The sequence below is a fragment of the Segeticoccus sp. genome, from assembly GCF_035708005.1.
In genome coordinates, this window is sequence record NZ_DASSTI010000006.1 from 1 (window position 1) to 40,438 (window position 40,438).

A 40,438-nucleotide genomic window follows, 5' to 3' on the forward strand; every position below is an offset into this window, starting at 1 on the left:
CACCCGCGGGTTCGACACCGCGGCGTTCACCGAGGTCGCCGACATCATCGCCCTGGCCCTGCAGCCCGACCTCGATGAGACCGCAGCGGCCACCCTGCGCGAACGGGTCACCACCCTCGCCAAGGACTACCCCCTCTACCCCTCACTAGGGTGAGCAGCGTTGGCGCTCAGCGTCTTTGACCTTTTCTCGATCGGGATCGGCCCCTCCAGCTCACACACCGTGGGTCCGATGCGGGCTGCCGTCACCTTCGTCACCGGGCTGAAGGAGGACGGCCTGCTCGAGTCCGTGCAGCGGGTGCACGCCGAGCTGTTCGGCTCCCTCGGTGCCACCGGTCACGGGCACGGCAGCGACAAGGCGGTGCTGCTCGGGTTGTCGGGTGAGGCGCCCGAGCAGGTCGATCCGCGGGCCGTCGACGGCACCCTCGACCGGATCCGCTCGGGCAAGCGCCTGCCGCTGCTCGGTGAGCACGAGATCGCCTTCGACGAGGACGACGACCTGGTCATGCACCGGCGCAAGTCGCTGCCGCTGCACCCCAACGGGATGACCTTCCACGCGTATGACGCCCACGGGGACCTCGTGCGGTCGCGCACCTACTACTCGGTGGGCGGGGGTTTCGTCGTCAACGAGGAGGCGGACGACACCGACGGAGCCGCCAAGATCGTGCAGGACGACACGAAGGTCACCCACCCCTTCCGCACCGGGGACGAGCTGTTGGCTCGGTGCCGGCAGACCGGCCTCCCGATCGACCAGGTGATGCTCGAGAACGAGCTGTCGTGGCGCACCGAGCAGGAGGTGCGCGACGGCCTGTTGCGGATCTGGGACGTGATGCAGGAGTGCGTCCAGAACGGCATCACCACCGAGGGCACGCTCCCGGGCGGCCTCAAGGTCCCCCGTCGCGCGCCGGGGCTGCGCACGCACCTCGAGCAGGAGTCCGACGCGGAGGACCCGCTGCGCGGAATGGACTGGATCACGCTCTACGCCCTGGCGGTCAACGAGGAGAACGCCGCGGGCGGTCGCGTCGTGACCGCACCGACCAACGGCGCCGCGGGCATCATCCCCGCCGTACTGCACTACTACACCCGGTTCGTGCCGGGCGCGGACGAGGACGGCGTGGTGCGCTTCCTGCTCACCGCCGGGGCCATCGGCGTGATCTACAAGGAGACGGCGTCGATCTCCGGCGCCGAGGTGGGCTGCCAGGGGGAGGTCGGGTCGGCCTGCTCGATGGCAGCGGGCGCCTTCGCCGCCGTCCTGGGTGGCACCCCGGAACAGGTCGAGAACGCCGCCGAGATCGGCATGGAGCACAACCTCGGCCTCACCTGCGATCCCGTCGGCGGCCTGGTGCAGATCCCCTGCATCGAGCGCAACGCCGTGGCCTCGGTCAAGGCGATCACCGCGGCCCGCACCGCGCTACGCGGCACGGGGACGCACATCGTCTCCCTGGACAAGGTCATCAAGACGATGCGGGAGACCGGCAAGGACATGAAGGTGAAGTACAAGGAGACCGCTCGCGGCGGGCTCGCCGTCAACGTCATCGAGTGCTGACGACGAGCCGCCGCTCGGTCGGTCACCGGCGGCCGCGCCCGCGCGCTGCGCGGTGCCGGCGCCGCCGGTTCAGTGAGCGCTGAGCGCGCGCCAGACGCCGCGGTCGGCGACGCCGTCGGCCCGGAGGTGGTGCGCCGTCTTGAAGCGGTTCACCCGCGTGCGGGTGGCCGGCCCGAAGACACCGTCCGGCTGCAGTCCGCCCAGCGCGTTCTGCAGGATCTTCACGGTCTGGCCGCGGGAGCCGGTCCGCAGCGTCTGTGCCTGCCAGCGGGAGAAGTCCCGCCCGAGGATCATCCACACCCAGCTACCCGCCACGCCATTGGCGGCCAGGCCGTTGCGCGACTTCAGCGTGTTGACCTTCTTGCGGGTCGCCGCGTCGAAGTAGTCGTTGACCGTCAGCCCGCCCAGGGCGCGCTTGAGGACGCGCACCGCCGGCTTGCGGTCGCCGTAGCGCAGGGCCGTCCGGTAGTAGGCGGCATACACCGGCTTGGGGGCACTTGACGTGGGGGCCGGCGCCGGTGCCGGCTTCGGGGCGGGCGCGGGCGCCGGAGCCGGCGCAGGAGCAGGAGCCGGCGCGGGCGGTGTGGCCGGGGTCGCGGTGGTGCCGTCCAGCGCCAGCCACGTGTCGTGGTCCGTCACGCCGGTGGCGGGGAGCTTGTGCGCGGTCTGGAAGGCACTGACGGCGGTGGCGGTCGCCGGACCGTACGCGCCGTCGACGTCGAGGCCGCCGAGGCGCTCCTGCACCGCCCGGACGGCAGCGCCGGTGCTGCCGACCCGCAGGACCGTGTTGTAGTACTTGGTGAGCAGGGGCCGCGTGGCGACCAGCGCGGCGCGCCACGTGTTGTAGCCGACGACCCCGTCCGCGGCGAGGCCGTGCGCACTCTGCCACGTGACCACGGCGGACTGGGTGGCCGGGCCGAAGTCCCCGTCCACCTGCGTGGACGGGATCCCGACCAGCTGCTGGATCGCCTTGACGACCGGCCCCTTCATGCCCTGGGACACGGTGATGCCGCTGAACATGACCAGCGACCGGTACAGGTCCGAGGAGCCGTCCTCGGGCCGCAGGACGCCGTGGGTGGGGCAGGCCTGCCTGTTGATCCCGGTGTAGCCGCTGGCCCAGTTGAGGTCGGCCGGGCGGCAGGGGCCGTACTCCTGCGTGGCCACCTGACCGCTCCACCAGGACGTCCGCAGCCGCGCGCCCGCCCAGGACAGGCTGATGTGCATGTGGTTGCGGTGGCAGACGCTGTCGTACGCCGAGGAGGTCAGGCTGCTGCAGGCGGTGCCTCCGTAGGAGTAGGTGCGCCACGCCCCCGGGTTCCACGACACCCACTGGCGGTTGTTCCAGATGATGTACATGATCCCCATCCGCCGGAAGTTGGCGGCATTGTTGGCCAGCGCCCAGTTGGCGAAGGCGTCGCCGTAGGCCTTGGTGCCGTTGCGGATGCTCACCCCCCAGTCGAGGGCACGGCCGTCGTAGTGTTCCGAGGTCGAGATGATGGGGTCCGTGCCGCAGGCGCGGGTGTCACTCGTGATCGTGGTGCCCGGGTAGGTCGCCCGCAGCAGGTTCTCCAGGGTCGCGGTGCCGGGCTGCACCTGGTTGACGCAGGAGTCGGCGCCGACATACGGCGCGTAGGTCTCGATCTCCGCAGGGAGGGCCCGGGACGGCCTCGGGACCGGCGCCGTCGTGGCGGTCGGCGCCGCGGGGGCGCTCGCGGGCGCCGACGCGGGGGTGGAAGGGTTGGCGGGAGCGGCCGTGGCCACGGGGGCGAGGGAGACCGCCGTGGCCAAGGAGGCCGAGGCCCCCAGGGTCACCTTGAGGGCAGGGGAAAGCGCGCGCAGGTTGGGGAGCATGTTGGGGAGTCTTTCGGCGCGTCGGCTTGCAATGTCAAGCCGTAACCAATAGGGGAGCGAGAGAAGTAGACCCCGGCCGCATCCCGTTGCGCAAGTGGTCCACGTGAAAAATGGGACGAACGGACGACAACGCCCCCGTCGAACGGCTGACTACCGAACTCGGCGCCCCATCAAGGGATCCGGCGGCCCGCACACGTCCGGGTGGAGGATCGCCGCCAGCACCTCGATCCCGTCCACCAGCCGCGGCCCCGGGCGTGCGAAGGACGCGTTGGCATCGACCGCCCACACCGGTATGCCGTCCGGCAGGCTCCGCGTCCCGGCGGTCAGCTCGGCAGCCCGCTCCAGCCCGAAGCCGCACGGGGCGCCCACGACCACCTGCGGGGCCGCGGCGTGCACCCGCTCCCACGAGGTGCGCGTGGACGGCGCGCCCGCAGTGCCGAGCACCGGCTCGCCGCCGGCGAGCCGCACCATCTCCGGCACCCAGTGCCCGGGGGCGAACGGCGGCTCGATCCACTCGAGCAACAGCGTGGGGACGGGCGGACGGCCGGCGACCTTCCGGCATACCTCCTCGATGCGGGTGCGCGCCGAGGCGACGAGTACGGACGCCGCCTCCTCGCACCCGACCGCGCGACCGATGGCGCGGACGGAGTCCAGGACCTCGTCCAGCGTGTGCGGGTCGGTGGTCAGCACCTCGGCGGTGCACCCGAGGTAGCCGAGGGCGTCGTTCACCTCCGAGACGTCCACCGCGCAGACGGCGCAGAGGTCCTGAGTCACCACGAGATCCGCCTCGAGCCCGGCCATCGCGCCGCGGTCGAGGTGGTAGAGGTCCTCACCGGCGGCGAGCCGTGCGCGCACCACCGCGTCGATCTGCTCGGGCGGCAGGTCCGGTGGTAGCGCGCTCGTGGACACGATGGTCCGCTCGCGCGCCTCCGGAGGGTGGTCGCACTCGAAGGTCACCCCGACCACCTGGTCACCGGCGCCGATCGCGAAGAGGATCTCCGTGGCCGACGGCAGCAGCGAGACGACACGCATCGTCAGCAGGCGGGGGTGGCGGTCTGCTGCGCCTCCGGCGGCGGGGTGAGGGCCTTGTAGTTGTCGCCGATGACGAGGTCCACCGAGGTCCCGGTGCGTCCGTCGAGGACGAGGTCGGCGCCCTTGAGCCAGTGCCGCACCAGCTTCGCCTGCTGCTCGCCGGCGCTGCCGTAGCGGATCTGGCCCACGCCGCGGACGTCGACGTTCAGCGGGTCGTTCGCCACGCTGCCGATCCGGAAGCCGTGGTCGCCGAGCTCGCGGGCGGCCGCGTTGGCGAGGCCGGAGCGTTTGGTGGCGTTGTAGACGTTGACGGTGATGCTCTCCGGCGTGATCGCGCCGCGGTTCCGGCGCTTGGCCGCTGCGGCGCTCGCACTCGCCGACGGGGTGGGGCTGCAGGAGGCGGACGGGGTCGAGGGGGCGGCGTTGGCCCGGCCGCTGTCGCCGACCCAGCCCTGGTAGTAGGCGAGGGAGTAGCCGAATCCGCCGACCAGCATCAGGACGACGACGGTCAGCGTGACGACGGCGCGGCGGTGCCGTCGGCGGCGGGCGGCCGCGAGGGCCGACTCGTGCGGGTAGCTCACGTCGGCTCCCTTCAGCCTCGACCCGCGGACGGGGTGCCGGACGGGCGCGCGCCGGACGTGCGGCACTGCTGCGTGGTGGACGGGGTGGGGGTCGGCTTGGCCGTCGCCTGCGCCTTGGGGACCATCGTCGTGTAGTCGTTGCCGATGAGCAGGTCCACCGTCGTGCTGGTGCGGCCGTCCCTGATGAGCTGGGCGCCCTTGAACTGCAAGGCGACCCGCCGGGCCGCGGGGTCACCGTTGATGCCGTAGTGGATCTCCACCGGGGCCTTCGGCATGGCGGCGTAGTTGCCGACCTTGCCGACCTTGAAGCCGCGCTTCTTCAGCTCGCCGGCGACGTCGGAGGCCCAGCCGGGGTGGTAGGTCGTGTTGTAGACGTTGACCGTGAACGTGCCGGGCTTGGCCGGGGGCAGCTTGACGAGGTCGCTGTACTTCGGACCCAGGACGAGGTCCACGGAGGGGTCGACCCGGTCGTCCTTGACCATCTTGACGTGGCCCTGCACCTCGTGCGCCACGGTCTGGGCGATCTTGCGGCCGATGGCGCCGAAGTGGACCTCGGCGACGCCGCTGACCGGGGTGTCGCCGTGGTAGTTGCCGACGCTGATGACGTGGAAGTGGCGCTTCTCGAGCCGGTTCGCGACGGTGTCGGCCAGGCCGCCGCGGTCCGTCGCATTGATGACTCGCACGTGGACCAGGTCGGGGGCCACGGTCGCGACCGGCTGCACGGTCGGCGTGCAGGTCGGGCTCGGCGCGGCGGTGGGTCGCTCGCTCAGGTTGCGGTTGTAGGTCAGCACGTAGCCGAACACGCACGCCAGGGCCACGACGACGGCGACCAGCACGGCGGCATGCCGATGACGCCGACGGCGTGCTTGCCGGTCGACGTCCGACTCGGTGCCCTCGGTCATGGGCTCACCCTTCCCCTGCGCAAGGAGCCTCGTGCCCGCCGATCATCTCTCGGGCCGCGCGATCCCTGAAGCAGCATGAGACAACAATGTGGTAGCGACCCGTCGGATCTCGCCCGGCGCGTCGGCCGTGGTCCGGCTCACGCCCACAGTGCGGACACTCGGAGGCCGTCATGGGAGACGGCTGAGCAGTTCCTGAGCGTCCGCTGAGGCTCGGTGGTCAGTCCAGCTCGAGGACCCGCGCGTGCAGGACCGGTCGCTGCTGCAGGGCCGCTCGGAGCGCCCGGTGCAGCCCGTCCTCGAGGTAGTAGGTGCCCTGCCAACGCACGACGTGGGCGAACAGGTCGCCGTAGAAGGTGGAGTCGACGTCCAGCACGGCCGCGAGGTCGAGGTGGCGCTTGGTGGTGACCAGCTCCTCCAGCCGGACCATCCGGGGCGCCACGTCGGCCCAGTCCTTGCTGGAGTGCCGGCCGTGGTCGGGGTAGGGGCGGTGGTCGCCCACGGCCTTGAAGATCACCGCGGCAGTGTGCCACGTGCGCTCGTCCGGCCGGGACGCCCCCGGCAGTAGAGTGCCGAAGGTGAGCGAGCAGAGCACCAGTGCGCCGTTGGACACCATCCGTGAGGGGTATGCCGTGCAGGGCCCCTCGCTCGACCTCGGCGCGGCGGTGTGGGACGGCACGCCCGACGCCTCCGTGCAGGTGCGCCTGCCGCTCGGCGTCCTCAGCCGGCACGGCCTCGTCGCCGGCGCCACGGGCACCGGCAAGACCAAGACCCTGCAGGTGCTCGCCGAGCAGCTCAGCGCCCAGGGGGTGCCGGTGTTCCTGGCCGACATCAAGGGGGACCTGTCCGGTATGGCGTCCGCCGGGGAGAGCAGTGACAAGCTCACCGAGCGTGCGGCGACCGTGGGGCAGACGTGGCAGGGCACGGCATACCCCGTGCAGTTCCTGTCGCTCGGTGGGCTGGGCGAGGGTGTCCCGATCCGCGCCACGGTGACCAGCTTCGGACCCACCCTGCTGTCCAAGGTGCTCGGGCTGAACGACACCCAGGAGTCCAGCCTCGGCCTGGTGTTCCACTTCGCCGACAAGCACGGCCTGCCGCTGCTGGACCTGAAGGACCTGCGGGCGGTCGTCCAGTACCTCACCTCCGACGAGGGCAAGGCGGACCTCAAGGCGCTCGGCGGTCTGTCCACGTCCACCGCCGGGGTGATCCTGCGCGAGCTGGTGGCCTTCGCCGACAAGGGCGCCGACGTCTTCTTCGGTGAACCGGAGTTCGACACCGCCGACCTCCTCACCGTGGGGGACGACGGGCGCGGGGTGGTCAGCTGCCTCGAGCTGCCGGCGGTGCAGGACCGGCCCGAGGTCTTCTCGACGTTCCTCATGTGGCTGCTCGCCGACCTCTTCCACGACCTGCCCGAGGTGGGGGACCCGGACAAGCCGAAGCTCGTCTTCTTCCTCGACGAGGCGCACCTGCTCTTCGACGACGCGTCCAAGGCGTTCCTCGACTCGATCGAGCAGACGGTCCGGCTGATCCGCTCCAAGGGCGTCGGGGTCTTCTTCGTCACCCAGAGCCCGAAGGACCTGCCCGACTCCGTGCTGGGCCAGCTCGGCAACCGGGTGCAGCACGCGCTGCGGGCGTTCACGCCCGACGACGCGAAGGCGCTCAAGGCGACCGTGTCGACGTTCCCCCGCAGCGACTACGACCTCGGCGAGCTGCTCACCCAGCTCGGCACGGGTGAGGCGGTGGTGACCGTCCTGTCCGAGCGCGGCGCACCCACTCCCGTGGCGTGGACCCGCATGCGAGCGCCGCAGTCGCTCATGGCCCCCTCGCCGGCGGAGACGATCGACGCCTCGATCAAGGCCTCGCCGCTGTCCGCGAAGTACTCCGAGCCGCTCGACCGCGAGTCGGCCTACGAGAAGCTGCAGGCCCGGCTCGAGCAGGCGCCGGCCGAGGACGCCACCACGGGTGCCGCCCAGGAGGCCGGCGGCTCGGGGGCCGCCGCTCCGGCCTCGACCACGAGCAAGCAGCCGCGTCGCACCACCGCGGAGGAGAAGTCCACGGTCGAGAAGGTGCTGGAGTCGAAGGCCTTCCACTCGGCCCTGCGCAGCGCGGGCACCGTGATCGGCCGCGAGATCACCCGCAGCCTCTTCGGCACCGCCCGACGTCGTCGCTGACGCCGGGCGGCGCCGCGGCCGAGGTCAGCCGGTCACGTCGGACCAGCCGCTCGCGGCGAACCGGCTCGCGTCCTGTGGCCTGCTGCCGTTGAACAGGACCCCGTCGGCGTCGTGCACCCGCACGCCGTCGACGAACACGCCGCGCCCCTCGTAGAGCGGGTCGGTGGTGTAGCGCCACCGCACGTTGGTCGTCCCGTCCGGCAGCTCGGCCGCAGCCTGGATCCACTGCCGTCCCTCGAACCCGGAGAACGCCCCGTCAGTGCTCCAGCGGAAGGCGTTGGCGTGCAGGCTGATCGGCACCTGCTGCCAGGTCGTGCCGTGGTCGGTGGACGCCTCGACCCGCCCGATGTCGGTCGACTCCGTGTCGTACCAGAGGTCGAAGTCCAGCTGCGCAGCGCCGTCGTGGCGGGGCAGCGGGATCGCCAGCGTCGACGTCGTGCGGTCCTGCGCCCCCGAGAACCAGGCGGTCCGGCCCTCGGCAGGCTGCACCGGCAGCGCGAGAGCGAGGTCACGGGCGACCGCGCGGCGCGAGGGGTTGTTGCTGCCCCAGTAACGGCTCGGGTGCACCCGGTTGGTGAGCAGGATGACGAACGACTTCGACAACGGGTCGATGACCAGGGACGTGCCGGTGTACCCGGTGTGCCCCGCGGTGACCGGGGAGCTGAGCGCGTCCATGTACCACCGCTGGTCGAGCTCGAAGCCGAGTCCGTGCTCGTTGCCGGGGAACGCCTGGTTGACGTTGCGGAACAGGGACCGGACGGAGTCGGCGGAGAGGATTCGGGTGTGGCCGTACTGGCCGCCGTTGAGCAGGGTCTGCGCCAGGATCGCGATGTCGTGCGTGGTGGAGAAGATCCCCGCGTGACCCGACACCCCGCCGAGGCAGTAGGCGTTCTCGTCGTGCACGGTGCCCCACACGATCCCGCGGTCGGTCCACGGCTGGTCCTCCTCGGCCGCGATCCGCGGCCGCAGGCTCGCCGGCGGGTTGAACATCGTGTCGTCCATCCCGAGCGGGCCGGTGATGTGCTGAGCGACCACCTGGTCGAGGGGCTGCCCGGTGACCGTCTCGATCACCTTGCCGAGCATCATCAGGTTGATGTCGCTGTAGACGTACTCCGTCCCCGGCGGGGCATCCGGCACCGTGGCGTAGACCGCGTCCCACTGCTCGGCGTGGGTGTCGTAGGTGCACAGCGAGGGCACCGGGTCCGGCTTGAGGCCGGAGGTGTGGGTGAGCAGGTTGCGGATGGTGATGTCGCCCTTGCCGTGCTGCGCGAACTGCGGGATGTATGCCGCCACGGGTGTGTCCAGCCCCAGCCTGCCCTGCTGGATCAGCTGCACGGCGGCAACGGAGGTGAACAGCTTGGTCATCGACGCCATGTCCCAGATGGTCGACGTGGTGGCCGGGATCCACTGGTCCTTCGGCAGGTCGGTGGGCGTGCTGTCGGCGTAGCGGCGCGCGTAGCCGACGGCCGCATCCTGGACCACCACGCCGTCGTGGGCAGCCAGGACGCTCGCGCCGGCATACTCCGGGCGGGTCGGCGAGGGCTGCAGGTACTGCGCGACGTCGGGCACCATCTGCGCGATCGGCCCGGGCTTGAGCCCGGCCTGCGCAGCGCTGCCCGGCTGCAGCGTCGTGGTCGGCGTGGAGAACACCAGGTCATCGGCGCTGACGGTCGGTGGCCCCGACCCCTCGTCGGCCACGGCCGCGGGGGCCTGCAGCGTCAGGGCCGCGCAGCAGGCCGCGGTCACCGCGACTGCCGTGCCGAGGAATCCTCGATGGGAAGAAAAATGACGTGGGGAGACCATGTCGCGGGAAATTACTCCTGATCGGGCGATTCGACAATGGTGGGCACGACCGGCTCTTGACCGACCGGTGTGACGTGGGTAACTTCCGGGGGATCGAGACCGCACAGTGATTTTCTCACCCTTGGAGCTCCCCATGGCCGAGCACACCGTTTCCCGCCGCCAGTTCGCCGCAGGTCTGTCCGGAGGGGTCGCGCTCGCCGCTGCGGCCGGCGCACTCCCCGCCCAGGCCGCACCTCGGGGCGGCTCCGATCCCCTGCCCACCGGCCTCGGGATCGGGAAGATGACGCTCGAGCAGAAGGTCGGGCAGCTGTTCGTGCAGCAGGTGTACGGCTCCGACGCCACCACTGCCGACGAGCGCAACCTGCCCCTGTACGGGGTGGCCTCGCCGGCGGAGGTGATCGCGAAGTACCACCTCGGCGGCGTCATCTACTTCACCTGGACCGACAGCGTGCAGAATCCGCAGCAGATCGTCGGTCTGTCCAACGGACTGCAACGGGCGGCCGTCGGCTCCGGGGCCGGCATACCGCTCGTGATCAGCGTTGACCAGGAGCAGGGCATCGTGACCCGCATCGGTCCGCCGGCCACGCAGTTCCCCGGCTCGATGGCCCTGGGTGCCGGCCGCAGCGTCGCGGACGCGCGGGTGGCTGCGGCCATCACCGGCCAGGAGCTGCTCGCGATGGGCATCCGCATCGACCACGCCCCCGACTCCGACGTCAACGTCAACCCGCTCAATCCGGTGATCGGGACGCGGTCGTTCTCCTCCCGCCCCGACCTGGTGTCCGAGATGGTGACCGCGCAGGTGCGGGGCTACCAGCACGACGCGCGGATCAGTGCCACCTGCAAGCACTTTCCCGGGCACGGCGACACGGCGACGGACAGCCACTTCGGGCTGCCGGTCATCACGCACACCCGTGAGGAGTGGGAGCGGATCGATGCGCCGCCGTTCCGGGCGGCGATCAAGGCCGGCACCGACCTGATCATGAGCGCACACCTGCTGGTGCCCGCGCTCGACGACTCCGGCGACCCGGCCACACTGAGCAAGCCGATCCTCACCGGCATCCTGCGTGGGGAGCTCGGCTACCAGGGCGTCATCATGACCGATGCGCTGAACATGCAGGGGGTGCGGGAGAAGTACGGTGACGCGGAGGTCGCGGTGCGCGCCGTGCTCGCGGGAGCCGACATGCTGCTCATGTCGCCGGCGATGGACGACGCGTACGGCGCGGTGCTCGACGCGGTCCGCAGCGGGCGCATCCCGCGGAACCGGCTCGACGAGAGCGTGCGGCGCATCCTGCAGCTGAAGGCCCGCAAGGGGATCCTTGCGCACCCGTACGTCGACCCGGCACGGGTCGACGACGTCGTCGGGACGCCGGAGCACCTCGCCACGGCGGACGCCGTCTCCAATCGGACGACCACGCTCGTCAAGAACGACGAGCAGGTGCTGCCGATGCAGGCGTCCGGGGCATCCCTGCTCGTCACCGGCTACGGCGTGACGACGACGCAGACGATCGCCGACGGGCTGGGCGCCAAGGGCGCGTCCGTCCAGCGAATCGTCACCGGCACCAGGCCGTCCGATGCCGAGGCGAAGGCGGCGGTCGCTGCCGCGGAGGGCAAGGACGCCGTCGTCGTCACCACCATGAACGCCCGGGGCTACGAGGAGCAGCAGGCGCTGGTCGCGGCCCTGGTGGGCACCGGCACGCCGGTCATCGTGGTGGCCGTACGGGATCCCTACGACATCGCCTACCTCACCGAGGCGAAGACCTACCTCGCCACCTACTCCTACAGCCCGGTCGCGCTGGAGGCGGCGGTGCGGGTGATCGCCGGCGAGGTCTCGCCCACCGCGACGCTGCCGGTCGACATCCCGACGGCCAGCGACCCGCAGAAGGTCCTCTACCCCTTCGGGTTCGGTCTGACCTACTGACGACCTGGCACCGAACGCAAGCGACATCGACAGGGTATGCCGGTCTGCCGGCATACCCTGTCGGCAACCCTTATCTGGGCCCGTGCGGCGCGGCGTGCCACTATGAGGGAAACGATTGACAGGTACTCCAAAGGTGGTGAAAATCCTTCACATGAGAGGTGACGCTGGCGCGGCCGTCGACTCCCCGACGGAACGACGCAACCCCGAGACCGTCGACCTCGACCTGCTGCCGACGCTCGACCTCGTCAAGCGGATCACGGCGGAGGACGAGCGGGTCATCGCCGCCGTCGCCGAGGCGACGCAGCAGATCGCCGCGGCCGTGGACCTGGCCGTCGCGGCCATCCGGGCCGGGGGGCGGGTGCACTACGTGGGGGCCGGCACGTCGGGTCGGCTGGCGGTGATGGACGCCGCCGAGCTGCGTCCGACCTACGGGGTGGGGGAGGAGTGGTTCGTGGCCCACCAGGCGGGGGGCTCGACCGCGGTCGAGCGCGCGGTCGAGAACGCCGAGGACGACGAGTCGCTGGCCGAGTCGGAGCTCGGGCCGCTGGGTGAGCACGACCTCGTCGTCGGGCTGACCGCCAGCGGGCGCACGCCGTACGTGGGAGCCGCGCTGCGCCATGCGCGTGCGTCGGGGGCGCGCACGACACTCGTGACCGCGAACCCGCGCTCGCCGCTGCAGGAGCTGGTCGACGTCGCGATCGTCTGTGACACCGGGCCGGAGGTGATCGCCGGGTCGACCCGGATGAAGGCCGGCACCGCCCAGAAGCTCGTCCTCAACACCTTCTCGACCGCCGTCATGGTGCGGCTCGGGCGGACCTGGTCGAACCTGATGATCACCATGCAGGCGGTGAACACCAAGCTGCGCGGTCGCTCCGTGACGATGCTCGAGCAGGCGAGTGACCGCAGCCCGGAGGAGTGCGCCCGCGCACTCGCCGAGTGCGACGGCGAGTTGCCCACCGCGCTGGTGTGCCTGCTCACTGACGTCGAGCCCGGGACGGCTCGGCGCGCGCTGGACGCGGCCGATGGGGTCGTCCGGCACGCCGTCGAGGCCCTGCGGGAGGGCTGACCGGACGCGGGGCCTCGCGGCGTCGTGACACCGGTGGCGCCAACTCGCAGTCCCTCCAACGGACGCGGTTGCGGGTCTCACAGCGGGGATGCCGAAATATCGGGAGGGGAAGCAATACCGTGTGCTCCATGAGGCATGAAGGAGATGGCAGCGGCGTCGGTCGGCCCACGTCCCCGGCGACGAACCAGGGGGCGCCGCTGCTCGTGCGGATCCGCGGGTTGCGACCGGCCCTCTCGCCGGCCGAGGACCGTGTTGCCGAGCAGGTGCTCCGCGACGCACGCCAGGCCTCGTCCTGGACCATCAGCCAGCTGGCCGCGGCCGCGGACACCTCCGAGACCACCGTGCTGCGCTTCTGCCGGCGACTGGACCTGGCCGGCTACCCCCAGCTGCGCCTGGCACTGGCCGCGGAGTCCGCCCAGCCGCGAACGCTGTCGGTCTCCCGCACGGACATCAGCGCCAAGGACTCGATCGACGACATCATCGCCAAGATCGCGTTCACCGACGCCAGTGCGGTGGAGGAGACGGCGCAGCAGCTCGACCCCGAGATCTTGGCCGAGGCGGCCCGCCGCATCGGGCAGGCCGGCCGGGTCGATGTCTACGGCGTCGGGGCGAGCGGGCTGGTCGCGGCCGACCTGCAGCAGAAGCTGCACCGGATCGGCTGCCTGTCCTTCGCGTGGAGCGACTCGCACCTGGCGCTGACCAGCGCGGCCCTCCTCGGCCGGCGTGACGTCGCGATCGCCATCTCCCACACCGGTGCCACCAAGGAGACGATCGAGTCGGCGGCGATGGCCAAGGAGCGTGGGGCGACCACCATCGCGATCACCAACTTCCCACTGTCGCCACTCGCGCGGGCGAGCGACCTGGTCCTGACCACCGCGGCCCGCGAGACGGCCCTGCGCTCGGGCGCGACGGCCAGCCGCATCGCCGCCCTCACCGTCATCGACTGCCTCTACATCGCGGTCGCCCACCGCAACCTGCCGGCCGCCCGGAAGGCGGTCAAGAGCACCCGCGTGGCGGTCTCCCGGCACCAGGTGTCGGAGGAGGACTGAGCGCTCCCGGACCCGGGCGCCGACCGGTGCCGCGGCTGGTCGCCGCGTGCCCGGCATACCGTCCTCGACACGGCGGGTCTTTTTGTCGCGGTTGATCCTTGACCTGCCCGCGTCGGTACGGCAGCGTGAACAGGCGGAGCACCCACCGGTGCTACGCGTCCGTACACGGAAGGAAGCGCGCACATGACGAGTAACGTCGAGGCGCCAGGAAGACATGGGGTCGCGGGTGATGACTCGCGGCTGAAGAAGGACCTGGGCCCGATCAGTCTGCTCTTCACGGCCATCGGTTCGATCATCGGCTCGGGGTGGCTGTTCAGCTCGCTGCACGCTGCTGAGCAGGCCGGACCCGGAGCCCTGATCTCCTGGATCATCGGCACCATCATGTTCATCTTCATCGGGCTCAGCTACTCCGAGCTCGGCGTGATGTTCCCGCACAGTGGTGGTGTTGCCCGTTACCCGCACTATGCATTCGGCTCGTTCGCGAGCTACTCGATGGGCTGGGTCACCTGGCTCGCCTGTGCCGCCGTGGCACCCGTCGAGGTGTCCGCGGTCCTCACCTACGCGACGAACTACCTGCCCTGGCTGGAGAACAAGAACACGACGCTGACCGGTGGCGGCATCCTGGTCGCCGTCGCGCTCATGGCGGTGTTCGTGCTCATCAACTTCTTGGGGATGCGTTGGTTCGCCCGCATCAACAACGTGTTGGTGTGGTGGAAGCTCGGGATGATCGCCTTGGTCATCATCGCCTTCCTCGTGGTGAAGTTCCACCCCTCGAACCTGCACGCCTTCGGTGGCTTCACCCCCTACGGTTGGCACGGCGTGTTCACCGCCATCCCGGCTGCCGCGATCGCGTTCTCGTTCTTCGGGTTCCGTCAGGGCATCGAGCTCGCCGGCGAGACGGACAACCCCAAGCGCAACGTGCCGATGACCCTCATCGGCTCGGTCGTGATCTGCGGGATCCTCTACATCCTGCTGCAGCTCGCCTTCCTCGGCTCGGTGCCCGGCGCCGCGGTGTCCAAGGCCGGGTGGGCGAAGGTCGGCGAGAACTTCACCGGCGACACCCAGGTCCTCGCGCAGTTCGGCCCGCTGGCGGCCATCGCCGGTGTGCTCGGCCTGACCTGGCTGGCGGTCCTGCTCTACGCGGACGCGATCATCTCCCCCGGGGACACCGGTCTGATCTACACCAGTGTCACCGCCCGCATGTCCTACGCCATGGGCCGCAACCGCAACGCGCCGAAGAGCCTGTCCACCGTCAACGACAACGGTGTGCCGTGGATCAGCCTGATCCTCGCGTTCATCGTCGGCTGCATCTTCTTCCTGCCGTTCCCGAGCTGGCAGAGCCTGGTCGGGATCGTCACCAGCATGACGGTGCTGTCCTTCGGCAGCGGCCCGATCGTGCTGCTGACGCTGCGCAAGCAGCTGCCGGACCAGGAGCGTCCGTTCCGGCTCGGCGGAGCGTGGGTCATCGCGTCCCTGGCCCTGCTGTCGACGAACCTCATCATGTACTGGGCCGGCTGGGACCAGGTCTGGAAGATGATGGCCGCCATCCTGCTCGGTTACGTCCTGCTGGCGATCTTCCAGGCGCTCGACAAGGGGCACGCCCCCAAGCTCGACTTCGCGCACGGCTGGTGGGTGCTGATCTGGTTCGGCGGCATCGCCCTGGTCAGCTACCTCGGTGGCTACCCCGACAAGTCGCTGCACGCCGGCAACCTCGGCGTCTGGGGCTTCTACGGCGGCATCATCGCCAACGTCGTCCTGACGATCATCGTGCTCGGGGTCGCCTGGCGGTGCCAGCTGCCGGGACACCGCGTCCGCGAGATCCTCGCCGAGTCCGACAACCCGGAGGCGGTCACCCCCGCGGCGGCCCACTGACGGGCCGGTCGGCGCCCCCTCGAGGTGGGCGCCGACCGTCGCGGCAGTCGACGAGGCCCGCACCTGTTTCAGGTGCGGGCCCCGTTGTGTCGGCGGCTCCTGACGACTGCGCCGGTTGCCGTCTCCTCGGCGGAGGATGCGGGATTTGAACCCGCGAGGGTGGTTAACCCAACACGATTTCCAATCGTGCGCACTAGGCCACTATGCGAATCCTCCGCGCAGGAGGGTACCGGAGGCCCGGCTCGTCCTCCCAATCGGCCGGGCCCGCCGGAGCTCCACGGCTCGGTGCCGGGCACCATGGCGGCCCTGGGTGTGGTGGTGGGCGCTGGCCGGTTTCGGTTCCGCGGCGGGGCTGACCTAGACTCGTGGCCAGACCCCCCGCGTGGTGGTACCTCACCGAACTCCCCCAGGGCAGGAATGCAGCAAGGGCACGTGAGCTCTTCCAGGTACGTGGGGGGTCCTTGCGTGCCCGGGACGGGCTCGGCGGCGTGCCGACTTCTGCCCGGTCGAGGCGCGCGGGGTGGGGACGGGCTCGGCGGCGTGCCGACTTCTGCCCGGTCGAGGCGCTCGGGCTGGGGACGGGCTCGGCCGCGTGCCGACTTCTGCCCGGTCGAGTCAGTCCCGGTGCGCCTCCGACAACGACCGCACCCGCCCACGGCCCCAGCTGACGAGGACGGCTCCGAGCGCGACGAGGAGGACGAACGACCCGGCGCCGAGCCCGGAGTGGTGGGCCACGGCGGTGGCGCCGGTCACCGCGATGGCGACGACCAGGATCGGGTAGAGCAGCCAGAGCAGCAGGACCGCCAGACCGCCGTGCTGGCCGAAGGCGGCCCCCGGCGCCCGGCCGCGGAACGCCGCGATGAGGTGGCCGCCGGCGAACACCCCACCGGTCAGCAGCGCCCAGGCCATCGCGACCAGGTGCACGCCGGCGCCGAGGACCAGGGCGACGCCGACGAGGACGGTGGTGACGGCATACAGGCCGAGGGGGACGACCAGGTGGGCGAGCGACTCGCGGTCGGGCTCGATCCCGAGCAGAGGCGTGGTGCCGGCGTTGTCGGCCTCGATCCGCAGCCCCTCGGCGAAGACACCGAACCCGAGGTAACCCACGATCGCGCTCAGCAGCGCGAACAGGCTCGGGGCGTGGGAGGTGTTGACGGTCGTCGCGAGAGCGGCCACCCCGATGGCGCAGCCGAGGACGCCCGGCAGCACCGAGCGGGGCGAGCGGCGCAGCCCGAGCAGGTCGCGCCGGACCACCACGGCGACGGGGCCGCTGGGCTTCAGCCGGATCGCCCGCCCGCGGGGGGCGCGTGCCGAGCGCGAGGCGATGTTGAGGCGCACCGCGCGCAGGTCACCGGCCAGCAGGGCCCCGCCGTTGGCGATCGAGCTGGCCGCCTGCTCCCGCAGGCCGGCGATGTGCAGCTGGCGCAACGAGGTCCGCGCCCGCAGGAAGGTCGACAGCCCGCGCCGCCCCGTCGGCCACGATCGCACCTGTCCCCACAGCCACGCCCCCGCGCAGACCAGGCCGACGACCGCCCCGGCCACCGCGCCGATGCCGACCGAGACCGGTCCGGCCAGCCCGGCGATCGCGACGCCCGCCCCGAGCACGAGACCGATGAGGATGCCGCCGGCGAGGCAGCCGAACAAGCTGAGGCGCCAGTGCTTCCGCAGGCTCGTGGCCCGGTCGATCGGGCTGGCGGCGACGAGGTCGAGGTAGGGCAGCTGTGGCACCACCGGCCCACGCACCGGCCCGAGCCAGAAGGCCAGCAGGACCAGGCCGACCGACACAGCCACTCCCACGCCGGTCCCGATCGCCGGGGTCAGGTGCTGCTCGAACCACTTCGGGTCGATGAAGCGCAGCAATGCCTGGATGGCCGGCACGCCGTAGCCGGCGGCGGCGATCACGGCGACGTACACGGCATACAGCGCGTTGCTGGTGGACTTGTCGCGGTGCTCGCCGAAGATCACCTGCCGGGCGCGCTCCAGGCGCGCCCGGTCCTCGCGCGCGTCCGGCCGGGTCGGGGTGCCGCTGCCGGCGTTGGTGCCGGTGCTCATTCGTCGCCGAGGTCGAGGACGTAGTCGGCGAGCGCCTCGGTCATCTCAGGATCGTGGCAGGCGATCACCAGCGTGGCGCCGGCGCCCTTGCGGTCGGCCAGGATCCGGGTGAGCAGCCGCCGCTTGTGGGTGTCGAGCCGCTGCTCGGGCTCGTCGAGCAGCAGCACGCTCGAGGGCCGGAACAGCACCAGCGCGAGCTGGAACAGCTGCTGCTGACCCGAGGACAGCTCGTGCGGGAACCGCTTCGCGAGGTGACCGATCTCCAGCAGCTCGAGCATGGACTCGGCCCGCGACCACGCGTCACCCGGTGCGCCGCCCCAGGTGGAGTCGATGAGGATCAGGTGGTCGCCGAGGGTGAGGTCCCGGTAGGTCGTCGACGGCCCCAGCAACGCCGCCACGTGCGTGCGCGTGTGCGCGGTGCGCTCGTCGAGGGCCTGCCCGTCCAGCTGCGCCTCACCGGTCGTGGCGGGCAGCGTGCCGGCGAGGATGCGCAGCAGCGTCGTCTTGCCGCTGCCGTTCGGGCCGCGCAATACCAGGCACTCCCCGGGCCGGGCCTCCAGGTCGACCGGCGCCAGCAGCGTCGTCTCTCCCGTCACCTTGCTCACGTCGTTCGCCCGGATCATCGCCACCGCGCCAGTGTCGCAGGTGCGGCCCGCCCGGTATGCCGTGTGCCTGCCCGGGTGCCGACGCCCCGCTGCTTGCCACAGGGCCTCTTGCTGCGGGCTCCTCGGTGCTCCGGGTCTCGCTGCGCTCGTTTCCTCACACCGTCGTCGCCCACAGGGTCTCTCTGCTGCGGGCTCCTCGGTGCTCCGGGCCTCGCTGCGCTCGTTTCCTCACACTGTCGTCGCCCACAGGGCCTGCCACCGTGTCCGCTCGGCCTACTAATGTCATGGCGTGACCACCGCCCTGTACCGCCGCTACCGGCCGGAGACGTTCGCGGACGTCATCGGCCAGGAGCACGTCACCGAGCCGCTCATGCAGGCACTGCGGTCGGGGCGGATCGGACACGCCTACCTGTTCAGCGGCCCCCGCGGCTGCGGCAAGACCACCAGCGCGCGGATCCTCGCCCGTTGCCTCAACTGCGAGCAGGGCCCGACGCCGGAGCCGTGCGGCACGTGCGCGTCCTGCGTGGCCCTCGCCCGGGGCGGCCCCGGCAGCGTGGACGTCATCGAGATCGACGCCGCCAGCCACGGCGGTGTCGACGACGCCCGCGACCTGCGCGAACGCGCGTCCTACGGCCCGGCGCAGTCGCGCTACAAGGTCTACATCATCGACGAGGCGCACATGGTGACGCCGCAGGGCTTCAACGCGCTGCTGAAGATCGTCGAGGAGCCGCCGGAGCACGTGAAGTTCGTGTTCGCGACGACCGAGCCGGACAAGGTGATCGGCACCATCCGCTCGCGGACCCACCACTACCCGTTCCGGCTGGTCCCGCCGCAGCGCCTGACCACCTACATGGAGCAGCTCTGCGAGGCCGAGGGGGTCGCCATCGAGCCGGGCGTCCTGTCCTTCGTCGTGCGTGCCGGCGGCGGCTCGGTCCGCGACTCGCTGTCGGTGCTCGACCAGCTCATCGCCGGCTCGGGGCCGGAGGGGCTGACCTACCACGGCGCGGCCGCGCTGCTCGGCTTCACCGACGGAGAGCTGCTCGACGCGACGGTCGAGGGGATCGCCGCCGGTGACGCCGGTGCGGTCTTCCGTCAGGTCGACCGCGTCATCGAGTCCGGCCACGACCCCCGCCGGTTCGTCGAGGACCTCCTCGAGCGGTTGCGCGACCTCATCATCATCGCCGCGGTGCCCGACGGCGCCGCCTCCGTGCTGCGCACCCTGCCCGAGGACCAGCTCGAGCGGATGCGCCAGCAGGCGGCGTCCATGGGCGCGGGCACCCTGTCGCGGGCGGCGGACATCGTCAACGCCGGTCTCACCGAGATGACCGGCGCGACCGCGCCCCGGCTGCAGCTCGAGTTGATCTGCGCGCGCGTGCTGTTGCCGGCCGCTTCCGGCGAGGGTGGGTATGCCGCGCGCCTCGACCGCCTCGAACGTCGCCTCGACATGGGCTCGCTGCGGCCCCCCGCCGCCGGGCGGACCCAGCCGGTCGAGCAGGCCGGCCCCGCGCCGCGGTTCCAGCCACCGGAGGCGCCCGAGCCGCCCGCGGACCGGCCGGACGAGCGCCCCGCCGCGTCCCCCGAGCCCCCCGCCGGGTCCCCCGGGCGCCCCGCGCCGTCGGGCCCCCAGCAGCCCGCCGCTGCGCCACCCCCACCGGAGCGTCCGGCCTCGTCGGCCCCCACCCACGCCCCGGCGCGCCAGCCCGAGCGCCCCGGGCCTGAACCAGCCACGCCCGACCCCGCGTCCGCGCCGACCGAGCCCGTGTCCGGGCCGCCCGAGCCCGCCGTGCCGCCAGCAGCGGTGGCAGACACCGAGAGCGCGCGAGCCGCCCACCCGGTCACCCCCGGTGGCATCGACACCGAGGCCATCCGCCGGTCCTGGCCCGATGTGCTGCAGCGCGTCAGCAAGATCTCGCGGGTCACCTGGTCCCTGGTGTCCGAGAACGCCACGGTGCTCGACTACGACGGCCGACGCCTGCTGCTGGGCATCAGCACCCTGGGCATCGCCAACGCCTTCCGCGGCCGCAACCACGCCGAGGTGATCCGGCAGGCGCTCGTCGAGGTGCTCGGCGTGGACGCCACGGTCGAGGGACGCCCGAGCACCCCGGAGGACCGCCTCGGGGGCCAGGGCGGGCATCCGTCGGCCGGTCCACCACCACCTCCAGCCCCGGCTGCCGGCTCGCCGAGCGATCCGGGCGGCGGGAGCCACCCGGACGCCCCGTCGCGATCGCCTCGGCGTCCCGGTCCCGCGGAATCCAGCCCCGGCGGACGGCCGTCGGGGGCGACCCGTCCGGAGGACCTCGGGGTCGCGCCGTCGTCGATCGGCCGGACGGACCCCGGTGGCGAGGGCTGGAACGCCTCCGCCGCACCGCCCCCGGACTGGGCCACGGCCAGCGGCTCCGCTTCGGCCGGGCCGGCTCGGCCGGAGCGCAGCGAGCGGCCGGACCCCGCCGCGCGCCACCTGCGGTCGGTCCCCTCCGACGGCGACGCCAGCGCCGACGACGAGGACATCGAGGAGGCCGGCGCCGTCGGGCAGCCGGTGATCGAGAGCGTGCTCGGGGGAACCGTCATCGAGGAACGGGACCAGTAGTGCTCTACCACCTGAGCCGCTTCGTCCTCCGCCCCCTGGCGCGTGCCATCTGGCGTCCGACGGTGACCGGCAAGGAGCACATCCCCGCCGAGGGGCCGGTGATCATCGCCAGCAACCACCTGTCCTTCATCGACAGCATCACCATCATCCTCGTCGCGCCCCGTCAGGTCGCCTTCCTCGCCAAGGCCGAGTACTTCACCGGCAGCGGCGTCCGGGGGGCGCTCAGCCGGTGGTGGTTCGAGTCGATCGGCATGATCCCGGTGGAACGCGACGACCACCGGGCGGCCCAGGCCTCGCTGGACATCGCCTACGACGCGCTGCAGGACGGCAAGGCGTTCGGCATCTACCCCGAGGGCACCCGGTCCCGCGACGGCCGGCTCTACCGGGGCAAGACCGGGGTCGCCTGGCTGGCCCTCAAGGCGGGTTGCCCGATCGTCCCGGCGGCCCTTGCCGGCACCCAGGACATCCAGCCGGTGGGCACCCGCATCCCCCGCGTTCGCAAGGTGAGCGTGCAGTTCGGGGAGCCGATCCAGGTCGGCGGCCGGTTCGACGGCATGCCGATGGGGCGCGCGCGGCGGGTGCTCACCGACGAGGTGATGGACGCCGTACACGCCCTGTCGGGGCAGGAGTTGGCGGGCGTCTACAACGAGCGGCCCAAGCATCCACCGGGGGCCACGGAGGCTTAGGGTCGTCCTTGTGTATGAGGGCGTGGTCCAGGACCTGATCGACGAGCTCGGCCGGCTGCCGGGCGTGGGGCCCAAGAGTGCCCAGCGCATCGCCTTCCACCTGCTGCAGGCCGACCCGGCCGACGTCAAGCGGCTCGTCGACGCGCTCTCGGAGGTCAAGGCCAGGGTCCGCTTCTGCGACGTGTGCGGCAACGTGGCCGAGGCCGAGCTGTGCCGCATCTGCCAGGACCCGCGCCGGGACCCCTCGATCGTGTGCGTGGTGGAGGAGCCCAAGGACGTCGTCGCGATCGAGAAGACCCGGGAGTTCCGCGGCCGCTACCACGTGCTCGGCGGCGCGATCAGCCCGATCGAGGGGGTGGGCCCGGACGACCTGCGGGTGAAGGAGCTGATGACCCGCTTGTCCGACGGGGAGATCACCGAGATCATCATCGCGACGGACCCGAACCTCGAGGGCGAGGCGACCGCGACCTACCTTGCGCGGCTGCTGCGTCCGCTGGGGTTGCGGGTGACCCGTCTGGCCTCCGGCCTGCCGGTCGGCGGCGACCTGGAGTACGCCGACGAGGTCACCCTCGGCCGGGCGTTCGAGGGAAGGAGGCTGATCGATGTCTGACACCTGGGACCCCACGGTGACGCCGGATGGCGCCACCGGTGACGGGACCACGCACGAGACCGGCGCCTCTGCCGACCTGCGGCTCCTCGCCGAGGAGACCGCCCGGGAGGCGCGGACCTTCGTCTCGACCGTGCGGGAGGTGGCCTCGGGGTCGGCGCCGGAGAGCGCCATCCCTTTGCTGCTGCTCGCGCTGTCGCAGGTGCTGGTGACCGGCGCCCGGCTCGGTGCGATCACCGACATCGTCCCGGCGGAGCGCTACGAGCCCGACTCCGGCCCGGACCCCGACCTCGACCCGGTGCGCCAGGGCCTGGCGAACCTGTTCGAGGGCATCGACGACTACGCCGACCTCGTCGACCCGGTCACCTCCCTGGAGGTCACCCGCGGGTCGGTCTCCAACGACGTCTCGATGATCTGCGAGGGCCTCGGCCACGGGCTGCGGCACTACGACGCCGGGCAGGTCACCGAGGCGCTCTGGTGGTGGCAGTTCAGTTACCTGTCGTCCTGGGGAGAGCGGGCCGCCAGCGCCCTGCGGCTGCTCCAGGGAGTGCTGTCCCACCTGCGCCTCGATGCCGACGAGGAGACCGTGGCGGACGCCGAGTTCGACGCACTGCACCCCTGACCGGCCCCTCAGCCGGCTCGTTGCTGGTGCTTGGCGACTCGCGAGTCCCGAACCACCAGCAACAAGGCGAGCAGAGCCAGCAGGGCGAGCGGGGCGAGGGAGCGGGACGAGGCTGTTTCGGCATACGGGCGGCTGCAGTCCGAGGGGCGGACGCCGATAGACTGCGAATCCCGCTGTCGTCGGCCCCGGAGCAACCACGTGAGTCTTGTCGTCCAGAAATATGGGGGGTCCTCCCTCGCCGACGCCGAGAGCATCAAGCGGGTGGCGCGCCGCATCGTCGAGACCCGCAAGGCCGGCAACCGCGTGTGCGTCGTCGTGTCCGCCATGGGCGACACGACCGACGAGCTGCTCGACCTGGCCGAGCAGGTCAGCCCGCTGCCGCCCGCCCGCGAGCTCGACATGCTGCTCACGGCCGGTGAGCGCATGTCGATGGCGCTGGTGAGCATGGCGATCGCCAACCTCGGTGACCGGGCCCGCTCATTCACCGGGTCGCAGGCCGGCGTGATCACCGACTCCACGCACGGCAAGGCGCGGATCATCGACGTGACGCCGGGGCGGATCCAGGACGCACTGGACGGTGGCGACATCACGATCGTCGCCGGCTTCCAGGGCGTCAGCCAGGACAGCAAGGACATCACCACGCTGGGCCGCGGCGGTTCCGACACCACCGCGGTGGCGCTCGCAGCCGCGCTCAAGGCCGACGTGTGCGAGATCTACACCGACGTCGACGGCGTGTTCACCGCCGACCCGCGGATCGTCCCGGCCGCCCGCAAGGTCGACCGGATCTCGAGCGAGGAGATGCTCGAGATGGCCGCCAGCGGTGCGAAGGTGCTGATGCTGCGGTGCGTGGAGTACGCCCGCCGCTTCGACGTGCCGATCCACGTGCGTTCCTCGTTCTCCTACCAGGAGGGCACGTGGGTGCTGCCCCAGGACGCGTACGAAGCGGCCACCCGAGACGGAGCTGAAGGAGCCGAAGTGGAAGAACCGTTGATCGTCGGGGTCGCCCACGACCGCAGCCAGGCGAAGGTGACCGTGGTCGGCGTGCCCGACCTGCCCGGGGCGGCAGCTGCGATCTTCCAGATCGTCTCCGAGGCGGAGGTCAACGTCGACATGATCGTGCAGAACGTCTCCGCGGTGGAGACGGGTCTGACCGACATCTCCTTCACCCTGCCGCAGGTGGACGGCCAGAAGGCGGTCCAGGCCCTGAAGCGCGTGCAGGAGCGGCTCGGCTTCTCGCACCTGTTGTATGACGACCAGATCGGCAAGCTGTCGCTGATCGGTGCGGGCATGAAGAGCCACCCGGGCGTGAGCGCCACGCTCTTCCAGTCGCTGGCCGACGCCGGCGTCAACATCGAGATGATCTCGACGTCCGAGATCCGCATCTCGGTGGTGACCCGCGACGACCAGCTCGATGACGCAGTACGAGCCGTGCACACGGCGTTCGGCCTCGACTCCAGCGAGGGTGAGGCCGTGGTCTACGGAGGGACCGGACGATGAGTCGACAGGACGCAGCAGAGATCCACAAGCCGACCCTGGCGGTGGTGGGGGCGACGGGTGCCGTGGGCACCGTCATGCTCCAGATCCTCAGCCAGCGCGAGGACGTCTGGGGGGAGATCCGCCTGGTCGCGTCGGCCCGTTCCGCCGGCAAGGTGCTGCAGGTGCGCGGCGAGGACGTCGTGGTGCAGGAGCTCGCACCGGAGGTGTTCGACGGCGTCGACGTCGCGATGTTCGACGTCCCGGACGAGGTGTCCAAGGAGTGGGGCCCGATCGCCGCCGAGCGGGGGGTGGTCGTCGTCGACAACTCCGGCGCCTTCCGGATGGATCCCGACGTGCCGCTCGTGGTGCCGGAGGTCAACCCCGCTCAGGTGCGCAACCGGCCCAAGGGCATCATCAGCAACCCCAACTGCACGACGCTGACGATGATGGACGCGCTCGGCGCGCTGCACGCCGGCTGGGAGCTCACCGAGCTCGTCGTCGCCTCCTACCAGGCCGTCTCCGGCTCGGGGAAGCCCGGCGTGGACCGGCTCTACGACGAGATCGAGGTCCTCGCGGGCAACCGCGAGGTCGGACAGCACACCGGTGACGTGCGAGCGCTGATCAACGACAAGCTGGGGGAGGACTCGCCCTTCCCGGCGCCGATCGCCTTCAACGTGGTGCCGTGGGCCGGGTCGCTGAAGGACGAGGGGTGGAGTTCCGAGGAGCTCAAGGTCCGCAACGAGTCCCGCAAGATCCTCGGCATCCCCGACCTGAAGGTGTCAGCGACCTGCGTGCGCGTGCCGGTGGTGACCACCCACTCCCTGGCGGTCCACGCCACCTTCGAGAAGCCGGTCACGGTCGAGGAGGCCCGCCGCGCGATGGTCGAGGCGCCCAGCGTGGTCGTGCTCGACGACCCGGAGTCCGGCGAGTGGCCGACGCCGGCGGACGTCGTGGGCTCTGACCCGACCTTCGTCGGTCGGGTGCGCCAGGCACTGGACTTCCCGAATACGCTCGAGCTGTTCATCTGCGGCGACAACCTGCGCAAGGGTGCCGCCCTGAACACGGCCCAGATCGCCGAGCTGGTCGCCAAGGAGCTCACCGAGGGCTGACCCGCCTCCCCGATCTCGGGGCTTGCCCCCGCATCTCGGGACTTACCAGCGGATCTCGGGACTTCGCGCCTCGCGAAGTCCCGAGATCCGCTGCATTCTCCCGAGATTGGCGGGAGAGTCCCGAGATTCGTGGGAGAGTCCCGAGATTGGCGGGAGAGTCCCTAGATCGGCGTCAGCGGGGGAGGCGGACCGTCGCGACCAGCCCGGCCGTCCCGGCCGCGCCACCGCCTGCACCCTCCCCTGAGCTCACCACCGAGCCCTCGGCCGGCTCGCCGTCCAGCGACACGTCACCACCGGAGCGGCGCGCCAGCTCGCGGGCGATCGCCAGTCCCAACCCGGTCCCTCCGGCGTCGCGGGAGCGGGCGTCGTCCAACCGCGCAAAGCGCTCGAACACCCGCTCCCGCTCCTCCGGCGGTATGCCGGGACCGTCGTCGCTGACGGTGACCTCGCCCAGGTGCCCCGCCACCGAGATCGCCACGGCCACACCGCTGTTCGCGTGCCGGACGGCGTTGTCGAGAAGGTTGGTCACGATCCGGCGCACCTCCTCGGGGTCCGCCCGGACATAGGTCGGGGCACCCGGGGTGAGGGACACGGGGACGCGTGCTCCGGCATACCGGCTGAGGAGGTCGGTGACGAGCGCCCGCAGGTCGAACGACTCGGGAGCGGCGTGGGGACGTTCGACCGCGTCGAGGCGCGCGAGCACGAGCAGGTCGTCCACGAGGGCGGTCAGCCGGGCGACGTCCTGGAGCAGCTCCGCGGGCAGCTCGCCGCCCTCGCCGAGGTGCTGGGCGACCTCGAGCTGGGTGCGCATGCTGGCGAGCGGGCTGCGCAGCTCGTGGGCGGCGTCCGCGACGAACTGCTGCTGGCGGGCGCGGGTGGTGGCCAGCCGGTCGAGCATGTCGTTCAGCGTGACGGCGAGGTCGTGGATCTCGTCGGCGCTGTGCGGCACGGGGAGGCGCTCGTCGCGGTTCTGCCCGCTGATCCGCTCGGCACCGGAGCGCAAGGACTCCACCGGGTGCAGGGTGCGCCCGATGAGCCACCACGCGATGAGGGCGAGGACCACCAGCAGCACCGGATAGGTCACCAGCAGCGAGTTGCGCAGCACGTGCTGGGCGTTCTGGACGTCACCCACCGGCACCGCGACCAGCACCGTTCGCGAGCCGAGCGGCTCCCCGACGACCCGGAGCGGCCCACTGAGCCCGGTGCGGCTGCCGGGCACGGTCTCCGTGTGCCCGGCACGGGCGGCCTTGCGCTCGGCGGGGCGCAGCACCGGGATGAGCCGGTCGGCGTTGGCCGACGCGGTGACCACGCGCCCCCGGCTGTCGACGACCTGCACGATCTGGGCGCCCGAGACCGGCAGCGGGTCGACCGGGCCGTTCTCCCGGATGAGCTGCACGACGTCGGTCGCCGTGGTGCGGGCGTTGTCGTCGAGGGTGTGGTGCACCGCCAGGGTGAGGGCGCCGTAGAGGGCGACCGCCCCGACCGCGAGGGCCACCGCGACGCCGGTGAGGCCGAGCAGCAGCAACCGGATCCGCAGGCTCACCGCCGGTCCACTCCCTCGTGCCGACCCATGCCGCCTCGTCAGGACCCGAGCCGGTAGCCGACGCCGCGCACGGTCCGGATCACCTCGCGACCGAGCTTGCGGCGCAGGTAGCCGACATAGACCTCCACCGCGTTGGGGTCGGTTTCCTCGGCCGCGTCCCACACGTGGTCGAGCAGCTCGGTCTTGCTGACGACGCGGGTGGGGTTGCGCACGAGGTACTCCAGCACGGTGAACTCCCGCGGCGTCAGCGGCACCGGCTCGCCCCCGCGGGTGACCTCCCGGTTGGCCGGGTCGAGGCGGAGGTCGCCGACCTCGAGGACGGCCGGCCGCTCGGGCGCCCCGCGGCGTAGCAGCGCCCGCAGCCGCGCCAGCAGCACGACGTAGGAGAACGGCTTGGTCAGGTAGTCGTCGGCACCGTAGTCGAGGGCGTCGGCCTCGTCGTGCTCGCCGTCCTTGGCCGTCAGCATGAGCACCGGCACCCAGTTGCCCTCCTCGCGGAGGGTCCGCACGATCGTGTAGCCGGAGACGAACGGCAACATGATGTCCAGGACCACCGCGTCGTAGTCGCCGTGGCGGGCATACTCCAGCCCGGCGCGGCCGTCGGTCACGACGTCGACGGCGAATCCCTCCGCCGCCAGACCACGCTTGAGGGCAGCGCCGAGCCGGGCCTCGTCCTCCACCACGAGCAGCCGCACGGGGCCAGCCTGACACGTCCGGCGCCGGGACCGGGGGAGCCCTCAGCGTCCTCTCAGTCACCCGGGGGCACGCTGTCCCCATGCCAGTCTTCAGTGAGCACCCCTCCCTCCGGTGGGCCGTTCCCGCCACGGCCGCCGTCGTGGTCGTCGGTGGCGGGTCCGCGGTCGGCGCGATGACGGCCTCGGCCGACACCGGGCTGCCGCACCGCAGCGCCGCCCAGCTGCTCGTCGACGTGCAGAAGGCGCACGTCACCGGGCTGTCCGGAACCGTGGTGCAGAAGGCCGACCTCGGCCTGCCCGACCTGTCGGCGCTGGCCGGTGGCGCGGGCGGCCCGGGCGGGTCCGGTGGGGGCGGCAGCTCCGATTTGACCTCGCTCATCTCGGGGACGCACACGATGCGGGTCTGGTTCGCCGGCCCGACCAAGGCACGGATGGCGCTGCTCGGCACCTTGGGGGAGTCGGACGTCATCCGCAACGGGCGCAACGTGTGGGTCTGGTCCAGCAAGGACCGCACCGCGGCGCACTACGTGCTGCCGGCCAAGGGCGCCGAGGGCAAGCAGCAGGCGAACCCGACACCGAGCGAGCTGCCGACCTCGCCGCAGCAGGCCGCCCGCCAGGCGCTCAAGGGGCTCAACCCCTCCACCGCGGTGACGACCAGCGGGACGGCGACGGTTGCCGGGCGCGCGGCATACGAGCTCGTGCTCAAGCCGAAGAGCAACCAGTCCCTCGTCTCGCAGGTGCGCATCGCCATCGACGGCAAGACCCACGTGCCGCTGCGGGTGCAGGTCTATGCGACCAAGGGCAGCACGCCCGCCTTCGAGGTGGGCTTCAGCTCGGTCAGCTTCAGCAAGCCGGACGCGGCGCAGTTCGCGTTCAACCCGCCACCGGGCACGAAGGTCACCACCAAGGACCTCGGCGGACCGGGCCAGCACCTGGGCTGGCAGCACGCCCCCGGCACGGAGCACGGCGCGCAGCAGGGGGCGCCGGGGATGTCGGCGATGCGTCACGGGATGCAGGGCATGGGCGCGCACGGCCTCAAGGTCGTCGGGAAGGCCTGGGACAGCGTGCTGGTCGGCCACCTGCCGAAGGGCTCGCAGGCGAAGATGGGCCAGCAGGGCGGCCAGCTCGGTGAGGTCCTGCGACACCTGCCGAAGGTCTCCGGCAGCTGGGGCTCCGGCCGGATCCTCACCAGCCGGCTGTTCACCGTGGTCCTGACCAACGACGGCCGGGTGGCGGTCGGAGCCGTGACGCCGCAGGCGATCTACAGCGCGCTCGCGAAGTGAACGACTCCCTCGCGGTCGCCACCGGGGGCCTGACGAAGCGCTTCCGGCACCAGGTGGCGGTGGACGCGATCGACCTCGCCGTGCCGCGCGGCGCGGTCTACGGGTTCCTCGGGCCGAACGGCTCGGGCAAGACGACCACGATCCGGATGCTGCTCGGGCTGGTCCAGCCCACGTCGGGGTCGCGGGAGCTGCTCGGCCGGGAGATCCCCCGGTATGCCGGGCACGTCCTGCCGCGGGTGGGTGCCCTCGTCGAGGGGCCCGCCTTCCATCCGTACCTGTCCGGGTGGGACAACCTGGAGCGGCTGGACGCCGCGGACCGGTATGCCGATCCGCGCACCTCGCGTGCCCGGATCGGCGCGGCGCTGGAGCGGGTCGGGCTGGCGGCCGCGGCACGCAAGCACTACCGCGCCTACTCCCTCGGCATGCGCCAGCGGCTCGCGATCGCGGCCGCGCTACTCATGCCGCGGGAGCTGCTCGTGCTGGACGAGCCGACGAATGGCCTCGACCCACAGGGGACTCGAGAGGTTCGTCACCTCATCGGCGACCTGGCCGGGGACGGCACGACGGTGCTGGTCTCCAGCCACCTGCTGTCCGAGGTGGAGCAGGTCTGCAGCCACGTCGGGGTCATGCACATCGGCAAGCTGGTCGCGCAGGGACCGGTGGCCGAGGTGCGCGGCGGCGCCGAGGCGCGGGTGCGGGTCAGCACCGACCGGCCGCGGGAGGCCGCGGCGGTCCTGAGCGGGCTGGGCATCACCGACGTGACGGTCGCCCGCGGCGATGTCCTCGGTGCGCTCGGGACAGTTGAGGTGGAGAAGGTGGTCCCGGCGCTGGTCGCCGACGGGGTCCCCGTGCTCGGGTTCGTCGTCGAACGGCCCAGCCTGGAGGACCTGTTCGTCGGCCTGACAGGGGAGGGTTTCGATGTCAGTGGCTGAGCGCTCCGCGGTGGAGCGGCCCTCGGCGGCGGTGCCGGTCCGGCGTGCGCACCCGGGAGCCGGTCTGCGGCTGCTGCGCTCCGAGCTCGGGCTGATCTTCGGGCGGCGCCGCAACCTCGCCGGCCTCGCGGTCCTCGCCGCGGTGCCGATCCTCATCGCGGTGGCGGTGAAGACGACGCTGTCCCAGCCGCAGAGCGGGGCGCCCGACTTCTTCGGGTCGATCACCTCCAACGGCCTGTTCGTGGCGCTCGCCGCGCTGACGATCGAGCTGCCCCTCTTCCTGCCCCTCGCCGTCTCGGTGATCGCCGGCGACTCCGTGGCTGGCGAGGCCAACATGGGCACGCTGCGCTACCTGCTGACCATCCCGGTCCACCGCACCCGGCTGCTGGCCCACAAGATGGCGGCGATCGCGATCTTCGCCTTCGTCGCGACGCTGCTGGTCGCGGTGGTCGGCGGGATCATCGGCGTCGCCCTCTTCGGTGGCGGCCAGCTGACGCTGCTGTCCGGCACGCAGATCGGCATGGGGCAGGCGATGTGGCGGGTGTTCCTCGCCGTGGTCTACCTCGCGTGGTGCCTGACCTCGCTCGGGGCGATCGGGCTGTTCATCTCCACGCTCACCGAGCAGCCGATCGGTGCCGCGATCGCGATCATCATCCTCAACGTGCTGAGCTTCATCATCGACTCGATCCCACAGGTCGCGTGGATGCACCCGTACCTGCCGACCCACTGGTGGACCACCTTCGGGGACCTGCTGCGGGCGCCCATCTCGTGGGGTGGGCCGCTGCACGGAGCCGGCGTCGCGGCGGCATACCTGCTGGTGTTCTGGCTGGCCGCCTGGGCGAGGTTCTCCGGGAAGGACATCACCTCCTGAACTCGTTAGCATCGAGAGTGCCGACGACCTGACGGTGGACGTCTCGACAGCGAGGTGGTGGCCGTGAGCAACAGCGACAGGACCGCTCGGGACCTGACCGCGGGGGCATCCGTCGAGGAGGACCTCGAGGAGATGATCCGGGCCGACCAGGCGCCCGAGGAGTGGGGCGAGGGCGACGACCACGACGTCCAGCTGCGCGCGCTGGACGACGACACGTCCCGCACCGACTCGCTGGGGCCGCTGGAGGACCTCGACAGCGAGGAGGTCGGTGACGACCTCGACGACGAGGACTGGCGCGAGGGGGACTCGGGGGAGGACGAGCGCGCCTGACCGTCGGGCGCCGGGTGGCCGGTGCACGGCGTTCGGTGGTCGCGTCTGGTGGTCGCGAACGGTGGTGGTCGGAGGCCGACCGGATCGTGCTAGGCTGCTCTGTAGTTGCAGTTGCAGTTTCTCGCAGGTCGAAAGAGCGCCCGCCCTCAGTGCGGGCTTTTTTCTTGGGTACGGGCATGTCCCGTCGTTGTGGGGAGTCGAGCCGCAGCTTTATCGGGGCGCACGACCTGTGCCCCCGGACCGGCTACACAGATTGAGAGTTATCCCCATGGCGCAAGGCACCGTGAAGTGGTTCAACGCGGAGAAGGGCTTCGGCTTCATCGAGCAGGACGGTGGCGGAGCTGACGTCTTCGTCCACTACTCCGCCATCAACAGCACCGGCTACCGCTCCCTCGACGAGGCGCAGCGCGTCGAGTTCGACGTCACGCAGGGCCAGAAGGGCCCGCAGGCCGAGAACGTGCGCCCTCTCTGAGCGCAAACCTCCCGGGCTCACCGAGCCCACTCACGACGCCCCCGGCTCCTCGAGCCGGGGGCGTTCGTGGTCTCCGGCCGGTCGTCCCCCGCGGTGCTCCCCATGCGCAATTCGCCCCTCCAGTGTGCAAGTAGAGTTGCGTGCACCAGCCTGGAGGAGGAGGCGTCCGTGACGACAGGTCCCCAGTCGTATGACGAGCTGCGCGCAGCCATCCAGGCCCGTCTGGACCGGTTGGCGCCGGGCCAGCAGCGGATCGCGCAACTGCTGCTGACCGATCCGGACGGTACCGCACTGCGCACCATCAGCGACACCGCGAAGCGTGCCGGGGTGCACCAGTCCTCCGTCGTGCGGTTCGCCTCGTTGTTCGGGCTGAGTGGCTATCCGGCGCTCGTGGGGCTGTGCCGGGAGCACCTGACCGGTCAGGCACAACTGGTGTCCCGCTTCGGTCGCGCGGAGGAGCAGTCGCGGCAGGAGGACCTGCTCGCCGCGACGCTGGAGCACGAACGGCAGAACCTGACCAGGACGATCACCCGTATCCCTCCTGAGCAGTGGGAGCAGGCCGTCGAGCTGCTCGCGACCGCGGAGAGCGTCCACGTCATGGGCCTGCGCAAGTGCCTGTCCGTCGCTGAGCTCATGGCCTACCTGCTGCGGATGGTTCGCCCTGGGGTTCACCTCGTGTCGCCGGTGGCCGGCGCCCTGGTCGACGAACTGCGTGACCTGCGCGCGGGCGAGGTGTTCGCAGCGGTGTCCATCCACCGCTACACCGCGGACACTGTGCGCGCTTTCGAGGAGGCCCGGCGACGGGGACTGCACACCATCGCCTTCACCGACAACGAGGCGTCTCCCCTGGCCCGGCTGGCCGATGTCACCTTCACCGCGGACTGCGAGGGAGTCACGATCCTGCGCTCGGTCACTGCGTTCATCACCCTCGTGCAGGCGCTCGCCACGGGGGTGGCCCTGCGGAACGGCACCCGCAGCCGGGACGAGTTGCTGCACGACGAACGGCTGCTCGAGGCCTTCGGGGTCTACGCGCTCTGAGCAGCGCCGTGGCGTGGCTCGGCCGACAGGAGGTCCTTCGTCGGGAGGGTCACCGGTTCCCGGCCCCGCGGCTTGAGGGTGACCCGCGCCGCGTCCACGTCCACAACCGCGGAGCACAGGGTCATCAGCGGGTCCTCGCCGCGAGCCGAGCGGAAGACACCCTGCGGCATCTCCTGTCCGGCCAGGACGTCGAGGAACCAGCCGGTGTCGGGGCCGGCGACTGGGGGGACCAGCTGGTCCAGAACGCAGCCGCGGGCCTCGCTCTCCTCCCGCTGACCGAGACTGCGGACCCCGCGCTCCGTGCTGCTGGTGCCGGTGGAGCCATCGTCCGGGAGCACGCTGGCCCGGTCCTCGGCACCCAGCTCCAACTGCCGCAGGTGGTTGGTGTGCCAGATGAGCCGGCGGTGCTCGCCGTCCGCCTCGGTGACCGCAACCCTGCCGGCGGCAGCCTCCACCGCGGCCACGCGCCCGCTGTGCAGGTCCGCGATCGTGTAGGCGAAGCCGCCTGCGCTCGGGCAGCTCCGCAGGAACTCGATCGCTCCGTCGAGGCCGCGCTGGTGCTGCAGGGCACGGGCGACGAAGTGGCGTCCGGCCCCGGGTCCCGGGCGGGCGACCTGGATGTGGTTGATCCCCCACGCCAGGCCGCCCTCGGTGAGGGTGAAGGCATTGCTCGGCAGGAATCCGGGGTACCACTGCGCCGTCACGGCCGGCTCGTCGTCCACGGCCAGCGTCAGCAGCAGGAAGCGCCCGTCGAGGGCCGGGGCCCCGTCCTCGTTGTGCGCGATGAACCCGCGCTCGCCGCGCCACCCAAGGTCCGAGCACCCCACGCCGTCGTCCCCGCCGAGGTCGCCACGCAGGTTCGCGAGCAGCAGCGCCTCCGGATCGAATCCCGCTCCGTCGGCGAGGTCGAGGGCCTCCTGCCACTCGCGGGGGCAGAGCCGCCGAGTCGTGTGGACGACACGGTCCACGACGCCGCGCCCGTGGCCGCTGCGCGCGAAGTCGCCGAGCGCAGTGGCCTCCGGGAGCCCGTGCAGCACGTCGTGGATCTCCTCGGCCGCCACCTCTCCCAGGGCCCGGAACAGCTCCCGCCGTGGCCCGGCGAGGCGGAGCCAGCGTAGGCCGCCCAGCTCGTGGTCGTTGACCGTGACTCCCATGCCTCCGCCGTTCCGTCGTCAGATGTGTAGGCCCTTGCATCTTGACGACAGGGCAGTTGCGTCGTCAAGATGCAACGCAACTGGCGTTGCGTGCAGCGCCGGGCTCAAGACTCCAGGAGGAAGCATGGCGCACAACGATCACGCGGGAGCAAACCGCCTCTCCAGCGGGCTCGGCAACCGTCAGATGACCATGATCGCCATCGGCGGGGTCATCGGCGCCGGTCTGTTCGTCGGCAGCGGCAAGGCGATCGGGCAAGCCGGGCCCGGCGTCCTGATCTCCTACATCGGCGTGGGGCTCATCGTGGTCCTCGTCATGCGCATGCTGGGCGAGATGGCCGTCGCGCAGCCGGAGACCGGTTCCTTCTCCAGCTATGCGAGCCGGGAGCTGGGCCCGTGGGCCGGGCTGTCGGTCGGGTGGCTGTATGCCTACCAGTGGTGCATCACCGTGGGGTTCGAGGCCATCGCCGGCGCCGCCATCGCCCACCAGGTGCTCCCCGCGGTCCCGTCCTGGCTTGCCGCGTTGGTCTTCATGGCGGTGCTCATGGGGGTGAACCTCATCCGGGTCAGCTCCTACGGCGAGTTCGAGTTCTGGTTCGCCCTCATCAAGGTGGTGGCGATCGTCGCCTTCATCGCGCTCGGGATCGCGGCCGTGCTCGGACTGGTCCCCGGGTTCTCCTCGCCCGGGCTGTCCAACCTGACTCAGCACGGTGGCTTCCTCCCGCAGGGCGGCATGGCCGTGCTCCTGGCCACGCTGGTCGTCTTCTTCTCCTTCTTCGGCACCGAGGTGGTCACCATCGCCGCCGGCGAGGCGCTGGATCCCGTGCAGTCGGTACGCCGGGGGATGAACAGCGTCGTCTGGCGAATCCTGGTGTTCTACATCGGCTCCATGCTCGTGGTCCTGACACTGCTGCCCTGGAACGACACCGAGATCACGCAGAGCCCCTACGTCGCGGTCCTCGACCGGCTGGGGATCCCCGGCGCGGCCGGCGTCATGGACGTGGTGGTGCTGACCGCCGTGCTGTCGTGCCTGAATTCAGGCATCTACGCCTCGTCCCGCATGGTCTACTCCTTGGCCAGCCGCGGCGAGGGCCCGCGTGTGTTGTCCCGGACGAACGCCCACGGCGTGCCGGTGTGGGCGGTGCTGCTCGCCTCCAGCATCGGGCTCCTGACGGTGGTCGCGAACTACTTCATCCCCACCGAGGCGGTCTTCACCTTCCTGCTCGAGTCCTCCGGTGCCGTGGCCGTCGTCGTCTACCTGTGCATCGTGGTCACCCAGCTGCGCGGCCGTCGTCGGCTCGAGCGAGAGCGTCCGGAGGCCCTGACGTTCAAGATGTGGGCCTTCCCGTACCTCACCGGAGTGGTCGGTGTGGTCCTGCTCGCCATCATCGTCGGCATGGGCATCAACGCCGACAGCCGACGTTCGCTGGTGCTCACGCTGCTCGTGACCGCCGTCGCCGTCGGCGCGGGCCTGGTCCGTCAGCGCCGGTTGGGCGCTGCCTCTGCGGCACCGGTGCGTGCGGCGGCGCCGAAGCCCACCTCCCTCTCGCCGCAGGTTCAGGAGAAGTAAGTGATCAAGCACTCCGCGACTCTCGCGATCAACGAGAAGATCGCTGCCCGTCGGCAGCAGGGGGAGCAGGTCGTCCACCTCGGCTTCGGGGAGGCGGGGCTGCCGGTGCTGCCGTCGGTGACCGAGGCCCTACGGCGCAGCGCCGCCGAGAACGCGTACGGGCCGGTCGTCGGCACGTTGCCGGCCCGCGAGGCCGCGGCCGGCTACTTCACCCGCCGCGGCCTGCCCACCGACGCCGGGCAGGTCATGTTCGCACCCGGCAGCAAGGCCCTGCTCTACGGCGTGCTCGCCTCGGTGCCCGGAGACCTGGTGCTGCCCGCGCCGTCGTGGGTGACGTATGCCGCGCAGGCCGCCCTGACGGGCAAGCGGGTCGTCAGCGTCCCCATCCCCGCGCACGCTGGTGGGGTGCCGGACCCGGAGCGACTCGAGCCAGCCCTGGAGCAGGCCAGGCGGGAAGGGGCCGACCCACGCATCCTCGTGCTGACCCTGCCGGACAACCCGACCGGCACCTCCGCCGGCGCCGACCTGGTCAAGCAGGTCTGCGAGATCGCCGACCGGCACGACCTGGTGGTGCTCTCCGACGAGATCTACCGCGACCTGGTCCACGACGGCGCCGACCACCTGAGCCCAGCCTCCCTGCTGCCCGAGCGGACCGTGGTCACCAGCGGACTCAGCAAGAGCATGGCCCTGGGCGGCTGGCGCATCGGGTTCACCCGGCTGCCCGACGGAGAGCTCGGTGAGCGCTTGGCCGAGAACCTGATCGGGGTGGCCAGCGAGATCTGGTCGAGCCTGGCGATGCCGATGCAGGACGCCGCCGCCTACGTCCTGCAGGAGCCGCCGGAGGTGGTGTCCCACGTCGCCGCCAGCCGCCGGCTGCACGCCACCGTCTCCCGCGCCGTGTTCGCGGCGTTCCGGGAGGCCGGGGCCGCCTGCCGTGAGCCCGATGCCGCGTTCTACCTCTACCCCGACCTGACGCACCTGCGCCCGGTCCTGGAACCACGCGGTATCGCCACCGGGCAGGACTTCGCCGACCTGCTCCTCGACCGCCACGGCGTCGCGGTGCTCGCCGGGGGGCACTTCGGCGACGAGCTCACGGCATACCGCTTCCGCGTGGCGACCTCGTTGCTGTACGGGCAGACCGAGCAGGAGCGCTGGGAGGCGCTCCGCAGCGAGGACCCGGTCAGCCTGCCGTGGATTGCCGCGGCGCTGGCGCAGCTTCGCTCGGCGTTGGCCGCTCTGGGGTGATCCCGAGGGGGCAGGGCTCGGGCTCGGTGCCGCTCGGCGGGTGGCGCCGGCCGCCTCGTTGCGCGGCACCTCCTGCCACCACGACCAGCAGGATGCCGAGCAGCTGCACGGGTGAGGGCATCTGGTGCAGCACCAGCAGCCCGAGGAGGAGGCCGAAGGCCGGCTCGAGCGCCATCAACGTGCCGAATGCGGTGGGCGTCAGGTGCCGCAGGGCGAGCAGCTCGAAGGTGAACGGCAGGACCGGCAACAGGAGGGCCAGTCCCGCCGCGGCGGCAACGATGCCGACGGTGAGGTGCCCCGCCGCTTGCGGTATGCCGAAGACCGCGGCTGTCGCGGCGCTGATCGGGACCGTGAGGGTGAGGCCACCGATCCCGCTGAAACGGTCACCGATCCGGCGGGTGAGCAGGATGTAGGTGGCCCACCCGAGCGCCGCCAGCGCGGCGAAGCCCAGGCCGGCCGGCCGCGGGTGCCCGTGCCACGGCTGGGTGAGCAGGACGACGCCGGTCAGCGCCAGTGCGGGCCAGGTGAGCGCTCGCGCGCTGTGGCTGCGGACGGCTGCCACGGTCAGCGGTCCGAGGAACTCGATGGCGACGGCCGTTCCGAGGGGGATGCGGTCGATCGCGGCGAGGAAGGCGATGGTCTGCAGGCCCGTGGTGACGCCCAGACCGAACAACGTCGGGAGGTCGTGCCGCCGCACGGTGCGCAACGGGGGGCGCGCCACCGCCAGGAAGATGAGCGCGCCCATGCTGAGCCGGAGCCAGGCAGTGCCTGCCTCGCCCACGCTCGGGATCAGGTGCACCGACAGGGCCGAGCCGAGCTGCACCGAGAACATGGCCCCGACGGCCATTCCCCACGGCGGCATCCCGGGGAAGTGGCGCTCGTGCGGGCGCACGTCAGCCACCCGATTCGGTGGCCGCATCGGCGGTGATCAGTCGCTGCGCGGTGTGGACGTCGGGGCCGAGCCGCGTCAAATGGGTGGCCAGGTCCTCGGCGGCGGAACGGAGGGCCTCGTCGGTCAGCGGCCCGAGTGCGTCGAGGATGAACAGGGCCGTGGTGGTGTCGTCGCGAAGCTGGGTGCGTCGCGCCTGGCGCCAGTTCCAGCGCCGGCAGGTGACGCCCGCGTCGTCGCACCACACCACCTCGCCGGGGTCGGGGTGCTCGATCACCGTGCCGCCGTCGGCGACCGTGTCGAACGGCTCCGTGCCCGTGGCGCGCACGAGGCGCGGCGGACCGGCATACCGGGTCAGGTCCTCACCACCCAACGGGAGCTGGTGGCGCACCGAGACGGCGTTGTAGAGGTCGGTGAGTCGGTTCACGCGGGGCAGGCCGGACGCGGCGCGGCGCAGCAGCGACTCGAGGCTGTTGCGGGTGCGTTGCGGCTTGGCGCCGAACGCGCGGTAGGCCTCGCGCCAGGCCGCGACGTGCGGGAGCTCCGGCACCGAGCGGTCCGCCAGGGCTTCGCGAGCCGCCTCCTCGGCGGTCCGGAGCAGGGCGTCGCTCGCCGCGTCGCTCGGGCCGGCGACGATCCCGTCGACCGCGAGGAGCAGGGCGCGGTAGTCGGGGCGCAGCGCGAACACCGCGGCGTCGACGTGGCCGCCGGCGAGGACCTCCTGCAGGGGGTGCTCAGCCATGACGGGCCTCCGATCCGTGTCCTGATCCGACTCCCGGCTCGAACACGGCCAGGGTGAAGGTGGCCGGTGTGGTGCCGGGGTTGGCGTAGGAGTGCGGCACCTCGCCCGGGAAGGCCGCCGCGTCGCCCGCCTCGAGCGTGACGTGCTGGTCCGCGACCTCGAGAGCGAGGGAGCCCTGGTGGACCTGGAGCAGCTCCTTGGTGCCGGCCGTGTGCGCCTCGCTCGTGTGTTCGTCGCCGGGGCCGAGGGTCCAGTCCCAGAGCTCGACGACATCCGGTGGTTCGGTGCCGGCGACCAGGACACCGCGCCCGCCGGCCTCGCTGCGCCACAGGGCGGCACCCTCGCCGTGACGGGTGATCTGCACCGGCTTGCGGGTGGGGGACTCCACCAGCGCGGGCAGCCCGATGCCGAGGGCGTCGCTGACCCGCAGCAGTGTTCCCACGCTGGGGTTCGCCGCGCCCTGCTCGACGTTGACCAGCATCCGGCGGCTCACGCCCGCGGCGTCGGCGAGCTGGTCCAGGGTCCAGCGGCGGGCCTGTCGTTCCTGCTTCACGCGGGCGCCGATGGCCACCGCGAGGGCTGCCGTGGTCTCGTCCATCAGTGCAGCATAGTGCACTCTGAGTGCAGGATCACCCTCGCCGTGCCGCGCCCTGAAGGATGCGGGAGAACTCCCAGGGCTGCTGCGCGATGCCACTGCAGGTGCTCGCGCTGCGGGACCGCCCACAGGCGCGATCCCGGTTCACCGACCAGAACGCCAACCGCGCCAGGTGGTGCTGCTCGGCGTAGTCGCGAACCAGCCGGAAGTCTCGCGGTGTGACCAGCTCGCCCGTGTCCGTCCTCCCGTTCATCAGGACGATGCCCAGCATGTGGTCGAGCGCCCGGCCGGACCTGCCCGGGTAGACGGAGGCGAGCTGGGCGCGGGCGTGTTCGGCAGCCCGGATGGCCAGCTGGCCCATGTCGGCGCTCTTGGCATGGGCAGCACCCAGGTTGAACGGCATGATCGCCCAGACGTCAACCGGGGAGCCCAGCTCGTGTGCGCGCTGGACCATGCGGGTGCCGCGCCGGGTGAGGCCGCCGGAGTCCGCCGGCAGGGTGACGCTGATCGTGAGGTTGGCGTTGTCGCGGCCCAGGATGGCCAGCGCGTGCAGGATCCGGTCCTGAACCCGGGCGTCTTCCAGCTCGGCGTTCTCGACGTCGATGTCGACCGCGGTGAGGCGGTAGGTGTCGACCACCTTCTGGTAGGCGGCGGCCAGGGAACGGGGGTCAGGGCAGTGCACTCCGAGCTTGCGGCCGTCGGCGCCGCCGATCGAGACGACGACGCGGCCACCGGCCCGGCGCACCCGAGCTGCCACGTGCGCCGCCTGGCCCCCGAGACCGGTCTGTCGGTCCCAGACCGGTGTGCAGCCGCCGTCGGAGAGGACGAAGGCGAGGCTGAACCAGCGCAGCCCGGTCCGCGCCATGACCGCCACCGGGTTCGGCGTGTCCTTCCCGTCGAGGTAGAGGTACGGCGCGACCACGACTGGTGACGTCGTGATGCCGTGGGACTGCTTTGAAGCGGACGCACTGGACTGCTGCGGTCCGGACCCGCCGGAGGGGGAACCGGCCGTGCAGCCTGCCAGCACCAACGAGAGTGCGAGGAGGATCGGGCCGAAAACCCTCGGGACTCTGCATTGGCCTGCGACCTGGGATCTCTTCGCCACGAGGGCCTCTCCCTCTAGAGCCGTCGCGTGCGGGGCGTGCCGGCAGGCCCGGGCACACGGAGCCGAGGCGGAAGACGCCCTGTGACCCGCAGTTGCGTGGTCGGGGTGACAGGATTTGAACCTGCGACCTCTTCGTCCCGAACCAAGGGCAAGCGTAGCAACCGGCGGCGCTGAGCACGGTCGGAGGGCACCGCGCTGGCTCTCACGGCTACTTCCGGTAGCGGTACTGCTGTACTTTTCTGCTGTACTCCTGAGGCGAGCTGCGAGGCGACCATACGGAGGTCCATCGCCAACCGATAGCCAGCGGCCTGCGGACGTTCGGGGCCGGGTCAAGGGTCGCAGATCGCGCAGCGACGCCCGGAGGGCGCCCTTGACGCGGCCCAGGTTGTCCGCATCCTCCACGATCGGGTGGCGATGGACGTACAGGAACATGCACAGTAGTCCACTG

35 protein-coding genes, 1 tRNA gene and 1 other RNA gene are annotated in these 40,438 nt (G+C 71.5%); 21 read left to right on the plus strand and 16 right to left on the minus strand.

Annotated features, from left to right (window positions below; translation table 11 throughout):
* Positions 1 to 160: 160 nt before the first annotated feature.
* Positions 161 to 1,543 (plus strand): L-serine ammonia-lyase, encoded by a 1,383-nt coding sequence (locus tag VFL99_RS00425; RefSeq protein ID WP_325104342.1) that lies wholly within the window; start codon positions 161 to 163, stop codon positions 1,541 to 1,543.
* Positions 1,544 to 1,612: 69 nt separating this feature from the next.
* On the opposite strand, the gene VFL99_RS00430 is transcribed toward VFL99_RS00425, so the two are convergent.
* The 5 genes from VFL99_RS00430 to VFL99_RS00450 form a co-directional block, all read right to left on the minus strand.
* Positions 1,613 to 3,394 carry a peptidoglycan-binding domain-containing protein gene (locus tag VFL99_RS00430; RefSeq protein ID WP_325104343.1) on the minus strand — a complete coding sequence of 594 codons (1,782 nt, stop codon included), beginning with the start codon at positions 3,392 to 3,394 and terminating at the stop codon, positions 1,613 to 1,615.
* A gap of 150 nt (positions 3,395 to 3,544) precedes the next feature.
* Entirely contained in the window at positions 3,545 to 4,426 is an 882-nt protein-coding gene (locus tag VFL99_RS00435) for a cobalamin-binding protein (RefSeq protein WP_325104344.1), read from the minus strand.
* 2 nt (positions 4,427 to 4,428) lie between these two features.
* A complete protein-coding gene (locus tag VFL99_RS00440; protein ID WP_325104345.1) occupies positions 4,429 to 5,007 on the minus strand; it encodes a LytR C-terminal domain-containing protein in 579 nt (192 codons plus the stop codon).
* Positions 5,008 to 5,018: 11 nt separating this feature from the next.
* Entirely contained in the window at positions 5,019 to 5,909 is an 891-nt protein-coding gene (locus VFL99_RS00445) for a LytR C-terminal domain-containing protein (protein WP_325104346.1), read from the minus strand.
* A 217-nt stretch (positions 5,910 to 6,126) separates the two neighbouring features.
* Positions 6,127 to 6,423: a type II toxin-antitoxin system VapB family antitoxin gene (locus VFL99_RS00450; protein WP_325104375.1), complete on the minus strand. Its 297-nt coding sequence runs from the start codon at positions 6,421 to 6,423 to the stop codon at positions 6,127 to 6,129.
* Between the two features lie 61 nt (positions 6,424 to 6,484).
* On the opposite strand from VFL99_RS00450, the gene VFL99_RS00455 reads away from it, so the two are divergent.
* Entirely contained in the window at positions 6,485 to 8,077 is a 1,593-nt protein-coding gene (locus VFL99_RS00455; RefSeq protein ID WP_325104347.1) for a helicase HerA-like domain-containing protein, read from the plus strand.
* A 24-nt stretch (positions 8,078 to 8,101) separates the two neighbouring features.
* Here VFL99_RS00455 and VFL99_RS00460 read toward each other — a convergent pair whose 3' ends face one another.
* Positions 8,102 to 9,880, minus strand: coding sequence for a serine hydrolase (locus tag VFL99_RS00460; RefSeq protein ID WP_325104348.1), 1,779 nt, complete (start codon positions 9,878 to 9,880; stop codon positions 8,102 to 8,104).
* A gap of 133 nt (positions 9,881 to 10,013) precedes the next feature.
* Here VFL99_RS00460 and VFL99_RS00465 point away from each other — a divergent pair, with 133 nt between their 5' ends.
* The 4 genes from VFL99_RS00465 (at position 10,014) to VFL99_RS00480 (ending at position 15,785) form a co-directional block, all read left to right on the plus strand.
* Complete coding sequence (locus VFL99_RS00465; RefSeq protein ID WP_325104349.1) at positions 10,014 to 11,798, plus strand: glycoside hydrolase family 3 protein; 1,785 nt, start codon at positions 10,014 to 10,016, stop codon at positions 11,796 to 11,798.
* 151 nt (positions 11,799 to 11,949) lie between these two features.
* Complete coding sequence (locus VFL99_RS00470) at positions 11,950 to 12,864, plus strand: N-acetylmuramic acid 6-phosphate etherase (protein ID WP_325104350.1); 915 nt, start codon at positions 11,950 to 11,952, stop codon at positions 12,862 to 12,864.
* 128 nt (positions 12,865 to 12,992) lie between these two features.
* The gene (locus tag VFL99_RS00475; protein ID WP_325104351.1) at positions 12,993 to 13,913 is read left to right on the plus strand and encodes a MurR/RpiR family transcriptional regulator; all 921 of its coding nucleotides are present in this window, start codon (positions 12,993 to 12,995) and stop codon (positions 13,911 to 13,913) included.
* A 183-nt stretch (positions 13,914 to 14,096) separates the two neighbouring features.
* A complete protein-coding gene (locus tag VFL99_RS00480) occupies positions 14,097 to 15,785 on the plus strand; it encodes an APC family permease (protein WP_325104352.1) in 1,689 nt (562 codons plus the stop codon).
* A 130-nt stretch (positions 15,786 to 15,915) separates the two neighbouring features.
* Here VFL99_RS00480 and VFL99_RS00485 read toward each other — a convergent pair.
* A tRNA-Ser gene (locus VFL99_RS00485) sits at positions 15,916 to 16,001 on the minus strand.
* Between the two features lie 153 nt (positions 16,002 to 16,154).
* Between VFL99_RS00485 and ffs the strand changes: the two genes are divergently transcribed.
* Positions 16,155 to 16,251: signal recognition particle sRNA small type (gene ffs, locus VFL99_RS00490), an RNA gene on the plus strand.
* A 149-nt stretch (positions 16,252 to 16,400) separates the two neighbouring features.
* On the opposite strand, the gene VFL99_RS00495 is transcribed toward ffs, so the two are convergent.
* Positions 16,401 to 17,837 carry a DUF6297 family protein gene (locus VFL99_RS00495; protein ID WP_325104353.1) on the minus strand — a complete coding sequence of 479 codons (1,437 nt, stop codon included), beginning with the start codon at positions 17,835 to 17,837 and terminating at the stop codon, positions 16,401 to 16,403.
* Positions 17,834 to 18,460, minus strand: a complete 627-nt coding sequence (locus VFL99_RS00500; protein WP_325104376.1) for an ABC transporter ATP-binding protein — start codon at positions 18,458 to 18,460, stop codon at positions 17,834 to 17,836. The genes VFL99_RS00495 and VFL99_RS00500 overlap by 4 nt, the downstream gene beginning before the upstream one ends.
* 271 nt (positions 18,461 to 18,731) lie before the next feature.
* Between VFL99_RS00500 and VFL99_RS00505 the strand changes: the two genes are divergently transcribed.
* From VFL99_RS00505 to VFL99_RS00530, 6 genes are all read left to right on the plus strand, one after another.
* Entirely contained in the window at positions 18,732 to 21,029 is a 2,298-nt protein-coding gene (locus VFL99_RS00505) for a DNA polymerase III subunit gamma and tau (protein WP_325104354.1), read from the plus strand.
* Entirely contained in the window at positions 21,029 to 21,715 is a 687-nt protein-coding gene (locus tag VFL99_RS00510; RefSeq protein ID WP_325104355.1) for a lysophospholipid acyltransferase family protein, read from the plus strand. Before VFL99_RS00505 ends, VFL99_RS00510 begins: the two co-directional genes overlap by 1 nt.
* 10 nt (positions 21,716 to 21,725) lie before the next feature.
* Positions 21,726 to 22,325, plus strand: a complete 600-nt coding sequence (gene recR / locus VFL99_RS00515; RefSeq protein ID WP_325104356.1) for a recombination mediator RecR — start codon at positions 21,726 to 21,728, stop codon at positions 22,323 to 22,325.
* Positions 22,318 to 22,944: a DUF5063 domain-containing protein gene (locus VFL99_RS00520; protein ID WP_325104357.1), complete on the plus strand. Its 627-nt coding sequence runs from the start codon at positions 22,318 to 22,320 to the stop codon at positions 22,942 to 22,944. The genes recR and VFL99_RS00520 overlap by 8 nt, the downstream gene beginning before the upstream one ends.
* Before the next feature lie 198 nt (positions 22,945 to 23,142).
* On the plus strand, positions 23,143 to 24,441 hold the full coding sequence (locus tag VFL99_RS00525) for an aspartate kinase (RefSeq protein WP_325104358.1): 1,299 nt from the start codon (positions 23,143 to 23,145) through the stop codon (positions 24,439 to 24,441).
* A complete protein-coding gene (locus VFL99_RS00530; RefSeq protein ID WP_325104359.1) occupies positions 24,438 to 25,529 on the plus strand; it encodes an aspartate-semialdehyde dehydrogenase in 1,092 nt (363 codons plus the stop codon). The genes VFL99_RS00525 and VFL99_RS00530 overlap by 4 nt, the downstream gene beginning before the upstream one ends.
* Before the next feature lie 172 nt (positions 25,530 to 25,701).
* Here the strand turns inward: VFL99_RS00530 and VFL99_RS00535 are convergent, their stop codons facing one another.
* Both VFL99_RS00535 and VFL99_RS00540 read right to left on the minus strand, forming a co-directional pair.
* On the minus strand, positions 25,702 to 27,072 hold the full coding sequence (locus VFL99_RS00535; RefSeq protein ID WP_325104360.1) for a sensor histidine kinase: 1,371 nt from the start codon (positions 27,070 to 27,072) through the stop codon (positions 25,702 to 25,704).
* Positions 27,073 to 27,110: 38 nt separating this feature from the next.
* Positions 27,111 to 27,767, minus strand: a complete 657-nt coding sequence (locus tag VFL99_RS00540; RefSeq protein ID WP_325104361.1) for a response regulator transcription factor — start codon at positions 27,765 to 27,767, stop codon at positions 27,111 to 27,113.
* A gap of 80 nt (positions 27,768 to 27,847) precedes the next feature.
* Between VFL99_RS00540 and VFL99_RS00545 the strand changes: the two genes are divergently transcribed.
* The 6 genes from VFL99_RS00545 to VFL99_RS00570 all read left to right on the plus strand — a co-directional run bounded on the left by VFL99_RS00545 (position 27,848) and on the right by VFL99_RS00570 (position 32,693).
* Positions 27,848 to 29,050, plus strand: coding sequence for a LolA family protein (locus VFL99_RS00545; RefSeq protein ID WP_325104362.1), 1,203 nt, complete (start codon positions 27,848 to 27,850; stop codon positions 29,048 to 29,050).
* Positions 29,047 to 29,982, plus strand: a complete 936-nt coding sequence (locus tag VFL99_RS00550; protein WP_325104363.1) for an ABC transporter ATP-binding protein — start codon at positions 29,047 to 29,049, stop codon at positions 29,980 to 29,982. The genes VFL99_RS00545 and VFL99_RS00550 overlap by 4 nt, the downstream gene beginning before the upstream one ends.
* Complete coding sequence (locus tag VFL99_RS00555) at positions 29,969 to 30,853, plus strand: ABC transporter permease (protein ID WP_325104364.1); 885 nt, start codon at positions 29,969 to 29,971, stop codon at positions 30,851 to 30,853. The genes VFL99_RS00550 and VFL99_RS00555 overlap by 14 nt, the downstream gene beginning before the upstream one ends.
* 63 nt (positions 30,854 to 30,916) lie before the next feature.
* The gene (locus tag VFL99_RS00560) at positions 30,917 to 31,183 is read left to right on the plus strand and encodes a hypothetical protein (RefSeq protein WP_325104365.1); all 267 of its coding nucleotides are present in this window, start codon (positions 30,917 to 30,919) and stop codon (positions 31,181 to 31,183) included.
* Between the two features lie 268 nt (positions 31,184 to 31,451).
* Positions 31,452 to 31,655 carry a cold-shock protein gene (locus tag VFL99_RS00565; RefSeq protein ID WP_325104366.1) on the plus strand — a complete coding sequence of 68 codons (204 nt, stop codon included), beginning with the start codon at positions 31,452 to 31,454 and terminating at the stop codon, positions 31,653 to 31,655.
* Positions 31,656 to 31,823: 168 nt separating this feature from the next.
* Positions 31,824 to 32,693, plus strand: a complete 870-nt coding sequence (locus VFL99_RS00570) for a MurR/RpiR family transcriptional regulator (RefSeq protein WP_325104367.1) — start codon at positions 31,824 to 31,826, stop codon at positions 32,691 to 32,693.
* On the opposite strand, the gene VFL99_RS00575 is transcribed toward VFL99_RS00570, so the two are convergent.
* A complete protein-coding gene (locus tag VFL99_RS00575) occupies positions 32,681 to 33,847 on the minus strand; it encodes a C45 family peptidase (RefSeq protein ID WP_325104368.1) in 1,167 nt (388 codons plus the stop codon). The genes VFL99_RS00570 and VFL99_RS00575 overlap by 13 nt on opposite strands.
* A 124-nt stretch (positions 33,848 to 33,971) precedes the next feature.
* On the opposite strand from VFL99_RS00575, the gene VFL99_RS00580 reads away from it, so the two are divergent.
* Together VFL99_RS00580 and VFL99_RS00585 are read left to right on the plus strand one after the other, a co-directional pair.
* Positions 33,972 to 35,414 carry an amino acid permease gene (locus VFL99_RS00580; RefSeq protein ID WP_325104369.1) on the plus strand — a complete coding sequence of 481 codons (1,443 nt, stop codon included), beginning with the start codon at positions 33,972 to 33,974 and terminating at the stop codon, positions 35,412 to 35,414.
* On the plus strand, positions 35,415 to 36,659 hold the full coding sequence (locus tag VFL99_RS00585) for a pyridoxal phosphate-dependent aminotransferase (RefSeq protein WP_325104370.1): 1,245 nt from the start codon (positions 35,415 to 35,417) through the stop codon (positions 36,657 to 36,659).
* On the opposite strand, the gene VFL99_RS00590 is transcribed toward VFL99_RS00585, so the two are convergent.
* From VFL99_RS00590 to VFL99_RS00605, 4 genes are read right to left on the minus strand one after another with little or no spacing between them, the layout of a single operon-like run.
* Entirely contained in the window at positions 36,595 to 37,551 is a 957-nt protein-coding gene (locus VFL99_RS00590; protein ID WP_325104371.1) for an EamA family transporter, read from the minus strand. The two genes, VFL99_RS00585 and VFL99_RS00590, sit on opposite strands and share 65 nt — an antisense overlap.
* Before the next feature lies 1 nt (position 37,552).
* Positions 37,553 to 38,290: a B3/B4 domain-containing protein gene (locus VFL99_RS00595; RefSeq protein ID WP_325104372.1), complete on the minus strand. Its 738-nt coding sequence runs from the start codon at positions 38,288 to 38,290 to the stop codon at positions 37,553 to 37,555.
* Positions 38,283 to 38,888: a helix-turn-helix domain-containing protein gene (locus tag VFL99_RS00600; RefSeq protein ID WP_325104373.1), complete on the minus strand. Its 606-nt coding sequence runs from the start codon at positions 38,886 to 38,888 to the stop codon at positions 38,283 to 38,285. Before VFL99_RS00600 ends, VFL99_RS00595 begins: the two co-directional genes overlap by 8 nt.
* 31 nt (positions 38,889 to 38,919) lie before the next feature.
* The gene (locus VFL99_RS00605) at positions 38,920 to 39,807 is read right to left on the minus strand and encodes a chitinase (RefSeq protein WP_325104374.1); all 888 of its coding nucleotides are present in this window, start codon (positions 39,805 to 39,807) and stop codon (positions 38,920 to 38,922) included.
* Positions 39,808 to 40,438: the final 631 nt, after the last annotated feature.

Bases quoted from the DNA above. Each gene is read 5' to 3' on its own strand.
- VFL99_RS00470 (WP_325104350.1), top strand. From the start codon at position 11,950: ATGAGAGGTGACGCTGGCGCGGCCGTCGACTCCCCGACGGAACGACGC.
- VFL99_RS00495 (WP_325104353.1), bottom strand. From the start codon at position 17,837: ATGAGCACCGGCACCAACGCCGGCAGCGGCACCCCGACCCGGCCGGAC.
- VFL99_RS00475 (WP_325104351.1), top strand. From the start codon at position 12,993: ATGAGGCATGAAGGAGATGGCAGCGGCGTCGGTCGGCCCACGTCCCCG.
- VFL99_RS00500 (WP_325104376.1), bottom strand. From the start codon at position 18,460: ATGATCCGGGCGAACGACGTGAGCAAGGTGACGGGAGAGACGACGCTG.
- VFL99_RS00575 (WP_325104368.1), bottom strand. From the start codon at position 33,847: ATGGGAGTCACGGTCAACGACCACGAGCTGGGCGGCCTACGCTGGCTC.
- VFL99_RS00600 (WP_325104373.1), bottom strand. From the start codon at position 38,888: ATGGACGAGACCACGGCAGCCCTCGCGGTGGCCATCGGCGCCCGCGTG.
- VFL99_RS00530 (WP_325104359.1), top strand. From the start codon at position 24,438: ATGAGTCGACAGGACGCAGCAGAGATCCACAAGCCGACCCTGGCGGTG.
- VFL99_RS00465 (WP_325104349.1), top strand. From the start codon at position 10,014: ATGGCCGAGCACACCGTTTCCCGCCGCCAGTTCGCCGCAGGTCTGTCC.
- VFL99_RS00430 (WP_325104343.1), bottom strand. From the start codon at position 3,394: ATGCTCCCCAACCTGCGCGCGCTTTCCCCTGCCCTCAAGGTGACCCTG.
- VFL99_RS00460 (WP_325104348.1), bottom strand. From the start codon at position 9,880: ATGGTCTCCCCACGTCATTTTTCTTCCCATCGAGGATTCCTCGGCACG.
- VFL99_RS00445 (WP_325104346.1), bottom strand. From the start codon at position 5,909: ATGACCGAGGGCACCGAGTCGGACGTCGACCGGCAAGCACGCCGTCGG.
- VFL99_RS00435 (WP_325104344.1), bottom strand. From the start codon at position 4,426: ATGCGTGTCGTCTCGCTGCTGCCGTCGGCCACGGAGATCCTCTTCGCG.
- VFL99_RS00545 (WP_325104362.1), top strand. From the start codon at position 27,848: ATGCCAGTCTTCAGTGAGCACCCCTCCCTCCGGTGGGCCGTTCCCGCC.
- VFL99_RS00580 (WP_325104369.1), top strand. From the start codon at position 33,972: ATGGCGCACAACGATCACGCGGGAGCAAACCGCCTCTCCAGCGGGCTC.
- VFL99_RS00555 (WP_325104364.1), top strand. From the start codon at position 29,969: ATGTCAGTGGCTGAGCGCTCCGCGGTGGAGCGGCCCTCGGCGGCGGTG.
- VFL99_RS00565 (WP_325104366.1), top strand. From the start codon at position 31,452: ATGGCGCAAGGCACCGTGAAGTGGTTCAACGCGGAGAAGGGCTTCGGC.
- VFL99_RS00480 (WP_325104352.1), top strand. From the start codon at position 14,097: ATGACGAGTAACGTCGAGGCGCCAGGAAGACATGGGGTCGCGGGTGAT.
- VFL99_RS00520 (WP_325104357.1), top strand. From the start codon at position 22,318: ATGTCTGACACCTGGGACCCCACGGTGACGCCGGATGGCGCCACCGGT.
- VFL99_RS00595 (WP_325104372.1), bottom strand. From the start codon at position 38,290: ATGGCTGAGCACCCCCTGCAGGAGGTCCTCGCCGGCGGCCACGTCGAC.